Source organism: Streptococcus cristatus ATCC 51100, from assembly GCF_000222765.1.
GTDB lineage: Bacteria > Bacillota > Bacilli > Lactobacillales > Streptococcaceae > Streptococcus > Streptococcus cristatus.
In genome coordinates this window covers 115344-171636 of sequence record NZ_AFUE01000010.1, presented here as the reverse complement: position 1 = coordinate 171636, position 56293 = coordinate 115344, and the positions used below count along the sequence as shown (strand labels likewise).

General features: G+C 42.8%; 59 protein-coding genes and 1 pseudogene (2 of these 60 only partly in view). 8 read left to right on the top strand and 52 right to left on the bottom strand.

Annotated elements, in window-relative coordinates:
• From HMPREF9960_RS09715 to miaA, 31 genes and pseudogenes are all read right to left on the bottom strand, one after another.
• Positions 1 to 632, bottom strand: partial view of a DeoR/GlpR family DNA-binding transcription regulator gene (locus HMPREF9960_RS09715; RefSeq protein WP_005590476.1) — the 5' portion only. It extends 112 nt beyond the left edge of the window; the window shows 632 of its 744 coding nt (coding positions 1-632); the start codon lies at positions 630 to 632; the stop codon falls past the left edge of the window.
• Positions 633 to 777: 145 nt separating this feature from the next.
• Positions 778 to 1749: a CPBP family intramembrane glutamic endopeptidase gene (locus HMPREF9960_RS09710; protein ID WP_005590477.1), complete on the bottom strand. Its 972-nt coding sequence runs from the start codon at positions 1747 to 1749 to the stop codon at positions 778 to 780.
• 19 nt (positions 1750 to 1768) lie between these two features.
• Positions 1769 to 2392 (bottom strand): TIGR01906 family membrane protein, encoded by a 624-nt coding sequence (locus tag HMPREF9960_RS09705; RefSeq protein ID WP_005590478.1) that lies wholly within the window; start codon positions 2390 to 2392, stop codon positions 1769 to 1771.
• Positions 2385 to 3155, bottom strand: coding sequence for a TIGR01457 family HAD-type hydrolase (locus HMPREF9960_RS09700; protein ID WP_005590480.1), 771 nt, complete (start codon positions 3153 to 3155; stop codon positions 2385 to 2387). The genes HMPREF9960_RS09705 and HMPREF9960_RS09700 overlap by 8 nt, the downstream gene beginning before the upstream one ends.
• A 3-nt stretch (positions 3156 to 3158) precedes the next feature.
• Positions 3159 to 3902 carry an acyl-[acyl-carrier-protein] thioesterase gene (locus HMPREF9960_RS09695; RefSeq protein WP_005590482.1) on the bottom strand — a complete coding sequence of 248 codons (744 nt, stop codon included), beginning with the start codon at positions 3900 to 3902 and terminating at the stop codon, positions 3159 to 3161.
• Between the two features lie 3 nt (positions 3903 to 3905).
• A complete protein-coding gene (gene hemW, locus HMPREF9960_RS09690; protein ID WP_005590483.1) occupies positions 3906 to 5036 on the bottom strand; it encodes a radical SAM family heme chaperone HemW in 1131 nt (376 codons plus the stop codon).
• A gap of 116 nt (positions 5037 to 5152) precedes the next feature.
• Positions 5153 to 5446 carry a cupin domain-containing protein gene (locus HMPREF9960_RS09685; protein ID WP_005590484.1) on the bottom strand — a complete coding sequence of 98 codons (294 nt, stop codon included), beginning with the start codon at positions 5444 to 5446 and terminating at the stop codon, positions 5153 to 5155.
• Between the two features lie 212 nt (positions 5447 to 5658).
• Entirely contained in the window at positions 5659 to 6261 is a 603-nt protein-coding gene (locus HMPREF9960_RS09680; RefSeq protein ID WP_005590485.1) for a hypothetical protein, read from the bottom strand.
• A gap of 181 nt (positions 6262 to 6442) precedes the next feature.
• Positions 6443 to 7489, bottom strand: a complete 1047-nt coding sequence (gene rfbB / locus HMPREF9960_RS09675) for a dTDP-glucose 4,6-dehydratase (RefSeq protein WP_005590486.1) — start codon at positions 7487 to 7489, stop codon at positions 6443 to 6445.
• A 241-nt stretch (positions 7490 to 7730) separates the two neighbouring features.
• Entirely contained in the window at positions 7731 to 8324 is a 594-nt protein-coding gene (locus HMPREF9960_RS09670) for a dTDP-4-dehydrorhamnose 3,5-epimerase family protein (protein ID WP_005592488.1), read from the bottom strand.
• A 4-nt stretch (positions 8325 to 8328) separates the two neighbouring features.
• On the bottom strand, positions 8329 to 9198 hold the full coding sequence (rfbA, locus tag HMPREF9960_RS09665; protein ID WP_002913447.1) for a glucose-1-phosphate thymidylyltransferase RfbA: 870 nt from the start codon (positions 9196 to 9198) through the stop codon (positions 8329 to 8331).
• A gap of 252 nt (positions 9199 to 9450) precedes the next feature.
• Positions 9451 to 9613, bottom strand: a pseudogene (locus tag HMPREF9960_RS11150) (zinc transporter); the annotation flags it as partial.
• Between the two features lie 22 nt (positions 9614 to 9635).
• A complete protein-coding gene (locus HMPREF9960_RS09655) occupies positions 9636 to 10106 on the bottom strand; it encodes an 8-oxo-dGTP diphosphatase (RefSeq protein WP_005590490.1) in 471 nt (156 codons plus the stop codon).
• 110 nt (positions 10107 to 10216) lie between these two features.
• Complete coding sequence (locus tag HMPREF9960_RS09650; RefSeq protein ID WP_005590492.1) at positions 10217 to 11257, bottom strand: hypothetical protein; 1041 nt, start codon at positions 11255 to 11257, stop codon at positions 10217 to 10219.
• Between the two features lie 9 nt (positions 11258 to 11266).
• Positions 11267 to 12370, bottom strand: coding sequence for an NAD(P)/FAD-dependent oxidoreductase (locus HMPREF9960_RS09645; RefSeq protein WP_005590493.1), 1104 nt, complete (start codon positions 12368 to 12370; stop codon positions 11267 to 11269).
• A gap of 11 nt (positions 12371 to 12381) precedes the next feature.
• Positions 12382 to 13179, bottom strand: a complete 798-nt coding sequence (locus tag HMPREF9960_RS09640; RefSeq protein ID WP_005590494.1) for a Nif3-like dinuclear metal center hexameric protein — start codon at positions 13177 to 13179, stop codon at positions 12382 to 12384.
• On the bottom strand, positions 13166 to 13855 hold the full coding sequence (locus tag HMPREF9960_RS09635) for a tRNA (adenine(22)-N(1))-methyltransferase (RefSeq protein ID WP_005590495.1): 690 nt from the start codon (positions 13853 to 13855) through the stop codon (positions 13166 to 13168). Before HMPREF9960_RS09635 ends, HMPREF9960_RS09640 begins: the two co-directional genes overlap by 14 nt.
• Before the next feature lie 119 nt (positions 13856 to 13974).
• Complete coding sequence (gene yghU / locus HMPREF9960_RS09630; RefSeq protein ID WP_005590496.1) at positions 13975 to 14763, bottom strand: glutathione-dependent disulfide-bond oxidoreductase; 789 nt, start codon at positions 14761 to 14763, stop codon at positions 13975 to 13977.
• A gap of 68 nt (positions 14764 to 14831) precedes the next feature.
• Complete coding sequence (locus HMPREF9960_RS09625) at positions 14832 to 15512, bottom strand: DnaD domain-containing protein (protein ID WP_005590497.1); 681 nt, start codon at positions 15510 to 15512, stop codon at positions 14832 to 14834.
• A 9-nt stretch (positions 15513 to 15521) separates the two neighbouring features.
• Positions 15522 to 16463 carry a homoserine O-acetyltransferase MetA gene (metA, locus tag HMPREF9960_RS09620; protein WP_005590498.1) on the bottom strand — a complete coding sequence of 314 codons (942 nt, stop codon included), beginning with the start codon at positions 16461 to 16463 and terminating at the stop codon, positions 15522 to 15524.
• A 100-nt stretch (positions 16464 to 16563) separates the two neighbouring features.
• Positions 16564 to 17076, bottom strand: a complete 513-nt coding sequence (locus HMPREF9960_RS09615) for an adenine phosphoribosyltransferase (RefSeq protein WP_005590499.1) — start codon at positions 17074 to 17076, stop codon at positions 16564 to 16566.
• Positions 17077 to 17197: 121 nt separating this feature from the next.
• Positions 17198 to 19417: a single-stranded-DNA-specific exonuclease RecJ gene (recJ, locus tag HMPREF9960_RS09610; RefSeq protein WP_005590500.1), complete on the bottom strand. Its 2220-nt coding sequence runs from the start codon at positions 19415 to 19417 to the stop codon at positions 17198 to 17200.
• A gap of 219 nt (positions 19418 to 19636) precedes the next feature.
• Positions 19637 to 20689 (bottom strand): acyltransferase family protein, encoded by a 1053-nt coding sequence (locus HMPREF9960_RS09605; RefSeq protein ID WP_005592481.1) that lies wholly within the window; start codon positions 20687 to 20689, stop codon positions 19637 to 19639.
• Positions 20690 to 20727: 38 nt separating this feature from the next.
• On the bottom strand, positions 20728 to 21438 hold the full coding sequence (locus HMPREF9960_RS09600; protein WP_005590502.1) for a class I SAM-dependent methyltransferase: 711 nt from the start codon (positions 21436 to 21438) through the stop codon (positions 20728 to 20730).
• Between the two features lie 6 nt (positions 21439 to 21444).
• Positions 21445 to 22200: an SDR family NAD(P)-dependent oxidoreductase gene (locus tag HMPREF9960_RS09595; protein ID WP_005592502.1), complete on the bottom strand. Its 756-nt coding sequence runs from the start codon at positions 22198 to 22200 to the stop codon at positions 21445 to 21447.
• Positions 22201 to 22225: 25 nt separating this feature from the next.
• The gene (locus HMPREF9960_RS11145; RefSeq protein ID WP_005590504.1) at positions 22226 to 22426 is read right to left on the bottom strand and encodes a hypothetical protein; all 201 of its coding nucleotides are present in this window, start codon (positions 22424 to 22426) and stop codon (positions 22226 to 22228) included.
• A gap of 33 nt (positions 22427 to 22459) precedes the next feature.
• Positions 22460 to 22717: a hypothetical protein gene (locus tag HMPREF9960_RS11140; protein ID WP_005590505.1), complete on the bottom strand. Its 258-nt coding sequence runs from the start codon at positions 22715 to 22717 to the stop codon at positions 22460 to 22462.
• Between the two features lie 39 nt (positions 22718 to 22756).
• Positions 22757 to 23686: a ribonuclease Z gene (gene rnz, locus HMPREF9960_RS09585; protein WP_005590506.1), complete on the bottom strand. Its 930-nt coding sequence runs from the start codon at positions 23684 to 23686 to the stop codon at positions 22757 to 22759.
• A gap of 10 nt (positions 23687 to 23696) precedes the next feature.
• Positions 23697 to 24320: a hypothetical protein gene (locus tag HMPREF9960_RS09580; RefSeq protein WP_005590507.1), complete on the bottom strand. Its 624-nt coding sequence runs from the start codon at positions 24318 to 24320 to the stop codon at positions 23697 to 23699.
• On the bottom strand, positions 24313 to 25551 hold the full coding sequence (gene hflX / locus HMPREF9960_RS09575) for a GTPase HflX (RefSeq protein ID WP_005590508.1): 1239 nt from the start codon (positions 25549 to 25551) through the stop codon (positions 24313 to 24315). The genes HMPREF9960_RS09580 and hflX overlap by 8 nt, the downstream gene beginning before the upstream one ends.
• Positions 25552 to 25582: 31 nt before the next feature.
• Positions 25583 to 26467, bottom strand: a complete 885-nt coding sequence (gene miaA / locus HMPREF9960_RS09570) for a tRNA (adenosine(37)-N6)-dimethylallyltransferase MiaA (RefSeq protein ID WP_005590509.1) — start codon at positions 26465 to 26467, stop codon at positions 25583 to 25585.
• A gap of 82 nt (positions 26468 to 26549) precedes the next feature.
• Here miaA and HMPREF9960_RS10195 point away from each other — a divergent pair, with 82 nt between their 5' ends.
• Positions 26550 to 26720, top strand: a complete 171-nt coding sequence (locus HMPREF9960_RS10195) for a DUF3042 family protein (RefSeq protein ID WP_005590510.1) — start codon at positions 26550 to 26552, stop codon at positions 26718 to 26720.
• A 244-nt stretch (positions 26721 to 26964) separates the two neighbouring features.
• Here the strand turns inward: HMPREF9960_RS10195 and HMPREF9960_RS11085 are convergent, their stop codons facing one another.
• The 7 genes from HMPREF9960_RS11085 to HMPREF9960_RS09525 form a co-directional block, all read right to left on the bottom strand.
• Positions 26965 to 27363: a hypothetical protein gene (locus HMPREF9960_RS11085; RefSeq protein WP_005590511.1), complete on the bottom strand. Its 399-nt coding sequence runs from the start codon at positions 27361 to 27363 to the stop codon at positions 26965 to 26967.
• A 349-nt stretch (positions 27364 to 27712) separates the two neighbouring features.
• Positions 27713 to 28873: an ABC transporter permease subunit gene (locus HMPREF9960_RS09555; RefSeq protein WP_005590514.1), complete on the bottom strand. Its 1161-nt coding sequence runs from the start codon at positions 28871 to 28873 to the stop codon at positions 27713 to 27715.
• On the bottom strand, positions 28870 to 29733 hold the full coding sequence (locus tag HMPREF9960_RS09550; RefSeq protein ID WP_005590515.1) for an ABC transporter ATP-binding protein: 864 nt from the start codon (positions 29731 to 29733) through the stop codon (positions 28870 to 28872). The genes HMPREF9960_RS09555 and HMPREF9960_RS09550 overlap by 4 nt, the downstream gene beginning before the upstream one ends.
• Before the next feature lie 1098 nt (positions 29734 to 30831).
• Complete coding sequence (locus tag HMPREF9960_RS09540; protein ID WP_005590517.1) at positions 30832 to 32166, bottom strand: sensor histidine kinase; 1335 nt, start codon at positions 32164 to 32166, stop codon at positions 30832 to 30834.
• 32 nt (positions 32167 to 32198) lie between these two features.
• Positions 32199 to 32930, bottom strand: a complete 732-nt coding sequence (locus tag HMPREF9960_RS09535) for a response regulator transcription factor (RefSeq protein WP_005590519.1) — start codon at positions 32928 to 32930, stop codon at positions 32199 to 32201.
• A 1-nt stretch (position 32931) separates the two neighbouring features.
• Entirely contained in the window at positions 32932 to 33273 is a 342-nt protein-coding gene (locus tag HMPREF9960_RS09530; protein WP_005590520.1) for a LytTR family DNA-binding domain-containing protein, read from the bottom strand.
• 183 nt (positions 33274 to 33456) lie between these two features.
• Positions 33457 to 34029, bottom strand: coding sequence for a TetR/AcrR family transcriptional regulator (locus tag HMPREF9960_RS09525; RefSeq protein WP_005590522.1), 573 nt, complete (start codon positions 34027 to 34029; stop codon positions 33457 to 33459).
• Between the two features lie 126 nt (positions 34030 to 34155).
• On the opposite strand from HMPREF9960_RS09525, the gene HMPREF9960_RS09520 reads away from it, so the two are divergent.
• A complete protein-coding gene (locus HMPREF9960_RS09520) occupies positions 34156 to 34998 on the top strand; it encodes a DegV family protein (RefSeq protein ID WP_005590523.1) in 843 nt (280 codons plus the stop codon).
• 90 nt (positions 34999 to 35088) lie between these two features.
• The gene (locus tag HMPREF9960_RS09515; RefSeq protein WP_005590524.1) at positions 35089 to 35865 is read left to right on the top strand and encodes an XRE family transcriptional regulator; all 777 of its coding nucleotides are present in this window, start codon (positions 35089 to 35091) and stop codon (positions 35863 to 35865) included.
• Positions 35866 to 35882: 17 nt separating this feature from the next.
• Here HMPREF9960_RS09515 and HMPREF9960_RS09510 read toward each other — a convergent pair whose 3' ends face one another.
• The 6 genes from HMPREF9960_RS09510 to HMPREF9960_RS09485 all read right to left on the bottom strand — a co-directional run bounded on the left by HMPREF9960_RS09510 (position 35883) and on the right by HMPREF9960_RS09485 (position 41077).
• Positions 35883 to 36362: a hypothetical protein gene (locus HMPREF9960_RS09510; RefSeq protein ID WP_005590525.1), complete on the bottom strand. Its 480-nt coding sequence runs from the start codon at positions 36360 to 36362 to the stop codon at positions 35883 to 35885.
• Positions 36363 to 36425: 63 nt separating this feature from the next.
• The gene (locus tag HMPREF9960_RS09505; RefSeq protein ID WP_005590526.1) at positions 36426 to 36908 is read right to left on the bottom strand and encodes a hypothetical protein; all 483 of its coding nucleotides are present in this window, start codon (positions 36906 to 36908) and stop codon (positions 36426 to 36428) included.
• Complete coding sequence (locus HMPREF9960_RS09500; RefSeq protein WP_005590527.1) at positions 36901 to 37446, bottom strand: DUF1697 domain-containing protein; 546 nt, start codon at positions 37444 to 37446, stop codon at positions 36901 to 36903. Before HMPREF9960_RS09500 ends, HMPREF9960_RS09505 begins: the two co-directional genes overlap by 8 nt.
• A gap of 35 nt (positions 37447 to 37481) precedes the next feature.
• A complete protein-coding gene (locus tag HMPREF9960_RS09495) occupies positions 37482 to 37979 on the bottom strand; it encodes a GNAT family N-acetyltransferase (protein WP_005590528.1) in 498 nt (165 codons plus the stop codon).
• Positions 37980 to 38001: 22 nt separating this feature from the next.
• Positions 38002 to 39990 carry an excinuclease ABC subunit UvrB gene (uvrB, locus tag HMPREF9960_RS09490; protein WP_005590529.1) on the bottom strand — a complete coding sequence of 663 codons (1989 nt, stop codon included), beginning with the start codon at positions 39988 to 39990 and terminating at the stop codon, positions 38002 to 38004.
• Positions 39991 to 40150: 160 nt separating this feature from the next.
• On the bottom strand, positions 40151 to 41077 hold the full coding sequence (locus tag HMPREF9960_RS09485; protein WP_005590530.1) for a CPBP family intramembrane glutamic endopeptidase: 927 nt from the start codon (positions 41075 to 41077) through the stop codon (positions 40151 to 40153).
• 163 nt (positions 41078 to 41240) lie between these two features.
• Here HMPREF9960_RS09485 and HMPREF9960_RS09480 point away from each other — a divergent pair, with 163 nt between their 5' ends.
• The 3 genes from HMPREF9960_RS09480 to HMPREF9960_RS09470 all read left to right on the top strand — a co-directional run bounded on the left by HMPREF9960_RS09480 (position 41241) and on the right by HMPREF9960_RS09470 (position 46051).
• Positions 41241 to 43415, top strand: coding sequence for an ABC transporter substrate-binding protein/permease (locus tag HMPREF9960_RS09480; protein WP_005590531.1), 2175 nt, complete (start codon positions 41241 to 41243; stop codon positions 43413 to 43415).
• Positions 43415 to 44155, top strand: a complete 741-nt coding sequence (locus HMPREF9960_RS09475; RefSeq protein WP_005590533.1) for an amino acid ABC transporter ATP-binding protein — start codon at positions 43415 to 43417, stop codon at positions 44153 to 44155. Before HMPREF9960_RS09480 ends, HMPREF9960_RS09475 begins: the two co-directional genes overlap by 1 nt.
• A 369-nt stretch (positions 44156 to 44524) precedes the next feature.
• Positions 44525 to 46051 (top strand): ATP-binding cassette domain-containing protein, encoded by a 1527-nt coding sequence (locus tag HMPREF9960_RS09470; RefSeq protein ID WP_005590534.1) that lies wholly within the window; start codon positions 44525 to 44527, stop codon positions 46049 to 46051.
• A gap of 76 nt (positions 46052 to 46127) precedes the next feature.
• On the opposite strand, the gene HMPREF9960_RS09465 is transcribed toward HMPREF9960_RS09470, so the two are convergent.
• The 7 genes from HMPREF9960_RS09465 to HMPREF9960_RS09435 form a co-directional block, all read right to left on the bottom strand.
• Positions 46128 to 47864, bottom strand: coding sequence for an ABC transporter ATP-binding protein (locus tag HMPREF9960_RS09465; RefSeq protein ID WP_005590536.1), 1737 nt, complete (start codon positions 47862 to 47864; stop codon positions 46128 to 46130).
• Positions 47854 to 49596: an ABC transporter ATP-binding protein gene (locus HMPREF9960_RS09460; protein WP_005590537.1), complete on the bottom strand. Its 1743-nt coding sequence runs from the start codon at positions 49594 to 49596 to the stop codon at positions 47854 to 47856. The genes HMPREF9960_RS09465 and HMPREF9960_RS09460 overlap by 11 nt, the downstream gene beginning before the upstream one ends.
• Positions 49597 to 49692: 96 nt before the next feature.
• Positions 49693 to 50880 (bottom strand): MFS transporter, encoded by a 1188-nt coding sequence (locus tag HMPREF9960_RS09455; RefSeq protein ID WP_005590538.1) that lies wholly within the window; start codon positions 50878 to 50880, stop codon positions 49693 to 49695.
• Between the two features lie 163 nt (positions 50881 to 51043).
• Positions 51044 to 52390, bottom strand: a complete 1347-nt coding sequence (gene asnS, locus HMPREF9960_RS09450; protein ID WP_005590539.1) for an asparagine--tRNA ligase — start codon at positions 52388 to 52390, stop codon at positions 51044 to 51046.
• A 24-nt stretch (positions 52391 to 52414) separates the two neighbouring features.
• A complete protein-coding gene (locus tag HMPREF9960_RS09445; RefSeq protein ID WP_005590540.1) occupies positions 52415 to 52780 on the bottom strand; it encodes a VOC family protein in 366 nt (121 codons plus the stop codon).
• 2 nt (positions 52781 to 52782) lie between these two features.
• Complete coding sequence (locus tag HMPREF9960_RS09440; protein WP_005590541.1) at positions 52783 to 53961, bottom strand: pyridoxal phosphate-dependent aminotransferase; 1179 nt, start codon at positions 53959 to 53961, stop codon at positions 52783 to 52785.
• Entirely contained in the window at positions 53958 to 54446 is a 489-nt protein-coding gene (locus HMPREF9960_RS09435; RefSeq protein ID WP_005590542.1) for a cell wall elongation regulator TseB-like domain-containing protein, read from the bottom strand. The genes HMPREF9960_RS09440 and HMPREF9960_RS09435 overlap by 4 nt, the downstream gene beginning before the upstream one ends.
• Before the next feature lie 85 nt (positions 54447 to 54531).
• Between HMPREF9960_RS09435 and HMPREF9960_RS09430 the strand changes: the two genes are divergently transcribed.
• Together HMPREF9960_RS09430 and HMPREF9960_RS09425 are read left to right on the top strand one after the other, a co-directional pair.
• A complete protein-coding gene (locus HMPREF9960_RS09430; protein WP_005590543.1) occupies positions 54532 to 54978 on the top strand; it encodes a MarR family winged helix-turn-helix transcriptional regulator in 447 nt (148 codons plus the stop codon).
• Positions 54979 to 55065: 87 nt separating this feature from the next.
• On the top strand, positions 55066 to 55614 hold the full coding sequence (locus HMPREF9960_RS09425) for an NADPH-dependent FMN reductase (RefSeq protein WP_005592474.1): 549 nt from the start codon (positions 55066 to 55068) through the stop codon (positions 55612 to 55614).
• A 51-nt stretch (positions 55615 to 55665) separates the two neighbouring features.
• Here the strand turns inward: HMPREF9960_RS09425 and HMPREF9960_RS09420 are convergent, their stop codons facing one another.
• Positions 55666 to 56293, bottom strand: the 3' portion of a protein-coding gene (locus HMPREF9960_RS09420; protein WP_005590546.1) for an LrgB family protein. Its footprint extends 68 nt past the window's final position; only the last 628 of its 696 coding nucleotides appear in the window; its start codon lies beyond the right edge, outside the window; it ends in the stop codon at positions 55666 to 55668.

Here is a 56293-nt window from a genome sequence, read left to right as displayed (position 1 = left end):
TGACCTAACTTTGAGGCATCGGCCAAAACATAGGTTCTCTTGGTATTTTCCAGAATAGCGCGTTTCACTGCTCCTTCTTCCATGTCCGGAGTTGTGAAAAATCCATCGTCAATTCCATTCATTCCGATAAAAGCCTTGTCAAAATTTAGTTGTCCGATTTGATTTAGAGCGACACCACCGATACTGGCATCTGTCGAACGTTTCACAACACCACCAATAATCACAGTGGGAATGTTGCGCTCCACCAACTTAGTCGCATGATGGATAGAATTGGTCACCACTGTCACGCTTGGATCATGCAATTCATTGACTAAGAGTTCATTGGTCGTCCCTGCATCAATAAAAATGACATCGTATTCTTGTATCAAGCTGGCTGCTTTTTGAGCAATCCTAGTTTTTTCTTGAATGTTTTTGATAGATTTTTCTTGATTGCTTTCTTCCTCCTGCAAGAAATGAAGACTCTCTGCACCACCATGCACACGCCTCAACTTCCGCTCGCTTTCAAGCTCATCTAAATCTCTTCTAACAGTTGATTCTGAAGTGTCCAAAGCTTTTACTAGATACTCTAAAGATACAAATTTATCTTTGGTAACTTTTTCGAGAATCAGCTGCTTTCTTTTCGACTTCAGCATAGAATACCTCCTCTGCAATCGATTACACTTCTATTATACAAGAATAAAATCCAAAGTCAAGCATTTTCTATCATTTTCTGTCAAAATAAATCATTTGTTTGAATATAGAAAAAAGAAGCCTATTAGACTTCTTTTAATTCCTTTATTATCTTGTAGTGATATAGACAAGAAGAATCGGTAAAAAGGCAGCAAGCACACATAAAATTGAAAATCCCCAGAACCAGACTGATTTAAGAGCTTGCTTATATGTTCCCGGCTGAGATCTATTTTCAGCAATATAAGCTTTAATTTTCGACCTATTTAAGATGAGTACAATCAATACTACCGTTGTTCCTGCAGTCATCAATCCATAATTTATGAGATTCACGATACTTTCTGGGATATAGTTGGTCAGGAAATCAAGCCCCTCTGCGATGACCAAATTATTGAAAATATGGAAGAAGATCACCCAGAAAATAGAATATTCAAAAGCGATGTAACCAAATCCCAAACCAATCATAGCAGCAAAATACAGCTGATAGAGATTTTCATGAAATAGTCCAAAAAGGAGAGCCGTCATGACAATGGCAAAGACTTTTCCGTGTTTTTCCAAAGCCCGCAAGCCTGCTCCGCGAAAAATAATCTCCTCCGTAATCGGTGCCATGATGGTGGTATAGATAAACATGGTGATTGAATGAGAGCTAAAATCCTGTGATAAAATCTCAGAAAGATCCAAACCAAAGAGAGACAAAATAGCATTCATGATTTGACTTGTCACAGTGCTAAACAGCTGAGAGAAAAACAAGAAGCAAATCATGAAGAAGAAGGCTTTGGCAGTCATTTTTTTATTTTTCTTGCGCAAATCTTGAGCGAAGAGCTGCTTGCCCCTAAAAATCGTGAAAACAAGCACACCTAAACAAGATGCGATAATGTAGGAACCGCCATCCTTATCCATAAAACTTTTCACAAATTCCTCAGTCTTACCTATATCAAAGCCCTGCTGAAAAAGAATAAAGAAATAGGAAAAGACAGTATAAAGTATTACAACCACTAGCATCACGATAGAATAAGTGAAGCAGCTTGCTGAAAATCTCCCCAGATCTTTCTTGGGATTTAAAGGCTCAGGTAACGTATTCATAAAATCTCCTTTGTTATTATTAGCTACGAGTCTTTCTACTGAAAAAATACAAACTTAAAAAGATTCCTTCATAAAGAAGAGCAAAAAGAATAAAGGCGTGCATGAAAAATTCTTCTGGCAAAATCCAGATGACTGGATCCTTGGCTGGATCAAACAACCAGGTATTGTCTCCCACAAAAAGCACTTGATGAAAGAGCGTAAAAAAGCTGTTAAAACCAATCAAGCCAGCCAAGCAAATCATGACGAAGGGCAATACGCTCAAGATAAATAAGCTTCTTTGATAAAGAGCTAGAACTCCTTTTTTGACCACTTTTTTGATAAAGAAAATCAAAGCAGGCAGAGTAACTAGAAAAATAGCCTGCGCCAAGTGGAAAAGATACTTGACTGCCTGAAAATGACGCAGACCTGCTGCTGACGAACGAAAATCCGGCATCGACAGCTTCTGACTAAAAGGATTGGTCAGGTAATTCATCAAAATGTTGAAATTATACTGGATGGTCTCTGCTTTCAAATGAACCTTATCGGACAAAGCGAAATAAGAAATCTCCATCGGGTATAAGAGCCAAGCCAGATAAATGGTCAACAAAATGGCTGCTGCCAGCAAGCACAAGACGCTGGCTGAAAATCTCAACTTATCACGCATCGAAGTCCCACTCCGCTAGACTGGACAAGACATGCGTCGGTTGAATCGGCAGATTTGGCACCTCTTCTGGCAGGGTAAAGCCTGTCGTAACCAAGAGGGTCGGAATGCCATTGTCGATTCCCGCTCGAATATCTGTCAGGTAGTTATCGCCGACCATAACCACATCCTCACGCGCCAGCCCTAGATGCTCTATGGCTTTTTCCATAATGATGGCATTGGGCTTGCCAATAAAGGTTGGCTTAACCCGAGTAGCTGCTTCCAAGAGGGCATTGATCGCGCCAGCCCCCGGCTGCAGACCTCGCTCCGTCGGAATATTGAGATCTGGATTGGTCCCGATAAAATGAGCACCCTTTTGAATAGCTAGCGTCGCAATCGTCAACTTCTCATAGTCCACTTCCCAGTCCAGACCCACTACCACATAGTCGGGGGTTTCTGTATCTTCCTCATAGCCAGCTTCTTCAATGGCATGTTTAAGCCCGACATCTCCGATAACATAGACTTTCTTGCCAAGATTTTTCTCCTGCATATAGTCAATAGTAGCTAGAGTTGCTGTGTAAATAGTCTCAAGCGGCGTCTCAATATTGAAATTCTCAGCTAGCATGGTTTGAACCATTTCTGGCGTACGCGTGGTATTATTGGTCACGAAAAGATAGGGAATACTGCGCTTCTGCAACTCGTGTACAAAGGCCTCTCCTGCTGGGATCCGGCTCTTTCCCTTATAAATCGTCCCATCTAAATCAATCAAATATCCTTTATAAGTCATACATTACTTTCTAATCTCTTTTATCTCTTGCCAAGTGATCATAGCCTGGGCATTGACTTCACCGTCACTGGAAATCTGGTGATTACTCTGCAGGCCATCTAGTTCGTAGCTAGAAGCAATCATGCCACCCGGTCGAACTTCCTTGACATACTTCAGGTTAATTTTCTGAGGAATATGCTGGGTAAGAAAGTCTGCGCCCATGACCTCAAAAATCCAATCTAGGTACTTGCTGTTGTTAACATGCCCGTTCATATCCAAGTCGTAAAAGCGCACATGATAGTCCTTGCTGACAGGATTTTCTAAGTTTGGATATTTAGGGCCACGCAGTAATTTCTTAGAAAATTCCGACTGATAAGGTGCAACAATTTCAGGTTCAACTGCATGAACCTTGCGGCTATCCCGATCCATAAGGACAAAGGTTGCCATCATCTGGATAATAGCCTCACCCGCTTCATCAAAAATCGTGAAGCGACGGTAGCAAAAAAGCCGATTATAGGTCAAAGCTTCTGTCTCAATGGTAATTTCCTCTGCAAATCGTGGCAGTCGTGTCACATCAATATCGTAGTCCGTAATAATCCAGACTAGATTATACTGCTCCAGCATGTCCTTGTCGCTGACGCCGAGCTCAATCGACTGCATGCCTGATACCTGCAAGGACAGTAAGATGACATCAGGCAGCTTGATATGGCCATTCATATCTGCCATATCAAAAGGAATTTTCATTTTCATTTGATAAGTTAAGCCCATGATTTACTCCAATATAAATTTCTCAGCAACCGTATCGCCCAAAAAGAGGCCTTGTTTAGTCATGCGTACGATGTCTTTGTCTGGCACTAGCAAGCCCTGCTCAGTCAGCTCAGACACAACAGCACCGTACTGGTCTTCAAAGGAAAGACCGAATTTTTCCTCGAAGCGCTTTTTGGAAACACCTGATTTCTTCCGCAGTCCTAGAAACATCTCTTCTTCCATCTTTTCATTCAGCGTCAGCACTTCTTCCTGAACACGGGCATTACCCGCTTCCACTGCTTGCAGATAATGACGAATGGGGCCGTGATTTTTATAGCGAACACCATTAACGTAGCCAGACGCTCCCGCTCCAATACCATAATATTCCGCATTGTCCCAATACATGAGATTGTGGCGGCTCTCAAAGCCTGGCTTGGAAAAGTTTGAAATCTCATAATGCTCAAAGCCCGCCTTTTCCAACTCCGAAATAATGTATTCAAACATCTCTGCTTCCAAGTCTTCTTTGGGTAGAGGCAACTTTCCTCTCCTCATCCGATTCATGAAGACTGTATGATTTTCTAAAATCAAACTGTACAAACTCATGTGGGGAATGTCCAGAGCAATGGCCTTGGCTACATTGGTTTTCACATCCTCCATAGTCTGCTTGGGAAGGGCATAAATCAGGTCAATCGAGATATTATCAAAACCTGCTTTTTTGAGATTGGCAATGTTCTCATAGATATCCTTTTCCAAGTGACTGCGGCCAATCTGCTTGAGCATGCGATCATTAAAGGTTTGCACGCCCAGCGAAACCCGATTGACAGGCGAGTCTTTAAGTACAGCAATCTTCTCCTGATCCAAGTCCCCAGGATTGGCTTCAATGGTCAGCTCTTCTAGATAAGACAAGTCCAGCTTGTCCGTCAGCTTTTCCAGCAAAAAAGCCAACTGAGGCGCCGATAGAGCCGTCGGAGTCCCACCACCGATATAGAGGGTACGGAGCTTTTTGATATCGTAGGAATCATACTCCTCAATCAAATGCTCCAGATAACTATCTACCGGCTGATTTTTGATAAAAACCTTGGAAAAATCGCAGTAATAACAAATCTGAGTACAAAAAGGAATATGCACATAGGCAGAAGTCGGTTTAGTTTGCATAGTATTTATTATAGCATAAAATTAGCGACAAAGCCCCCTTGGAAAATAGAATAAAAAAACTCAAGAAATAGGAAAATTCCTTGAGTTAATGTTGAAAGAGCTTCCGTTCGAGTAGATCACGGATAAAGCAACTGCTGAATCACTAAAACATGGCTCTCTTCTACGCCATATAAACTATGAAGTTCATTCGGCTCCATAGTCAGAAAACTTCCCGGTACCAATTGTACAGTTTCTCCTAAGGCAGTAAAATCCACTTTTCCTTCTAGACAGACAACTGTAACAAGAGCATCTGCGCTATGTTCAGGGATTTGTTTTCCTTTAGCAAGGTGCAAATGTCGGATGAGACGTCCTTGCTCTTCGACCGGAGTTTCAACCACATCAACATTTGGATCTATTGAGTAAAATTTCATCGTTTTCCCTCCTTTTCTTCATTTTAGCATAATTCCGAAGAATTGTCTGAATTTTTTAATATTCTTAATTACTACCTACAAAGTTACATAATATGGTATTTTCATCATGCTCTATTCAATTAATTTTCTTAAATATAAAAAAGATTGAAGAACGTCATCTAAAATAGATCTTTTCTTCAATCTAGAAATTTGGTTTAAATTAGATTTTAAAATCATTGAATTCTATAAGCCATACTGATCTGGATTTTAGCAACTCCATTCTGCAGGCTGATTTTGTCAATGCTGAACGGACTCTGCGGCAGAGATAGAAGGAAACTATCTCCCTCCGTTGTGATAGTCGAATTAGAGGTCTGCAGTTGCTGCTTCAGCATGCCAGTCACCCAAGATTTAGGGATAGGAAGGATGCCTAGCTTGGCGCTATCAATTGTGATGTACAAGGCACTCCCCTTCACCGTCACATCTACCTCTAGATCTAGCTTACTATCAATAAAAAATAGCTTAACCGGATACTGGATGCGCAGCTTATTGCCTTCAATGCTGTAAGCACTGTTCAGCAGCTCCTGATTCTCGCTATCAGTCAGCGAAGACTTGAGAAGCTGATTAAGCTGGACACTGTTTAGAGAGACTTCTGTGCTGACTCCCTGAGCCGTTACATTAGCATTGTTCAAAGTCGGCTCAATCATACTTTCCCACGAAGTATTCGCTTGAACATTTTTTAGTTGTTCATTCGGATTGATAGAAGAAGGAACCAGAAATAGCACTGCTGCAAGCAACAGCACCAAGACAATTCCTACCAATCTTTTGATCAATTTCATTTTTGTCTTCCTTTACTTTGAGAAATATCCTTAGCTGAAAATACAGAAAGGATTTATCTCATTTTACACTATTTTTACATCATTTTCTGTAACAAAGAGATTAAAAGGCTAACAATCCTATGAAAAAGGCTGGGACAAATAATCCCAGCCTCTTAGTCGCATATTGCCTGTATAACAAGGCTTACTTAATCACTTGTTGCGTCTTAGCATAGTTAGCTTCGACTGCTTCTTTTTCTGATTTCCACCAGTCTTGATTGTCTGTGTACCACTTGATGGTCTCTTTGAGACCTGCTTCAAAGTTGGTAAACTCTGGCTTCCAACCTAGCTCATCACGGAGCTTGCTAGCATCAATAGCATAGCGGAGGTCGTGGCCGGCACGGTCTGTCACATGGTCATAAGCATCTGCTGGCTGTCCCATTTCCTTGAGAATCAGCTCTAGAACTTCCTTGTTGTTCTTCTCGCCATCAGCACCAATCAAGTAAGTTTCACCGATTTGACCCTTGGTCAGAATCGTCCAAACACCTGATGAATGGTCATTGGTATGAATCCAGTCACGGACATTCTTGCCTTCACCGTAGAGTTTTGGCTTGATACCGCTCAGGATATTGGTAATCTGGCGCGGAATGAACTTCTCGATGTGCTGGTAAGGACCATAGTTGTTTGAACAGTTAGAAATAGTCGCTTTGACACCAAAAGAGCGCACCCAAGCTTTGACAATCAAATCTGAAGCTGCCTTGGTTGATGAGTAAGGCGAGCTTGGATTGTACTTGGTTTCAGCGGTAAATTTCTCACCTGGACCTTCTCCATGACCTGGCAAATCTTCACGCAGAGGGAGATCTCCATAGACCTCATCAGTCGACACATGGTGGAAACGAATGTCGTATTTACGAGCTGCTTCCAAGAGTGTGTAAGTTCCGATGAAGTTAGTGTGAATAAATGGACTCGGATCATTGAGCGAGTTATCATTGTGGCTTTCTGCCGCATAGTGAACGATAGCATCCGCTTCGGAAGCCAGCTTATCTACCAAGTCTGCATCAGCAATATCTCCAACAACCAACTCAACGCGGTCGCCTAAAATTTCTTCGATATTGGCACGATTACCCGCGTAAGTCAGCTTGTCCAGCACTGTCACATGGACATCTGGAAAGTTATTGTAAACATAGTGGACAAAGTTAGAACCGATAAATCCAGCTCCACCAGTCACGATAATTTTTTTGTATTCAGTCATTTTTATTCCTTAAACTTTTTTATAATTGCCTTAAGTGGTGGGGACGCAAGCAAACCTCCGGTTTCATTGCTTATTTTCGAGCCTAATGTCTCAAAAATCCCCTGTCATTTAACAAACTAAACAATTTGTTACATGACTTACACCACAGCGGCAATCATTTCTTTAATTCGCTTCGCTCGGATTAGAGCTGAGCTAAATCATATATTTCAGTATCAATTAATGAATCAGAAAAGAAATCTTCTTACAGATCTTCTTTTCTTAATGGTTTGACATCCTTAAGTAATGGATGGTTCTTGTCTGCTTCTGAGACTTCTGCTGCTTCTAGGTTTTCCCACTGGATGCCTAAAGCTGGGTCTGCATAGTTGACAAAGGCATACTTAGGTTTGAGTTCCAGAGCCCAGTAGTCATTTACCAGATAGCTATAAGAAACGGTATCAGAAAGGACTTGGAAGCCGTTGGCTACGCCACGTGGCACAAAAATCCCCTTGCTGGCAGCGATTACTGTCTGGTAGGTATTGCCAAAAGTCTCACCCTCACGCAAGTCAACCCAAGATCCCAGCACCTTGCCGTCATCTGCGACAGAGATGTACTTGTCCCAAGGTTCAGCATGAAGACCACGCAGGACATTTTTACGAGAAAAGCTGACATTATTTTGTAGTTTTCCTTCTGCAAAGAAGCTTTCAGGGAAGCCTAGAGGCAGCATTTTTTCCTTTTGGAAATTTTCCTTAAACCAGCCTCGGTTATCCCCGCGAACAGGAATATCAAATTCTAGCATTCCAGGAATTCCGGGAACTTCACGCGCTGCTAATTCCTTATCAAAAAATTGTTCCGTCATCTTCTTATTCTTCTCCAATCAAGCGCAAGAGATAGTGCCCATATTCATTCTTTTTCAATGGTTGCGCCAATTCATGCACTTGCTCTTTAGTGATATAGCCCATACGATAGGCAATTTCTTCCAGATTTGCCACCTGCACGTTCTGCATACGCTGAACCGTTTCGATATATTGAGCGGCTTCTAAGAGACTTTCGTGGGTACCTGTATCCAACCAAGCAAAACCACGTCCCATAAGCTCAACAGACAAATCGCCACGTTCCAAGTAAGCCTTGTTGACATCAGTGATTTCCAGTTCTCCGCGAGGACTTGGTTTGATGTTCTTGGCAATTTCTACAACATCGTTATCATAGAAATAGAGTCCTGTCACTGCATAGTTAGAGCGCGGCTGTTCTGGTTTTTCTTCGATGGAGATAGCATTCATATTTTCATCAAATTCTACGACACCAAAGCGTTCTGGATCCTTGACATGGTAGCCAAAGACAGTTGCTCCTTTTTCCTTAGCAGCAGCATTTTGGAGCATTTTACTCAGACCTGGTCCATGATAAATATTATCCCCAAGAATCAGCGCCACGCGGTCATCGCCAATAAAATCAGCCCCAATAATAAAGGCCTGTGCCAGTCCGTCCGGACTTGGCTGCTCTGCATAAGAGAGCTTGATACCGAACTCAGAGCCATCTCCCAGCAGATCCTCAAAACGAGGCAGATCCGTCGGAGTGGAGATAATCAAGATGTCCTTGATGCCAGCCAGCATAAGAGTTGACAGTGGATAATAAATCATGGGTTTGTCATAAACCGGCATGAGCTGTTTTGACGCAGCGCGGGTCAATGGATACAAACGTGTACCAGAACCACCTGCAAGAATAATACCTTTCATATGAGTTTCCTCTCTTAATGTATTCCCTTTATTTTACCATTTTTGAAAGCGGATGTCATCCTTTTCACCCCCCTTAATAAAAGAAAAAGAGCGGAAATTCCGCTTTCTTCCGCTCTTTGATTCCAAGTTGGTATCACCCCAAAGCTACATCCAAGACCATCATGAGAACGAAGCCCACCATGAGACCTAAAGTCGCCACATCAGTATTGCCATTGGTCTGCGAATCCGGTATCAGCTCCTCTACCACCACGAAAATCATAGCTCCTGCTGCGAAGCCCATCATAATGTCCAGCAGCTTGCGACTGACCTGTTTAAAGAAAAATACAATAGCCGAGCCCACAATAGTACAACTCCATGTGAACAGCCCAGCCAAGAATGCCTGCATAACCACAGGCTGCGACCGTAACCAGTCCAAAATTTCTCCTTATCCTCAGAAATCAATCATACAAAATCGTCTTGGTTTCCCCGATACAGTGTTTTTCCTCATTCCAGTAATGAATCCGCTCGAAAGAGCCTTTCCTCCAGTAGAGAGGCAAACGTTCACGTATGTCGTCCTGCATATCTATTTGGCCAAGTTCCGAAATCTTCCACCATTTGGGCTCCCCTTCATGATCGTTTCCCCTGACTTGCCCCTCAAAGGCAGTGCAAAGAAAATCGTAATACACATACCGTTCTTTTTTACTCGGATTAGTGAAGCCTGAAATCCCCTTCAATTCCAGGTTTAGAGCAGTCAGCCCCGTTTCTTCTTTTAATTCGCGCCTTGCAGCCTCAAAAAAAGATTCTGGAAACTCCACCTTCCCGCCAGGTTGTATCCACCCTTTAAAGTTATCATGCTGGCGATTAAGCAGTAAAATTTGATCGTCTTTTTTTACACAAATATTGACCCAATTCAAAATAGTTTCTGTCATATCAAACCTTCCTCACATGGAACTAGTAACTTTAAGAAAAGCACTATCATGACACTTGCACAACCACAAGCTGTAATTGGAAACAAGGCTTCCAAAAAGATTATTCTAACTTAATATTGTTCATTTTGGATAGAAAATCGAACGATCTGATGATTTTGAACAATGACCTTGTATTTACCAAATCCAGAATACTTACTATGTTTCCCGACACTAATAGTCATAAGATAGCGTGCGTTCGGTAGCTTGGTTAAGTCTAGCTCCTCTTGTAAAATCTGCTTGATTTTATCATCATTTTTCTGGTCTTGACCAATACTAATGATAGATCCATCGTCTTGCTCCACGTTCAAAGTTACCTTCATTTCAATGGCAAGAGCCTCTTTTTCCAACATGTCAGAAATAGGGATTGGATACAAGCCCTGCAAAGGCTGGCCTTCTGCCCGATTCTTCTCTATAAGAGCCTCGTATGTATCAATATTTGGCGCATCCTTATCTATCATAAAATCAAGGGATTCTAGATATAGTTTCTTCTCATTCGCTCTTGCAAAACTTTCTTTTACAGTCTCTAAAGTTTCACTATAACCCGGACTCAGCTCAAGTCCCCTATAAGCGATACTAGGAAAAACTTGATAAATAGCATATCCCTTTTCAAGCTGTAGGTCAATATCCGTTTTTCCATATTTCTCATCCCGAGAGGTGTAGTACTCAATTCGGTCACCGATCTTAACCGTTTTCCCCTCAATTTCCTCAGAATACTCTGCACTGATTAAATAACCAGCAAAAGAGGTATAGTTTTTATTAGCATCTATAACTCTGACCGTTCCTTCAAAACCACTCTGCTTATAGGAGCGCTGAACAGCCTGTACCATTTCATATTTCGGCACCCGTACAAAAATTCCCCACATATCTATGAAACTCAGAAACATAGAGACAAGAGCCATGAAACAAACGATCACCACACTAGATAGGAAGCAGCCCAAAACACCAAAACCTATTTTCTTTTTTGTATTCTTTGCTAGTTCCTGATTTCCTCCATTATTTTGAGCAATAAGAGGATGTTGAGAACGACTTTTGTGTCTAGTAAATAGAATAAGTGAGATTGAAATTGATATTGATATTACTAGTAAAAGTAAAATGAGAAATATTATAATCATTTGTTTTCCTTAAGTGCCTTCTTCTTTCTCCACGTACCGTTCAATAGGATAGTCAGATGGATCTAGCAGTCCTGCTTCTCCTAAAGCCATCTGGGCCAATTGGCGTCCGATGAGCGGACCAGTTGTCAGACCAGAAGAGCCTAGACCGCTGGCTGCGTAGACATGCGGTAAGTCTGGAACAGCGCCAAAGAAAGGAGAAAAGTCGCTGGTATAAGCCCGCGTTCCCACACGCTCGCCTAGAATCTCTGCAGTAGCCAACCTCGGCAAATAAGTTTCCGCTTCTTGCTGCAACTGATTCAGCACCGTCTTATCTACTGTCAAATCAAAGCCCTGATCATTTTCATGACTGGCACCGACACTGACCTTACCTGCTAGAAAAGGAATGATATCCAGCTCGCCCTCAGGCATCACAACAGGGTAGTCATCCGTCTTTTCAGCCAGCTTAAAATCACGCAACTGTCCCTTTTGCGGCCGAACATCTGTCTTATAGCCCAGTGGCTGCAAGATTTCTCCCAGCCAAGCTCCCACAGCTAAAATAACACAGTCAAAGCTCTGACCATCCACCAGAAGTTGCTCTCCTTCTACTGTCAAGCTTACCTTTTTCTCAACTAGTTTTGCCTTACTAGCTTTCAGAAGCGTCTCCGTTAAGAGTGCTCCCTCCACACGAGCCCCGCCTGAAGCATAGAGAAGTTGATCAAAGCCTTGCAAGTTTGGAAATTTCTCCTGCGCTTCCTGACGGCTGAGGAGACTCAAGTCCCCTATTAATGGCGACTCTTCCCGACGATTAAAAGCTAAATCATAAAGCTCCTGCAGCTTGCTCTCGTCCTTTTTCAGCAGATAAACACCTGTCTGTTGGTAAAAGTCTGTCTGGATTCCAGCCGCTTTCAAATCCTCAATCAAGTGCTGATAAAAATCAGCTCCCAGACGCGCCATCCTATACCAAGCCTTATTGCGACGCTTGGAAAACCAAGGACTGATAATGCCAGCGGCTGCCTTGGTTGCCTGCCCCTTGCCGTCATCAAAGATAGTCACTTCCACATCTGGGAATTTGGACAGATAGTAAGCCGCTGTTGAGCCAACAATCCCAGCTCCAATCACTGCTACTTTTTTCATGTCGCTCCCTCTCAAATATGCCGGAAAGGATTGGTCCAAGCCTGACTAGCCAGAATCTCAAGCTCCCATCCCTCTTCTACCTTCCAAGTATCAAGCTTTTCTTTTAATTTTTCCGTAAAAAGAACCTCGATATGGTGTCCAGGATCCAGCGCCAAAAGCCCCTCTGTCAGCATTTCCTGAGCAGTGTGATAGTAAATATCACCTGTTATGTAGACTTGCGCTCCCTTGGCGATAGCCTCTGGATAAAAGGACTGACCGCTGCCGCCACAAATAGCCACACGCTCAATCACGCGTTCGAGATCTGCTTCTTCATAAGCGACCAGACGCAAACTATCTAGTCCAAAAGTTTCCTTGACCTTAGCCGCAAAGTCCCCAAAAGTCTGAGGAGCAATCCTCCCCACGCGGCCAATACCGTGATCTGGCTCCGTCTGACTGAGAAAACTTGTCTCCTCAATCTCAAGAAGCTGGCAGAACCAGTCGTTAAGCCCGTCCTCCACAACATCAATATTGGTATGGCTGACATAAACAGCAATATCATGCTTGATGAGGTCTAAAATCATCCGATTTTGTGCTTTATCAGCCACTAGATCCTTGAGCGGTCGAAAAATAGGCGCATGCTTAACAATAATCAGTCCAGCACCTGCCTCAATAGCCTCCGCCACCGTCTGCTCACGAATATCCAGCGCTACCAGAACCTTGTCAACTTCTTTGTCCAAAGTACCGATTTGCAGGCCTGAAATGTCGCCCTCCATGGACAGTTCTTGCGGGCAATAGGCTTCATAACGGGCGATAATCTCACTTGCTAACATGGAGTACCTCCTTGATACTTTCGATTTTTTGGGACATAGCAGAGCGTTCTAGCTGATTCTTTTCTGGGATATGAGCTAAAGCTTCTTCGAATTTCTTCAGTTCTCTCTGCCATTTTTTCCGAAAAACTGGAGATTGCTGTTCTAACAGGAAAGGACCAAAGCGTTTTTCTTGCTCCGTCAAAGTTTGCTGGCCTGCTTCTGCCACTAGGATTTCGTAAAACTTACCAGCCTCTTCCAGCATATCCTCTGCCAGCAAGCGAAAGCCGTTAGATACCAGCCAGCTGCGAAGTTCATCCTCTCGGTTATTGGGCTGCAAAATCAAGCGGGAAATAGACCCAAGCTTAGCTCTGCCATTTTCCAAAATCTCTGAAATCAAGCGACCACCCATGCCAGCGATGACGATAGTATCAATCTGATCTTCTACTTCAAAAGCAGCCAGACCATTAGCCAAGCGAACCACAATCTGCTCCGTCAGTCCATGCTCAGCAACATTTTTCTGGGCAGACTGAAAAGGCCCCTCTACCACTTCACCGGCCAGAGCCTTCTCAATCCGTCCCTGCTGAATCAGGTAAATAGGCAGATAGGCATGATCGCTCCCAACATCCAGCAACTTTGCCCCCTCCGGCACAAAAGCAGCTACTCGCTCCAAGCGTTGGGAAATACTCTTTTTTTGCATCGCTTACTCTTTTCTAAACATTCTTCTACTCAGTATATCATTTTTAAGGGTATAAAAAAAGCAGCGGAGGAAAAATCAGCCTGTTAATAAACTGATTCTGTTTCGCCACTCGTCACTTTTTATTTGATTTCTTGATACTCGGCAGCTAAACCACGCTGGACTGCCGGACGAGCCGCAATCTTCTCCGCCCAGGCAACTAGATGTTTGTAAGATGCAACATCCAAGAACTCCGCTGCTCCGGTATAGATCTTATCTTGCACCAACTGACCATACCAAGACCAGATAGCAATATCAGCAATACTGTAGTCATCTCCAGCAATATAAGCTTTATTGGCTAATTCTTTGTCCAGTAAATCCAGCTGTCGCTTGGCTTCCATGGAAAAGCGATTGATAGGATATTCTAGCTTTTCTGGAGCATAGTTAAAGAAATGACCAAATCCGCCCCCCAAGAAGGGCGCCGCTCCTGTCTGCCAGAAGAGCCAGTTGAGCACCTCAGTCCGACCAGCCAAATCTGACGGAATCAGCTTTCCAAACTTCTCTGCCAGATAGAACAGGATATTTGCTGATTCAAAGACAGGAACCGGCTTATGACCTGACTGATCCAACAAGGCTGGAATTTTGGAGTTGGGATTGATTTTCACAAAATCTGAGCCAAACTGATCTCCATCCATGATGCTGATCTTATAAAGGTCATAGGTGGCCTCTGTCACGCCTGCTGCCAGTAGTTCCTCCAGCATAATCGTCACCTTGACCCCATTTGGAGTCCCAAGTGAATAAAGCTGAAAGGGCTCTGTACCGACAGGAAGCTTTTGTTCAAAACGCGCGCCCGCAGTAGGCTGATTGATACCTGAAAATTTTCCTTGGTCGCTGTCCGCAGCGGACCAAACTTTTGGCAATTGATAGGTCATACTTTTCTACTTTTTTTATAAAACCAAGGGCCTGTCAAATCTAACAGACCACTGTAAAACAAATAAAGTCAGTCCTTCCACAAATTCATGGCATTGAGAAAATCATCCGAAACCGTTACATTCTGTGGATTACTTGCTTCACGCTCCGCCCGTTTGGCTTCTACTTGAGCTTGGGTTGTAATACCTTCCCGCCGCCAATTACGCAAGATCGCCTGGATATATTTCCAATTAGGCTTGCCATTGAAAACCGCTTCGCGTAGGGCAGCCTTGACCAAATCTGGATTGGTTTGATCGTCCTTAATGGTCTTGGTCAAATCCTCAATTTCAAATGGAGTCAAAAGACGGCCCAATTCTTGCTGGAAGGTTTCAACTAGTTCCTTGAGAAGATTGCCATCAGATGCTGGCCTTGACCCAGTAGGACTAGAATTGCCTAGGATCTCATCTAGCTTTTCTAAGGCTGGCGAAGCATCAAAAATCGCCTCGATTTCCCCATTCAGTTCAATGGTTCTGTACTGGAGCAAGCCTTTTTCCGTCAGATGGGACATGGAACGATTGACCTCGGATAAGGTCTTGCCAATATGCTCCGCAATCTGACTGGGCGCAAATTCCTCCAATGAGGTGGTATTTTGCAAATAAAAAAATTGCCAGACCAAAAAATCATCACTGGAATCAAAAATGTCTTTAAAATGCAAAAAGAGGGCACTTGGAAGAACCAAGTTGCCGTTTTTGTAAGCTGCTAAATAAGTCATAGTACCTCTTTATAAATAAGCAAAGAAGGATGCATCATTCTCTGGACTTTGCCAATCAAATGGCGTTTCTTGATAGACTGCATAATTGACCCAATTACTGAAAAAGAGAGCTGCCGCCAAACTCCAGCGCAGACAAGGAGTTGTATTCACATCATCATTCTTGAAGTAATTCTCAGGAATATGAGGATCCTTGCCCGCTTCCAAGTCACGGAAATACTCCTTGGCAAGGGTATCACGGTCGTACTCCATATGACCAAAGCTATACACCTCTCGCAAGTCACGACTCGCCAAAACGGACAAGCCCGTGTCTTCTCCCTCGGAGAGAATCTCTAGATTGGTCAGATTAAGAATGTCTTCCTTCAGTACTTCTGTATGCCTTGAATGAGGCGTGATAAATTCATCATCAAAACCTCTAAAAAGTAGATTATTGCTTGGAGCCGACTGCTCGTAAACACCCGAAAGTTTCTCTTCCATCTGGTGCTTATCCACGCCATAGCGAGCATAAAGGCCAGCCTGTGCTCCCCAACAGATATGTAAAGTCGAAAAGACATGAGTCTTGGACCATTCAATCACCTGCTGGAATTCCTCCCAATAGTCTACTGCCTCAAAGGGCAGATGCTCTACTGGCGCTCCTGTGATAATCAAGCCATCAAAGAAACGATGTTTGACCTCATCAAAAGTCTTGTAAAAGGTCTGCATGTGTTCCACTTGGGTAGTCTTTGACGTATGAGAAGTCATATAAAGAAACTCAATGGTCAGCTGCAAGGGCGTATTGGCCAAATGACGTAAAATCTGAGTTTCCGTCACCATTTTCTGGGGCATGAGATTGAGTATCAAGATATTCAAGGGACGAATATCCTGATGATCTGCCCGGTCATCATCCATGACAAAGATATTCTCAGAGCTTAAAATTTCAACTGCTGGAAGCTTCTTATCAATCTTGATAGGCATGAAAATATCTCCTTTTGTTTAATATACTCATTATACTCAAAGGAGATATAGTTTTCAATTATACTTTTTCTCTAACTAGATATAGTAATAAGCTATATCTTTAGTAGTGCATCAATACTTTGTAGTCATAATCGCCGATTGCTTCGCGACCTTTGAGCTCATCCAGCTCGATAAGGAAGGCACAGCCAGCAACAACTCCGCCAAGGCGCTCAATCATTTCAATAGTCGCCTTAACTGTTCCACCAGTTGCAAGAAGGTCATCGACAATCAGAACGCGTTGGCCAGGTTTAATTGCATCCGCATGCATAGTCAGAGTATCTACACCATACTCTTTTTCATAGTCAGCTGAGATAACTTCACGAGGAAGTTTGCCAGGCTTACGGACAGGAGCAAAGCCAACTCCTAATTCAAAGGCAACTGGACATCCTACGATAAAGCCACGCGCTTCTGGACCGACGATCATGTCGATTTCCTTGTCAGTCGCATACTGAACAATTTCACGTACAGCGTAGCTATAGGCATTTCCATCAGCCATCAAAGGGCTAATATCACGGAAGAGAATCCCTTCCGTTGGGTAGTTTTCAATGGTTGCAATGTAATCTTTTAAATTCATAATGTTCTTTCTTTCAAAAAATTTTTTACTCTCTATTATACCATGTTTTATTCAAAAAGGCTCTAACAGTCTTTCAATTTTTTTAGATATGAAAGATTTGTAAAACAAGGAGGCCTTTTCCCTAGCAATCCATGAGATAGTCGTAAATCTCCTGCACGGTGCCCAGAGCCATGAGTTCTTGTTCTTTGACCACGCGCTTGAGGTCTTGGTAAATATGACTACTGTCAATCTCTTTCTTTTCAGCTTCCTTATTAACTGTCATGACACCTTCGGTGATGCTGACAAAGCCCAGCTCTTCAAAAATCTGAATCATTTTGACCAAGAGAATTGGGTCGATTTTCAGGTAATCCGCCAACTCTTTAAGTTTATAGCGAACATCAAACTCAGGGAACTGGTAGATTGTCTTGTAAAGTTTAGCAAATTGCTCACGAGTACCATAACCGGTCAGATAGTAAGGCTTGGCAATCTCATTCTTAAAGTAAATCGCTTCAAAATCCTGAGATTGAAGAATTTTCTTCAAATCCTGCAAGTCATCGGGCAGGTCGTAAACTACAACTGCTTTGCTATTTGTCAAATCCGGCAATTCCTCTGTGAAACGCAAAACTGGAACCTTGTCAGGCAGCGTCGCATTTTTGCTGCGGATATTGAAAAGCTGTACGCCGTCCACACGAGCATCTACCAGCATGAGCTGGAGACTGGTCTGGCCGTTCCATTTATTGACAGAGAGGCTGACAGCTAGCTCTAGATTCTTGGTCTGGGCAAACTCTGTCGCCAGGTTTCCTTGCCCAAAAGCTACTACTTCAAAAGATGCATCTTCCTGAGAAATTTTCAGCTTGAGATGGCTATTGCCAGCCCCCATAGTCCGAGCATTATCCACTTTAAAGTCCTTGAGGTAAAAGAGTGGCTTCTTATTGTCCATACCAAAAGGCGCAAGTTTTTCGAAGCTTTTGAGTGTGTCAAGGGTCAGTTCTGGCAGATGTAGCTCCTCATCTAAATAGAGAGCTGTTTTGCCAGTCAAATCCAAATCATTGTCTAAGATGTAGGATGTCAGGATATCAGATAGTTCTGCTAGTTTGTCTGCCTCAAGGGTCATTCCAGCTGCTCCAGCATGGCCGCCAAAGGCTACAAATAGATCACGGTGGCTGTCCAAGGCCTCAAAAATATTGACCGCTTCAATACTGCGAGCGCTACCCTTAGCAATGCCATCCTCAATATTAAGCACTATGACTGGCTGGTGCAGCTCTTCCAGCAAGCGCCCAGCGACAATCCCTAGCACACCAGGATTCCAGCCTTCCTTGGCCAGCACCTGTACTGGTCTCTTAGGATCCAGCATAGTTTGTGCTTCTTCATAAATCTGCTGGACAATTTCCTTGCGCTCATCATTTTTCTGGTTGATCATAAGAGCAATGTCACGAGCTTCTTCATCGTCAAAGCCTGTCAAAAGCTCAACTGCTGGATTTGGATCATCCAGCCGTCCCAGTGCATTGAGTCGGGGGGCAAGCTGGAAACCAACCGTTTCTTCATCCAGTTCATCAGGCTGAATACCAGCTATTTTGAAGAGTTCCTGTAGACCTATTCTCTGAGTGTTTTTGAGGACGGAAAGGCCGTATTTGACCAAAATCCGATTTTCCCCCGTCAGACTGACTATATCGGCAATGGTACCAATGGCAACTAAGTCCAAAAGTTCGACTTGAACTTCTTCCAGCAAGGCTGTTGCCAACTTAAAAGCCACTCCACAACCAGCTAGATGCTTGAAAGGATAATCCGCTCCGCTATGTTCCGGATGGACAATCGCATAGGCGTCTGGCAGCTCCTCAGGCATAGAGTGATGATCCGTCACGATGACATCTACGCCCAGAGACTGGGCCAGCTCGATAGCTTCAAGTCCCGCCACTCCATTATCTACCGTAATAATGAGCGAGATGCCTTGATTTTCAATAAAATACTTGTAAACACTGCTATTAGGACCATAGCCGTCCGTAAAGCGATTGGGCAGATAGACCTGACACTCAGCCCCCAGCTGCTCCAAGGCTTCCTTGACAATAGATGCCGAGGTCATGCCATCAGCGTCATAATCACCATAGATCAGAATCTGCTCATAATTCTCAATCGCTGCACGAATGCGCTCCACTGCCCGCTCCATATCATGCAGATCATAAGGGTCGTGAAGCTGGTCTAAACTAGGCTCCAAAAATTCCTGCAAGGCCTCTTCATTCTGCACACCTCTTTGATAAAGAAGACTAGCAGCGGTGGGTTCTAATCCAGCTTTTTTAGCCTTTTTTAAAAAATTTTCGTCTGTAAAATTAGTGGCAAACTGCCAGTCATATTTTGAGCTAATCATGATAAGTGAAACACTCTCTCCGTTCAATCTTGTCTGAATATTATAACATGGAAAAGCGACAGAACAGAAGAAAAAAGCACGGAATATTTCTTCTGTTCTATCACTTAATGTTTTACTTCCTCACTGGGTTAAAATTTGAGCAAGGGCAATTTTGCTGGATTTTCGCTTACCAGCTAGAACTTCTCCGATCGGTAGATCCGACTTACTAGCTTTCTTTCGCTATCCTATTTCCTTTGTCAGTCTTTGCTTCAAGAACAAGCGCTTCCGAGCCAATAAAATGACTTCTGCGCTTAGATGAGTTAAGAGCAAGGTTAGCAAAAAGACAATCCTTCCCTGCTGCCATTTGGCAAAATCGGTCTTCTGGAGCAGATAAAAAGAGGATTCTATAAAAATTGGATGCAAAAAGAAGTATAAAACACTCAATTCTTTAAGGTGATACAGATGCCAGTTTTGACCAATTCTTGTACGCAAAATCCAATTCACCAGAAATAGAGCAAAGAGGGGCAAAGCCAAAAAGAAGTTCTTGTCAATCCCCTGATGGATGAAGACAATCCACCCATCTAGCAGCAAAAGAAGGCCAGACAAGAATAGCTTTTTCCCATAATATTTCCTAAAAATGCTAGACTGCCGATAATCATAAAGAAGATAGCCTAAGTAAATAAAAATGGGAGTATAGAAAAGGCCGTTTCGGGTGGTGAAGAAAATTTTAGCATAGGCATCAAAAGACTGGGTAAGCCAGCTATTTGAGAAATAAGCGTAGTATGTCTCGATCGAGCCTACTACATAAAGCAGGAGTAGAAAAATGCCCGTCTTTCTAGCACCCCATTTTCTATAAACATAGTGAACAAGTAAAAGGCCCAAGAGAAAGGCGGGAATGTACCAAATTTGATAACATAAGCCGATATACAAAAGTCCAGCCAACAAGGCCAAAGGAGCGTAATGTTTTTGAACTGGCAAGGCCCAAAAATACGCCAAGGCATAAGGAACATAAATCCCGCTCCACAAAAGATACTGCTTCAAAATACGCTTAATGTACAACTTCATGTCCTGCTTCTTAGCCAAGCTGGACTTTAGCATAAAAGCTGATGAAATCAGGAAAAATGGCACTGCCATACGACCAAACATACTTTTCTGAGTAAAATGTAAGACTTCATTTTCAAAAAGTCGCTGACAATGCACCAAAATTACCAAAATTGAAGCCATGTACTGAAACAAACTGAGCATGGCGTAGTTGACCGGCTGCTCAGGCTCTCTGACATTTCTTTCTGTCATAAATACTCTCCCTAGGAAGATGTGCTTGATAAATAGATTTAGCGCTTGCTCAGCCAAACATGCTGAAAGGCAGCAATGTCTCGATAAGGTGATTGGTTGCAGACAACCAGCTCCATCTCAAGCATCTTTTCAGCCCAGTCAGGGGCAGTTTTGTAGTCATTGGATTGCAGCCCGTAAAAAATCCGTAGTCCTTGATAATCTTCAACTTCTAATGGGAGACCTGAAATCACATCTTGGACCTGATAGACCATTGCAGCTCCCATGCTGTGGGTTTGATATGCCTGACCCGCTAAAAGCTGCTGGGCCTTTTCTGGGTCATTTTCAAAAACCACCGTATGCATAATCCTTCCAACCTCGTGGTGCTTGACCAGAGAAATTTTGCCGTCCTTTTTTAAGAGACGGGAAAATTCTGTCAAATAAAGAGCAGGCTCAGACACATACTCTAAAACATTATGACAGATGATGACATCAAAAGACTGGTCTGGCAATGTTTGCAGAACTTCGAGACTGCCTTGCAATTGCTCATAGGAAAAGTTCTGCTTGCGCTCAGCAATCATTTCTGAGTTCGGCTCGATGGCGGTCACTTGGTTCTTTTCCGCTAGAAAATCAGCCACAATTCCAAAACCACTACCGAAATCAAGAATTTTCTGGCCCTTCAGCGATTTAAGAAAAGCAAAAATAATATCATACTGAAGTTTGCCCCAAGGCGCCTGCAGATGAGCCTTGTAAGCTTGTAGATTAGCTGTCATAAAACCTCACTTATAGTTAAACATATTGGCTGCCATCTTGTCGGCAATTTTTGGAAAAAGGGTATAAAGCTTGTGCGCTAGATTGAGAATCCCTGGTAAATTCATTTCCCGCTTCTTTTTGCCAAAAGATTTGACAATTTTGCCTGCTACGAAGTCAGGCTCAAGCATATATTTGTCCACTGCTTTCACATAGGAACCATCAGGATCTGCTTGATCGAAAAAGGAAGTTTTGATAGGACCGGGATTAACTGTCGTGACATAGACCCCAAAAGGCAGGAGTTCCAAACGCAGAGCATTGGAAAAACCAATCGTTGCAAACTTGGTCGCTGAGTAAAGACTGGACTTGCTACTTGCAATGAGACCGGCCATACTAACGATATTAACGATATGGCCTCGGCCTGCCTGCTTCATGCGAGCACCAAAGATACGGGACAGATTCATCAGGGCAAAGGTATTGACTTCAAACATAGCCTCGATATCGCTTGAGCTGATTTTGTCAAATTCTTCAAAAATTCCATAGCCAGCGTTATTGACTAGGACATCGACGTGACCATATTGGCTGTCAATCCGCTCAGCAAATCTTTCCAAAGCTGAGCTATCTGTGATATCCAGCTCCACTAGGTCAAGATTTTCTTTTTCTCCATATAGTTTTTCCAGCTTAGCCTTGCTCCGTCCGACCAAAATCAGTCGGTCATGGGGCAAGAGTTTAACCATTTCCTGAGCCAGCCCACCGCTAGCTCCTGTGATGATGATGGTACGCATTGTTCTGCCTTTCATGTTGTTAATATCAATGAAATCTTTTTCCAGCTAAATAGTCAGCATAAGCTTGATCAATGACTGGAGCAAAAAGATGATAATCCTCCCAGCTACCTAAAAATTCCAAAGGTAGGTCGTACAAGTCATTGACTACAAATTCAGAATAATCCTTCATGTACTGATGCTCATAGTAATCGTTCACAAAAGCCTGAAAATCCCTTTTGACATCCATTGTGCCCAATTTGCCATCACACCAGTCTAGAACTTAATCCACACCCAAAGTTTGCTCGTCTTTGACACTCTGGAGTGATGTTTCTTCATCAGGAGTCATCATTTCCTTTGCATCATGCTGGATGAGCCAAGTAACGAAAAAGCCAATATGATTCGCAGCCCAACGATGGATCTCTCGGTAATCATCTTTTGTCAATTCTTCATTTTGTAATTGGTAGCTATAAAGATAGTTGGTTAATGCATCCTCAAAATACCAATCAGCTTTATCTAATAAAAGATTTTCAACTGTCATCTTATTTTCCTCTCAACGAAACTGTCTGAGACTTTAGAATTATAACTCAACCTCTTCCAAATCCTTGACTACATGGACATTTTCAAAGATAGCACTGGCATCACGACGCATTTGGCTAATGTCTTTCGATAAGAAACGCGCGCTGACATGATTGAGCAGGAGGCGTTTGACACCAGCTTCTTTGGCTACCTCTGCGGCTTGCATATTGGTCGAATGACCATGCTTGCGGGCCATCTTTTCATCTCCCTTGCCATAGGTCGCTTCATGAACCAGCACATCTGCCGCCACAGCCAAGCGAACGCTTGAGTCTGTCTTTCTAGTGTCACCCAAGATGGTAATAGTTTTACCCGGACGAGGAGCTGAGATATAGTCGGCTGCGATGATTTTGGTCCCATCTTCTAGGACGATATCCTGACCGTTCTTGACCTTGCCAAAGAGGGGGCCAAAGGGAACACCCGCTGCCCGTAGTTTATCTGCATCCAGCGTTCCTTCCAAATCTTTCTGCATCACCCGATAACCCACGCAGAAAATCGTGTGGTCTAGCTTATCCGCATAAACAGTAAACTTGTCCGTTTCCAGAATCTTTCCCAGACTGTTTTCATCAAACTCATGAAAATCAATCCGATAAGGCAGGCGAGAACCAGACACGCGCAAGCTTGTCATCACAAAGCTTTTGATACCGACTGGCCCATAAATTTCCAAATCCGTCTGCTCTTCATTGGCCTGAAAAGCTCGGCTAGAGAGAAAACCTGGCAAACCAAAAATGTGGTCGCCGTGTAGATGCGTGATGAAAATCTTTGAAATCTTACGAGGTTTAATCGTCGTCTCCAAAATCTGGTGCTGGGTACCTTCACCGCAATCAAACATCCAGACTTCATTGATTTCCTCCAAAAGCTTGAGGACAAGACTGGACACATTGCGGGCCTTGGACGGCTGACCGGCTCCAGTTCCTAAAAATTGTAATTGCATATTTTTCTTTCTAAATGATATAAATCATGGCAGAGCGATTCTGCGAGTGATAGTATTTTTTGCCAGCATAGGACTGGGCCAGCTGACTGACTTCATCTTGATTGTAACCCAGAACTCTCTGGCTGCCATCCGCCAACTGCTGCCAATCAGTCAAAGCAGTCAGCGCCTGACTGTCCACGACTTGAGATTCAGCTTTGAGAGGTACCATTTTTATTCTCCCAGCTTCTTCGTAGACCAAGTACTGTGGGAAGACTTGCGCGATTTCAAAGAGCAGGTCAGCTGTTACCGACTCTGGCTTTTCAGGGAAGACCAAGCCGACTTCCTCGCTCTCAAAGCAAAATCCATAGGACTTGCCAGAAAGATTGAGTCGGACAAAAGGCTTGCTTTCTACAAAGCTAGGATTTGGATTCCATAAGTCCAGCGCTTGCGTAATTTCTAGAAAATAGGCTGTTGCAGCTTCTGGACTTTTCTTTTGATAAAGCTCAGCAAAGTAAGCATTGATAACGCTGGGCGGCGGTGTGATAAAGCTACGCTTCTGCTCCTCTGTCAAGCCAGCCAATACTTGCTCTAAGTAGACCCTGTCTAGGCTCGTAAAACCGCCGTATTTCAGGGCCAATTCAATATAATCAGTCATAAAATTCTTCCAGTCTCCATTTATTTTTTTCGGCAATCCAGCCCGAAATCGTTTCGACATCATCTATGTATTCTCGATTCCCCATAATTGCGACTTTCTCTAAATCATGAATCTTGTAGGCTTTAGCCGGCGCTACTTTGATGGTAAAAGGCACAAAGAGCTCTTTCATCCGCTCCAGCAGGACTTGCTGCAAAAGAGCTCTGCTATTGTCCGCCTTAGCCGAAATCAAAGAATAAGGAGTCACGGTCGGGGTGAAATTCTCCGCCTTATCCGCTTTGTTATAGAGAGTCAGACGGGGAATATCCAGCATGTCCAGCTCTTTCATGATGTCGAGGACAGTCTTTTCGTGCTCCTCATGATGAGGGTCGCTGGCGTCAATGACATGAACCAGCAAATCGACATTTTTGCTCTCTTCCAGCGTGGATTTAAAGCTGGATACCAGCTCCGTCGGTAAATCCTGAATGAAGCCAACTGTGTCTGTCAGAGTGACATTGAGCTGGCCACTGAGGTTGATGTTCTTAGTCGTGGCATCCAGCGTCGCAAAGAGTTCGTCCGCCTCATACTGGCTCTTACTGGTCAAGCAGTTCATGATCGTAGACTTGCCAGCATTGGTATAACCGATGAGACCGATTTTGAAAATGCTGGACTCTAGCCGCTTTTCACGAACGGTAGCCCGATTTTTCTCCACAGCCTTTAGCTGGCGTTCAATATCATGAATCTGATTGCGGACACTGCGTCGATTGAGCTCCAGCTGACTTTCACCAGGACCGCGAGAGCCAATGCCACCTGCCTGACGACTGAGCATAATGCCCTGTCCAACCAAGCGAGGGAGTAGGTACTTGAGCTGGGCTAGATGCACTTGCAGCTTGCCCTCATGACTCCTAGCCCTCATGGCAAAAATATCCAAAATCAGCTGCATACGGTCAATGACCTTGACCCCCAAGCTTTCTTCTATATTAACATTTTGCCGAGGTGTCAGACGGTTATTGACAATGACGGTCGAAATCTCTTCGGCATCAACCATCTGTCGGATCTCTTCTAACTTACCAGAACCGACAAAGGTCTTGCTATCATACTTTTCTCGCTTCTGGCTATAGGAGCCGACTACCTCAGCTCCAGCAGTCTTAGCTAGACTTTGCAGCTCCTCCATGGATAGGTCAAAATTTTCCGTGTCTGGCAATTCCACACCGACCAAAAAGACACGCTCTACTTTTTTCTCTGTTTCTATCATCTCATATCCTTACTAAAACTTGGTCAGCCAGCTATTTGTCCAAAAAATTCTTGATGTCTTCCATGACCTGTTTTTTATAATCTGGATATTCCACCTGATAAAAGGTCACAGACATCCGATTGCGAAACCAAGTCAGTTGCCGTTTGGCAAAACGGCGGGTGTTCTGCTTGAGCTTGTCCACCGCCTCTTCTAGACTAATCTGGCCTTCAAAGTAGGGGAAAAGTTCCTTGTAGCCAATTCCTTTGCTGGCTTGACTGGTCGGAGCTTTCTCAAACAGCCAGCGAGCTTCTTCTAAAAGTCCGCTTTCTATCATCAGATCAACCCGCCGATTGATTCGCTCATAAAGTTTTTCTCGTTCATCATCTAGGCAAATCAGCAGGGCTTCATAGTCTGGCTGGCTGTTTTCTAGCGAACCTCCCAGATGGGCAATCTCCAGCGCTCTCATAGCTCTGCGTCGATTTATCTGTGGAATCTCGATACCTAGCTCTGCTATTTTCCCAAACAAAGCTTCATCTGACCAACTATCCAGTTGTGCCCGATAGGCTAGAATCTCCTCGTGAGGGACGGAGCCGCCCAGATGATAGCCCTCGAGCAAGCTCTGGATATAGAGTCCCGTACCACCGCAAATGATGGGAAGCTGACCTTGAGCCTCTATCTCACGAATAGCCTGAGCCGCCTCGGTCACAAAGTCATAGGCCGAGTAGCTCTCGCCAACCTCCCGCACATCCAGCAAATGATGGGGAATGCCCTCCTGCTCCTCAGGACGAATCTTAGCCGTGCCAATATCCAAGCCACGATAGACCTGCTGACTGTCACCGCTAATGATTTGGCCATTGAAGCGCTTGGCTACCTCGATACTCAGAGCCGTTTTCCCAACTGCCGTCGGCCCCACTATCACAATTATTTTGGTTTTCATCTTTTTTCCTTGAAAAAATTTTGATTTTTCGTTACTATTAATTATAACATAAATAATAAAAGTTCAGAAAAGGAGAAATCACATGGCTAAAGGATTTGGAAAAGGCGTTCTTACAGGTGTAGCAGGTACTGTCGCTGCTCTTGCTGGTGCAGTCTATGCCTTTAAGAAAAAAGTTATCGAACCTGAGGAACAAAAAGCAGCTTTCATCGAAGAAAACCGTAAGAAAGCCGCTCGCAAACGTGTAGCACACTAAGCCTGCACATTTTACAAAAGAGAGTGGGACAGAAATCGGTCATTCGTTAGAATTCGATTTCGTCGTCCCACCTCCGCACAGTTGAGTAGGGCTGTAAAAGCTGATGAAATCAGCCTAGTAGAGCCCACTCAACCACTGCGTCTTGCTCGACATTCCACAGACAATTGAGAGGCTAGGACTTTTGTCCCAGCCTCTTTTCTTTTGTAGAAAACAGCAATCAGGATAACTGCTACAGCTAAAACAATTAATCTTTTACATTTCTCTCTTTCTTAGATGGCTGAATGCCATGAGAGCTAAAGATATAATTGCTTAAGAGCGAAAATACTAACAAGCCAAGCACAAAAAACAAATCATAAGTGGGGTCAGAAGATAGGGACACGAAGGGAATTGCAAGACACAAAATTGTGACATAAAAGATTTTCAACTGCTTGATATAAAGCCAGAAGAGTTCAATGCTCCGACTGCCACTGATCTGCGACTTAGACTTACTTTTCGCGTACCAGATGATAAAGGCTTCCGCATAACAGAATAGACTTAACAAAAAGACCATACTCCCAAAGCGAATCTGCAGTAGAATGCCCACTGCTAACAATAAGATGAAACCTAAGCTCGTAGCAACTACTGCTCGCCTAGTATTAGTCATAAAATCAACCCCTTTAAAGGATAAATTCAAAGAATGTCTTTAGCAGTTTTTTTCTTTTTATTCTCAAGTAATCAAAAAATCAATCCTTATTTCTATGATGAGAACTAAAAAATATAAGCAAAACCATTAAAAACGAGACAATTAGGCCTACCGTAGTCTGGTTTAAAAACGGATAATTAAAAAATAAATAATTACAGAGTGTTAATAATAGACCTCCTGCCGTTAGCACAAAAGATATAAGCAGAGAAATTTTAAAAAACAATTTCTTTTCCATATTAGTGACCTCTTTTTTCCTTGTATATTCCATCAGAAAAGCGGAACTGCTTTTCTAAAATAGACAACAGTTAGTTTAAAGTCCTCTTTTTCGAATGATCCGATAAGTCATCAGACAGCAGAGGAGCATGAGAGAGAGCCGGATCATGATTACGCTGACACTATTTGCAGTAAAATCATTGAAGAAAAATCCTTTGCTATTGGAAAGTTTCAATAAGATTCCTTCCGTTCCATCGGTTGAAATTGAAAAAATAGTTAGTATCTTATTCATCAAACCATCTCTGAAGATATTCATCAAAAAGTCTGGAGCCAAGAACATCCCTACAGAACTTGCAAATGTTGCTAGCGGCGACTTTGTCAAACTGGATATGAGAACCATCACCCCAAGAATAAAGAGTAAACCAACAAACTGGAATAGAATAAGGCGAATCAACAATTCTAAGAGATTCATATGGACAGGAAATCGCAAAATATTATAAATAGTCGAAATCCACTCCAAGTTCATCTGGACGCTGGTATCCCAACCACTCCAACCGAAGTAGGTCCCAAACACCAGCAAAACAAGGCTATTAACAAGGACAAATGTTAAAGTAGCAATTCCAAAAACAGATACGATTTTTGCAATCGTTAACTGATTGCGACCATATTTAGTTGTCAAAAGTAATGAATCCATCTTTCTTGCTCGATCACCTGAGAAAACAGAGCAGCAAATATAGATTACAAATACCACCATTAAACTAAAAGCAGCATTTAAGGTATTAAATAACTTATGCCAAGGAGCAAAATTTCCCAGCTTTAAAGTTTTTAAAGGGAAATAGGACTGCAACTCTTCTTGTGACTTGAGGCTAATCAGATCGTAATGTAAGACATCATCAGATTTATAGGTATCTGTTAAAATTTCTTGAGAATTCGATACGAGGCGATCAATGGCATACCAGGAAAACATATCATACAAGTCATTCTGTTTGAAATAGGGCATATTGGCTGCATAGTCATTAACGATTTTATCCATTAACTCATCAGATAAATAACCAGTATGCTCTTCAGCAATCTTTTGTTTAATCACAACTGCTTGTTTTCCATGTATTCGATCAGCTGAAGATCCGCTAATCTGACCATCATTAAAAAAATTTGCATAAAACAATCCAGCTAAAACCAGCATAATAGCCAGGACTGCACCTAAAACTGATTTCTTTTTCAATAATTTTTTCAATTCAAAAGGAACTAATGCTATCATCCATTTACCTCCTCTCTAAAGTAATAGATATACAAATCTTCCAGACTTGGAATCACCCGCTGCGCCCCTTCGACAGGACTATCACTGCTAATAACCCGCAAGACGATACCGTCTGGTTCTATCCGCTCATTCACAATTACATAATCCCTTGCAAAACGCTGCCACTCACGTTCGGAAACACGAAATTCCCAAACTTGCCCCTCGATAAGTGAAAGAAGTTCCTTAGCACTACCTCTTTCCACAAAATTTCCATCTTTTAAGATTAGGATTTCCTTGGCTATCGCTTCTACGTCCGATACGATATGGGTAGATAAGAGGATGATTTTATCAGCCGATAGCTCACTGATAATATTTCTGAATTTCACCCTTTCCTTGGGATCCAGTCCCACAGTCGGCTCATCTAAAATCAATATTTTGGGATTGTTGAGAAGTGCCTGCGCAATGCCAAGTCTTTGCTTCATACCACCCGAATAGGAAGCAATCTTCTTTTTCCGAACATCGTATAAACCAGTAAGTTGCAAAAACTTATCACTCTCTACTCTGGCTTGTTTCTTCGTCATTCCCTTAAGAGCGGCCATATATAAAAGGAAATCGAGCCCCGTAAAGTTATGATAATAAGAAAAATCTTGAGGCAAGAATCCGAGATACTGGATATACTCTTCTGTATGTGATGCCCCATCAAACTTTATCCTTCCTTGGCTCGGCTTTATGAGATCACAAATGATATTCATCAAGGTCGTCTTACCTGTACCATTTGCCCCAAGCAAACCATAAACTCCCTCAGTAAATTCGCAGGAAATATCTTTGAGCACAGACTTAGAGCCATAGCTCTTGCTAATGCCTATCATTTCTAATTTCATAGATGCCCTCCATTCCAAAAAGCGCCATTAGAGATAGCAAATCACCTTTTTCCCAAAATCACAAACGATTATTATGCTGTTATTATAACATAAATTTTTGATTAAAAGTTTTTTTAATAGACTTCAACCATTTGCAGAGTCAATCTTAACCTGCTTAGATTATAGCGCACTTTCTTCAAATAACAAGCCGAAAATCATAAACAGTCTATATTTCATCCTAAATGGTCATTTGAAGAAAAAAACACAGCACTTGCTGGGAGCAAATGCTGGTTTTACTGAAAAAATAAAGTCAAAACTATAAAATTACAAAGAGCATAAGAAAGAATTGACTAGCAGAATATTCCGTATCGTCTTCTTGAAAAAATGCTATAAGAAATATTCTTAGAAAACATCACGAAAAAGTAAAACAGAGAGAGTACAGCGATATTCCGTTCAATTTACCAAATCTAATTTGTTTTATGTTTTCTACTAGCTACCTTGGCATATTTTATTCCCCAAATAAGTAGAATAAGTAAGATAAATAATAAAATAGTGGATATCAGAGCAATTAATTTTTGAAAGTCATCGCTAATCGTTATCAGTCTGTAAGAACTAAATATAAACAGAGCCAAGGTCAAAATCGTAAAGAAAATTTGGTTTGATAAGATGTCGGAACTTCTTTCTTTTTTTATTTGGTTCATAAAATAAAGATTCAACACAAGATTGCTCACAAGTATCAAATAAAAACAAATCTGGACTAGAAGCGATGCTTTAAAAACCTGGTTACTTAAAATTATAATGAATAGAGCCAGACTAGGAAGCTGGGCAGTTAAAAATCGCATTAGATATGTATTGCTATATAATTTCTTCATTTCTTGTCACTCCTAACAATTAAATAACAAAAAACCAGACAACAGTTTGAATTTAAGTTATATTTGTCTCTAAACAAGGCATTTCTCTTAGTGCCTTCGTATTCTTAAACCCTATATTAATTATAGCACTTTTAAACAGGTGTGGCATTCAAAACCTTAAATTGTCTTTTTTTACTCATAAACAGTTGTTGTTACTTTCATTGAGTTAAATCAAGTGGCAAATCTAATCATTCGCAATCTAATAAATTCATTTTATCTCTAACTCTTGTCTAAAAGAGTGATCATGACTAATGGTACGCAGAGAAACATTGGGATAGTGACTGATAATATTTTGAACATTGGAGAGACCAAGCCCTCTATTTTCTCCTTTAGTGCTAAAGCCCTTTTTAAAAATAGTATCGGAATGGATAGAAAACTCTTTTATTGTATTCTCAACAATAAAAATCTGTCTATTTTCCTGCTCCAAAAAGGCAAAAGAAACTACTGGATGACTAGTCTCCACTGCTGCTTCTATAGCATTATCAGCCAGTATGGAAACAATCGTGATAAAATCAAGCAACTCCATTCCTTGAGGTTTGATTTCTTGAGGAACTTCCAAGCCAATTTCTATTCCCTTGCTCTGAGCTTCTAGAAATTTTGCTGACAAGACGCTCTTGAGGGCATCATTGTGGATATTGGACAGGCGACCTAAATCATACTTAGATTGGTTGAGTGCTTGACCTGAGTCTTTTATAACTTGGTTATAAATCTGCTCAATGGCTGGTAAATCATGCGTATCAATTCCTAACTTCAGACTCCTTAAAATATTGATGTAATCATGCCGGAAACTTCGCAACTCATTATAAAGCTCTTCAATATGCTGACTGTAATCGGACATATTTCTCAACTGCAACTCTCTTTGTTCACTTAACTGCTGTTGAATTCGCTCTCGCAAATTACGGTCTAGGATATTTACCGAACTGAGAAAGAGAATAATATAAATTATCACAATTAATTTTCTATATGACAAATTAACCACATTATGAGTTATTTCTAAATAAGAGAAAAATTGTACAAATACAATATAAAAAATCATAGATATATTAAGGAAAATGACTAGGTGTTTATCAGCCTCATTTAATCTAAATTTTCTTAACCGCTTAAATTTATAATGTAGTAAACTTGGGATCCATAACGATAGTAAACTAGCTACAAAAGCCGTAATATTTAAAATAAGCTGTTCTTCATTTATTAGTTGGTTATATTCCAAACCGAAAATAGGAATAACAAAAAAAGTTAATATACGATATAGAAGATTCCAAAGGACAATTGGGAAAAGACCATAAAAGATAGATAACATTATAGGAATAGAACTCTGTCTAGTTAATAATAAAGAAAAAGTTAAAAAATAAACTGGAAGATCTAAGTAAGTTAAAAAAGTTTCACTAAATAAGACAAAAAGTAGAAGATTAAAAAATATATAAATAAAAGGTATTAAGACGTACTTAATCCACGTCAACTTAATTCCACTGATACGTGAAAATAAGAAAGACAGAGCTATCATTTCGAAAACAAGTAAAACAACTTGTATTATTCTTGGCATAATTCCTCTCCTACTTCTATCATATTACTTCTCTACTGCCTTAAAGCTGTCCGTAATCCTTTCATCTTGAGGCGTGATACGTAGCAACTAGCGCCATTCGGGAAATAGGCTATGTTTTCTATCTTATCCAGCTGAGAGATATTCGCTGGATTGACCACATAAGAGCGATGGCAGCGATAGAGACGCTTGTCCTGCTTTGTAATCTCAGAAAGCTGTCCGTAAAATTCGATGCGCTCTTTCTTGGTATAGAGAACTAGTCTATGAGGCACTTCTGATGTCTCAAAATAATAGATTTCATTAAATGGCACCTGAAAATCCGACTTGGAATTTTCAAAGAGAAAAGTTTCCTCTGCTTGAAAACTGTCCTTTCTCTCATAAAGATAGGCCAGATCCCGCTCAATCTGCTTGATAAAATCCTCCTCAGACAAGCCTTTATCAATAAAGTCAAAAGCTGATACCTGATAACGAAAAGTTAAGGGCATAAATTCTGAGTGAGTCGTCACAAATACAATCAGAGCATAGGGATCCAACTTGCGAATCTTTCCTGCCACCTCGAGTCCCTTCTGCGTCTCTTGCTTAATCTCAATATCCAAAAAGAAAATCTGATGGCTCCCCCGTTCCCTTACTGCATCAATCAGCATGTCCGGCTTGCCGTAGATTTCTAAAAATTGACATTCCCAGCCGTTCTTTTTCAAAATTCCCTGAATGGTTGACTCCATATAGGCTTGTTGCTTAAGATCATCTTCTAATACAAAAATTTTCATCTTATTTTCTTCCTTCCTGAGACCAGCGCTTGATAAGACTGGTTAAATGACGCCTTGAGCAGACAATATCTCCTAAGTCAGACTGCTCAAAAAACAAACTTTTACGCTCCCTGTCAAATCCCTGAATCTTGGCTAAATTGACCAGTGTTTGACGATTACAGTGAACCAGCTCATCAGGATAGAGCTTAACCAGCTCAGTCAGAGAAGTCCTAAGGCTGTAGTTGCCTTGTCCAGTGACGATAAGAACGATGTGCGGCTTTTGAGGATGGGACTGGACATAGTAAATTGTTGAAAGATCCAGCTTTCGAAGAGTGCTGCCGTCTTTGATTACGATAGTAGCCATTTGTCTACCTCCTTTGCTCTAGCATAGCACAGGTCGCATCGCAAATGACTCCCAAATCCTAAATGGTAGCTGAGAAGTCTTAGATGGTCTCAGAAGCACTAAGTAAAAACTTACTTGTTAGGTAAGTTTTTACGATCTATTATTTCAGTCTGATATATTGGTGCCAAACATTTGTATAAACTCTTATTTTTTCTTTTTCTGTGGGAAAAGAGGCATGCCCAATGCAGCAATCTTTTCAGCTGGAACCTTCATGCCTTCTTTGATCCATTTGGAAAGTACGGAGACAACCGCAGAACTCCAGAATGAATTCATATAGGAATTAGCTGTCTTCTTCCCACCTTTGCTACGCTTTTCAAGGAAATCAAAGACCGCCTGCGTCAGCAACTTTTCAAAATTATAGTCAATAGCCAGACTAATGACACGCGCTTCCTTCTTGGCTTCCTTAAAAAGAAAAAGCCAAATCTGGTACATTTCTGTCTTAAAATTAAACTGCTCCAGCTTGTCGATAATTCCCTGAACCGTATTTTTGAAAATCCCCTCTAGAATTTCTTCTTTGGAGCTATAGTTACGATAAAAGGCTGCGCGCGAAACCCCAGCTCGCTCGACTAATTCAGAGATGGTAATCTTTTTCAAATCTTTCTTCTCTAACAATTGCATTAGAGAAATTTCCAAGGATTCCTTTGTAATTCGATTGGATTCTTGATTATAAGTTTTTAAATTTGCAAGGGATTTTTCTGATATTTTCTTTTCCGCCATAACAATTTCTTTCTTCCTGTATCAGCTGAGAATTAAGGCTTTATATCAAAGCATCTTCATGTTATAATTGTAAGAAAAGACATGTTTTTTGTCAATGTAGAGAACTGATAGAGCAGGAGAAACTAAATGACTTGGAAAATTGTTGCCGATTCTGGCTGTGACTACCGTGAGATTACAGATCTGGCCAACCAGACAAGGTTTGAGAGTGTGCCGCTGACCATTCAGATTGATAATGAAATTTTTGTGGATAATGCGCACCTTGATATTGATGGCATGATGGAAAAAATGTATGCTACTTCAAGTGCTTCAAAATCGGCCTGCCCAAGCCCTGATGACTACCTTAGAAGCTTTGAAGGGGCCGAAAATATTTTTGTCGTGACGATTACAAGCTCTCTTTCTGGTAGCCACAATAGCGCCCAGCTAGCCAAAAAGCTCTTCTTAGAAGAAAAACCAACAGCAAATATCCACGTCATTGATAGCCTTTCGGCTGGTGGCGAGGTCGATCTGATCGTCAAAAAATTGAACGACCTCATCAAAGAAGGACTTTCTTTTGAGCAAGTCGTGCAAGCCATTACCCACTACCAAAAAAACACAAAGCTTCTCTTTGTGCTGGCTAAGGTAGATAATCTGGTCAAAAATGGGCGTCTCAGTAAGCTAATCGGTGCAGTTGTCGGCCTCCTCAATATTCGCATGGTCGGCGAAGCCAGCGATACCGGTACTCTGGAGCTTCTCCAAAAAGCTAGAGGGGCTAAAAAGGCTCTGACTGCTACTGTCGATGAAGTTCTGAAAGCTGGATATAAGGGCGGTCGCATTATCATTGCTCATCGCAATAACGAGAAATTTTGCCAGCAATTTTCGGAAGTTATCAAGGAAAAATTCCCAGCTGCCGACATTTCATTCCTACCAACTTCTGGACTTTGCAGCTTTTACGCAGAAGAAGGCGGCCTCTTGATGGGCTACGAAATTTAATCCTCTCCTTTTGAGCTGAATATTCGTATTCAGCTCTTTACTTTTTCGATTTAATTCGTTAAAATAGAAGAAAGAAAAGGAGTGAATATCATGGCCAGAGGACGCGGTGTCGCTAGCCCCCAGGATAAGGAGGCAATGCGGCTCATTTCTAAAAAAATCAAAACTTTATTGAAGCAAAAGCAAATCAAACAAATTGAACTTTCCCGAGGAACAGGAATCCCAGCTAGCACTCTTACTGGCTATATAAAAGGAAATTCCCTGCCTGTCCTCGAAAATATGCAAAAAATTGCAGACTTCTTTGATATGGATGTTCAAGAACTGGATCCTCGCTATTTATCAGTTCATAGCCCTACACCATTTTCGCTAGAGTTCACAGATATTTTCCAATCCCTAGACCAGACCCGCAAGCAAGCTGTGACAGACTTTGCTAAAAAAGAGCTGGATGATCAAACAACTGAGGAGAGATTAAAAGATAATTATTTTCCTTACAAGGTCTATGAAAGCTTCCAGACTTTCTTGAACAAGCCCGAACAAGCTGACATCGTCTGGTTAGACAAAGAGCTTGACTATGATATTGCCCTCTGGATTCGAACAGATTCGCTGGAACCCAAGTATCCGCAAGGGTCTGTGGCTCTCATCAAGAATACACATTTTGAGTTTGCTGGCGCTATCTATGCCATTGATTACGACGGACAAACCATTTTGAAAAGAGTTTTCAACGATCCAACTGGCATCCGCCTCATCTCACTCAATAAAAAATACAGCGACAAATTTATCCCGCATCAAGAAGAACCCAAGGTCATCGGCCGTGTCATGGCTGCTTTTATGCCCTTAGATTTATCAGAACAAGCACAAAAGCCACTTTAGTACATAAAGCGGCTTTTCTATTTTTTCTTACTTCCTTTGCTTGCAATCGTGATGACTGCTGCTATCAGAAAGAAAATAATATAAGTGGCAATTGGGAACCAGACATAGCGATGGTCCAAAGTAGGCAGTGGTAGCAAAGGTCTATGACGGCGGCTCCTCACTCCAAAGTAATGTAGCAAAAGAACCACAGGATTTATATAAAGGAGAGGATTGACTAAGTCTTTCAAAGAAGTGACCCTCTTTACACTATTTTCACGTAGGATAGAACCATAGGCATAGTACAGTAAAACAAGAATATTTATAAACAAAGGAAAAACATAATTACTCTTTAAATATGTAGGGAGGAAGGGGATTTGAAAAACTAGGATGGCCGTAATCATTGCAAAAAGAATAAGGACGGAGAAATCCAATAACCAAGCTAGAAAACCATGGCGCTTGAGCCATGTATTCACTTTATCTAGCCACATCCACTCATTCCTATTTTTATTCACATCCATATACCTCCCTCTACTAGCTTGTTTGAACGGGCTTTTGAGCTAGATCCATTGACAAGACCTGCATCAATCAATATAGCGAACACGATCGACCTTGGTTTTCATGATATAGGTATTGACTAAATCATGGTATTCATCATATTCCCCAAATAAAAAGCCTTTTCGTAAAATAACTTCTCTCCCATCTATCCCGTAATCCATATTAATTGGGACAGAATTTTCTGATTTGACTATAGAGAAATGAAAGAAAATTGTAAACCATATAAAAAGTGCAAGAGGTACACTCAGGATCCCCCAGATGAGATGGAACCAGCGAAACCCTCTCTTTTTCAAAAAGAGAAACCATAAGTGACAAAATACGACCACTGATAGAAGAAAAAGCCAATTGTTCCACAGCAGCGGAGTAAAGGCCAAACCAAAGGGACTCAAGCTAAAATGTAGCAAGACAAAGATAAATAACAAGAGATAGAGCACTAGCCAAATAACTCTAGAAAACTTCCAGCGCTTCGCTTTTTCTTCCCTTGCAGCTTCCAAATTTAGCTCACTCATTTCCAACCAACTCCACAATCTTCTGGAAAGTCTTGCCATTTCGAATGGTCAGTTGCTTGTAAAAACTAGATTTGAGCAGTTTTTTATGGTAGTTGGACTTGAGATAGTCCGCTTGGTCAGCATTGCTATAAAAGAAAGCCGTCTGCCCAAAATGCAGCTGCTCCTTGTCATTCGCCCAACTGCCTGCTAACTCTTGAACACTTTCCCTGTCTACTTCTGGCAGATAAAAGAGAACATCTCGCCGAAAGGCTGTTTCATCCTGCCACCAAGTAGGCAGATTGGCTGTTTCTTTTTCAAGCATGGCAGAGCTGACAAGGACGAAAGGCAAAGAAAAATCATAAGACCGACTAAAATAAGCAGTCAAGCTCTCCCGAATCCTCTCCTCCTGCTCCTCGCTATCAAAGAAAAGATTGCCACTGTTGATGTAGGAAACTGGATTTTCAAAACCCAACCCAGCCAAATCCTTCTTCAAATCAGCCATAACGACCTTGTTTTTCCCGCCGACATTAATGCCGCGGAGTAAAAGTGCATAACGCATGTGTGCTCCTTACAAATATATCTATTGTTTTCAAGCTAACTGTTCGAGTTTCTGATATAAATCATCCTTTTTTCTCTCACGGCTTTTCCTAAGTCAATGACCTTTTCCTCGCCGTCAAAAACAAAACCCATTTTTCCATAGAAAGCGATGGCACGTTTGTTATCTTCTAACACCCATAATAAAATCTCTGGATAACTATCCAAGGCAGCAAATGCAGCCTGCATGAGCTGATGTCCTACACCCTTGCCATAATAATCTTTTAAGACATACAAAGCGATAATTTCACCCGCTATCGTAGCTGGATCTCGAAAATCACCGTAGCTAACAAAACCGACCACTTTAGCATCATCCAAGGCGATCAAGGTATTTTCAGGATACTTTTGACTATAAAATCGGCACTTATCCAAGGTCATTTGCTCTTGAAATTCCGCAGGCAAAATCTCATCATAAGCTTCTCGCCATGTCTGCCAATGAACTCTGGATTTCTCTTCTATCTCCTCACCTGTTTCCATTGTTTTGATAGTGATGACCATTTGTTTTTCTCCTTGATATCCCTCAATCCATCGCCTTTATTTCCAGAATCATATCGCGAATCTGTGCGGCTAGTTCGAAGTCCAGAAGTCCGGCAGCTTCTTGCATTTGGCCTTCCAGTTTCTTGATCATGTCCTTGCGCTCTTGCTTATTGAGGCTTTCGATTTCGACGGTTTCTTCCTTGTCTGGCAGGGCAGCTTTAGTCACACTGATTAGGTCACGGATTTCTTTCTTGATGGTCTGCGGTACAATGCCGTGTTCTTCATTATAAGCCATCTGGATTGCCCGACGGCGGGCCGTTTCATCGATAGCACGCTGCATGGACTGGGTCATGGTGTCCGCATACATGATGACATGCCCCTCACTGTTGCGGGCTGCCCGGCCAATAGTCTGGATCAGGCCACGCTCGTTGCGGAGAAAACCTTCCTTATCTGCATCAAGAATTGCAACCAGACTAACCTCCGGCACGTCGATTCCCTCGCGCAGCAGGTTAATCCCAACCAGAACGTCAAAGACACCCAAGCGCAAGTCGCGGATAATCTCAGTCCGCTCCAAGGTCTTGATATCCGAGTGCATGTACTTGACCTTGACACCCATTTCCTTGAAGTAGTCCGTCAAGTCTTCCGCCATCTTCTTGGTCAGGGTTGTGATAAAGGTCCGTTCATTCTTTTCAACACGAGCATTGATCTCACCCAAAAGATCATCAATCTGCCCCATAGTTGGGCGGACTTCCACTTCTGGATCCAGAAGCCCTGTCGGCCGGATGATCTGCTCAATAACCGTATCCGTCTGTTCTTTCTCATAGTCACCAGGTGTCGCTGAAACGTAAACAATCTGGTGCACATGGCTTTCAAATTCTTCTCGGCGCAGCGGACGGTTGTCCAAAGCAGACGGCAAGCGGAAACCATAATTAACCAGCATCTCCTTACGCGAGCGGTCGCCATTGTACATACCCCGAATCTGTCCCATGGTCATGTGACTCTCGTCAATCATAATCAAGAAATCATCAGGGAAAAAGTCCAGAAGGGTATAAGGCGGCTCTCCTTCGCTTCGACCATCCATGTGGCGTGAATAGTTCTCAACGCCATTTGTATAGCCCATTTCACGCAGCATTTCGATATCATACTCCGTACGCTGTTTCAAGCGCTGGGCTTCCAGAAGCTTGCCTTCCTTCTCAAAGATAGCTAGCTGCTCCTCCAGCTCCGCCTGAATCTTGGCAATGGCTACTTCCATGTGGTCTTCATTGGTGACGAAGTGAGTAGCTGGGAAGATGGCCAAATGGTCCACCTCACCCAAGACTCGTCCTGTCAAGGCTTCGACCTCACGAATCCGGTCAATCTCATCTCCGAAAAACTCTACCCGAAAGGCATGTTCATCCCGAGAAGCTGGGAAAATTTCCACAACATCACCTCTGACTCGGAATTTCCCCCGCTGAAAGTCAATGTCATTGCGCTCAAACTGGATATCTACCAGATCATTTAGTAGCTTGTCACGAGAAATCTCCAGTCCAGGACGCAGGCTTACCACGCTGTCAGAGTATTCCTTAGGCGATCCCAGGCCATAGATACAAGAGACCGAAGCCACGACAATCACGTCATTGCGCTCCAAGAGGGCAGATGTCGCCGAGTGACGGAGCTTGTCAATCTCGTCATTGACCGAGCTATCCTTTTCGATATAAGTATCGCTGGAAGGCACATAGGCTTCAGGCTGGTAGTAATCATAGTAGGAAACGAAGTATTCCACTGCGTTATTGGGGAAGAATTCCTTGAACTCACCATAAAGCTGGCCGGCCAGCGTTTTATTATGGGCGATAACCAGAGTCGGCTTGTTGACCTGAGCAATAACCTGACTCATGGTATAGGTCTTACCAGTACCAGTCGCCCCCATGAGAATCTGGGCTTTCTCGCCTCCCTCGATATTATCCACTAGCTGCTCGATAGCCTGGGGCTGGTCACCTGAAGGCTGATACTTGGAAACCAATTCAAATTTATTATCTGTAATTCTGTTAATCATCTTTTATTCCTCAAATTGTGCTTCTATCATTTTACCATATTTGCCCTATTTTCTCTGGATTTGGGTATAACTAAGAGGCTCATACTTCTACCATCTTCTGTCCCTTGTCATACACCTATTTAAAAGACATAAAAAAGCCCAGCTAAACTGGGCAAAATGCTTATTTCTTAAAGATCAGCGCCTGAGGCAGGCGATTTTCTTTTTTAAGTGACCAGTAAAGATAGGCAATGCAGCCAATCAGGACGATACTGGCAAAAATAGATCCTTCAGCACCGAAAGCTCCGCCGGATAACAAATCCACAGAAGATTGTGAGCTATAGCTCAAGATTGAGGTAGATGCTCCTTGGCCACTGACCTGAATGCCATAGATATTTCCTTGCACAAAATTCCAAGCGCCGTGCATGCCAGCCAGTACCCACATATTGTCATACTTGAGCATAAGGAAACAAGCAAAGATACCGTCTAGTATGATATTGACAATAGAAAGAACGGTCACACCAGGGTTAAAGAGGTGCAGTGCCCCGAATAGAGCACTAGAAATCAAGATACCAATGAAGATATTTGACTTAGCACTAACTGCTGGAAAGAGCCAACCACGCGTCACTAGTTCTTCTGTTCCGCCTTGTAGAATCCAGAAAGGAATGATAGCTAGGACAAAAATCAAAGACTGCAAGTTAAGCTGACCTAATTTCAGGCTGCCTGTCCCCGTTACCAAGAACAAGACAACAACCAGTGAAAACTGAACGGCTCCAATAAGGAAGCCTCTGCCCAGTTCTTTCAGCCATCCTTCCTTAAAGAAACCCAGGCTGGAGAAAGCTCTCTTTTCTCGAAACTTGACCCACAGAAAAACAAGTAAGGCCATAAAGAAAAAACTACCCAGCTGAAAAAAGATATAATAATGCCCGAACACTTCCATAAGTGTAGCCCTGTCATCTATCGGATTTACCATAGCAAGCACAGTTCCAATGATGATCCCTGCAAAGATTTCTCCTACGTGGATAAAGCCAATGGAGATCAGAACTGCTAACCAAATAGGAGGAATGTAGCGCGACAGCTTCACATTATCTAACATGCGTGATTTAAACATAGAAATCTCCTTTCATCATTTATTATAACATATTTTATGATGATAAAATGAAAGTCAATTCACTTCTTTATGTCAGAAGATATAACATAAGAAAAAGAAAATATTTGCCTTTCTTAAATTTTTCTGATATAATCAAAAAATATTCAACTAAAGGAGAGAAAATATGAAGAAAAAAATCATAGCTTTTCTGCTAGCGTTATTCCCTATCCTTGCACTAGGGACAACCACTCATGCAGATACCATCAAAATCGTATCTGACACGGCTTATGCCCCATTTGAATTTAAAGATTCCGATCAAACCTATAAAGGGATTGATGTAGATATTATCAATAAAGTTGCTGAAATCAAAGGCTGGGCATATGAAATGTCCTTCCCTGGCTTTGACGCTGCTGTCAATGCCGTTCAAGCAGGACAGGCCGATGCCATTATAGCAGGTATGACCAAGACGGCTGAACGCGAAAAAGTCTTTACCATGTCTGATACATATTATGACACAAAAGTTGTCATCGCAACGACCAAGGCTAATACAGTAAAATCTTACGATCAACTTAAAGGAAAGACTGTCGGAGTTAAAAACGGTACAGCCGCACAACGTTTCCTTGAAAAAATCAAGGACAAATACGGCTTTACTATCAAAACATTTGATACAGGCGACCTTATGTATAACAGCCTAACAGCTGGAGCCGTTGATGCAGCTATGGATGACCAACCCGTTATCGAGTACGCAATCAGCCAAGGACAAGATTTGAAAATCTCAATGAAAGGTGAGGCCGTTGGTAGCTTCGCATTTGGTGTCAAAAAAGGCAGCAAATACGAATATCTAGTGACTGAGTTTAACGAAGCCTTGGCTCAGATGAAAAAAGATGGCACCTTGAAGGACATCATCACCAAGTGGACTGCTACTTCTAGCACTTCAACCAACTCAGCAGTACCAGAGACGACAACCAAGTCTGGACAAAAAGCCACCCCAGTCAAAGCTAAATATACGATTGCCAGCGACTCATCCTTTGCTCCTTTCGTTTTCCAAAATGATAGCAACCAATATACTGGTATTGACATGGACTTGATCAAAGCCATTGCCGAAGACCAAGGTTTTACACTGGAAATCTCTAACCCTGGTTTTGACGCTGCCATCAATGCTGTTCAATCTGGTCAAGCTGACGGGATGATTGCGGGGATGTCTGTGACAGAGGCCCGCAAAGAAACCTTTAATTTCTCTGAACCATACTACACTGCTAACTCTATCCTTGCGGTGACAGAATCGAGCACTATTAGCTCCTATGAAGACTTGAAAGGAAAGACCGTCGGAGTCAAGAACGGTACGGCCTCTCAAACCTTCCTCGTCGAAAATCAAAGCAAATACGGCTACAAAATCAAAACCTTTTCAGACGGTTCTTCTATGTATGATAGTCTGAACTCTGGCTCTGTCGCTGCTATTATGGACGATGAGCCCGTTGTCAAATATGCCATCAACCAAGGAAAGAAAATGAAAACGCCAATTGAGGGAACCCCTAGTGGTGAAGTTGCTTTTGCAGTAAAAGCAGGCACCAACCCTGAACTCATCGAGATGTTCAATAATGGTTTGGCTAATCTAAAAGCGAATGGTAAATATCAAGAAATTCTTGATAAATATCTCTCAGCTGAGAAGGATAATTCCACAACCGTTGATGAAACAACTATCTGGGGACTTCTCCAAAACAACTACAAACAGCTGTTAAGCGGACTTGGAATTACCATTGCTTTAGCACTGATCTCCTTTGCGATTGCCATGGTGATCGGGATTATCTTTGGGATGTTTAGCGTCAGCCCTATCAAAGCGCTTCGCATCATTTCAGAAATTTTTGTTGACGTTATTCGTGGTATTCCACTTATGATTCTGGCTGCCTTCATTTTCTGGGGAATTCCAAATCTCCTTGAATCTATGACTGGTCAGCAAAGTCCAATCAACGACTTCGTTGCAGGAACAATTGCTCTGTCACTCAATGCTGGTGCATATATCGCTGAGATTGTTCGCGGAGGGATTCAAGCCGTTCCAGTCGGACAGATGGAAGCTAGCCGAAGTCTAGGTATCTCGTATGGAAAAACCATGCGCAAGATTATCCTGCCTCAAGCAACCAAGATTATGCTGCCAAACTTTGTCAACCAGTTCGTCATCGCTCTCAAGGATACAACTATCGTATCAGCTATCGGACTTGTTGAGCTCTTCCAAACAGGTAAAATCATCATTGCCCGTAACTATCAGAGCTTCAAGATGTATGCTATCCTAGCAGTGCTTTACTTGGTCATCATCACACTCTTAACAAGATTGGCTAAACGCTTAGAAAAGAGGATTCACTAATGGCTAAATTAAAAATTGATGTTAATGATTTACATAAATACTATGGTGAGAATGAAGTCCTAAAAGGGATTAGTGCTAAGTTTTATGAGGGAGATGTTGTTTGTATCATCGGTCCTTCTGGATCAGGTAAATCAACTTTCCTACGCAGCCTGAACCTACTTGAAGAAGTAACTAGCGGAACCATTACTGTCAACGGTTATGACTTGACAGATAAGGCTACAAATGTAGACCATGTTCGTGAAGATATCGGAATGGTCTTCCAGCACTTCAACCTCTTCCCACACATGACTGTCCTGCAAAATATCACCTTCGCTCCTGTTGAGCACAAGCGAATGAGCCAAGCTGATGCAGACAAGCTTGGTATGGAGCTCTTGGAGAAGGTTGGGCTGGCAGACAAGGCTGATGCCAAACCAGACAGCCTGTCAGGAGGGCAAAAACAGCGGGTGGCCATCGCTCGAGGATTAGCTATGAACCCAGATATCATGCTCTTTGACGAACCAACTTCTGCTCTCGACCCTGAAATGGTTGGTGACGTTCTCAACGTTATGAAGGATCTAGCTCAGCAGGGCATGACCATGCTGATTGTGACTCACGAAATGGGCTTTGCCCGTCAGGTTGCTAATCGCGTCATCTTTACCGCTGACGGTGAATTCCTAGAAGACGGCAAACCAGACCAAATCTTCGATAACCCTCAGCATCCACGTCTCAAGGACTTCTTGGACAAGGTACTCAATGTATAAACATGACGAATCCTGAAAGTAATCTTTCAGGATTTTTATTGACTTATTTTGCCCTTTTTGCTAGACTAAGGGTAGAATGATTTCGGAGGTACACGGAGACATGAAAAATTAAGTCTATTTTTTAAAGGAAACTTTATTTAGTAGATTTTGTCATGTTTCTGCATATCCGCGGGACTTTCGTTTTTTTGTGCTTTCAAGCTCCTATAGCTTATATTTAGATTGATCCTGTCACTCCTATGACAGTGCAAATTGTAAGTCTACAAACGAATGCCCCTATTTAGACACTCCTGTGTCTTCTTTGTGCAATCTCAACAGCTCTGCTAAATAAAGCAGGGCTGTATTTTGTTTTAAAAAATAAAGGAGACATCTATGCTGCAAATAAGAAATCTAACCATTACCCATCTAAAAGACCTGAAGGAGTTAGTCAAAGATTTATCACTGACTGTTAATCAAGGAGACAAGGTCGCTATTATCGGCGAGGAGGGCAATGGCAAGTCCACCCTGCTCAAGCTTTTGCTCGACGAGAGACTTGTCAGTTCCTATGTCAGCTACAGCGGGCAGATTGATAAGTCCTATACTGCTGCTGTCTACCTGCCCCAGCAACTGCCTTTAGAGGATGCCCAACTGACGCTAAATGACTATTTCTTTGCTGATTTTGAGACCGAGCTGGACTATGCCAAGCTCTATCGCTATGCTGGAGAACTCAACTTTGACAGCCAGCGTTTTGCCAGTCAGCAGCAGCTCTCTAGCCTATCTGGAGGAGAAAAGCTTAAAGTTCAGCTCATAAAGAAACTAACCAGCGATTGGGACATGCTCTTTCTTGACGAGCCCTCTAATGACCTTGATCTCGAAACTCTGACATGGCTGGAAAACTTTATCAGCCACAGCAAGAGAACAGTTCTTTTCGTTTCTCATGACGAGCACTTTCTCGCTCAGGCTGCAACCAAGATTGTCCATCTGGAGCGAATCAAAAAGAAGCAGGAAGCTAGAACCAGCGTCAAGAGTCTGGACTATGAAAATTACCGCCAGCAGCGTCAGGAGGCTTTTGAAAAACAGGGGCAACTAGCACGAAAAGAGCGAGAAGAACACGCTAAGACTATGGAAAAACACCGACAAGTTAAGCAAAATGTTGAGAATGCCTTGAGAAATACCAAAAATGATGTCCAAGGCCGACTATTAGCCAAGAAGATGAAAAACGTCCTCTCACAGGGCAAACGATTTGAAAAAGCAGGTGCTGAAATGACCGAAATCCCGACACAGGAAGATGCTATCAGTCTGCATTTCTCAAACATAGAAGCTCTGCCATTGACCAAAAGAATCCTAAAATTAGAAGGAATGAAACTAGAAGCAGACGGACGACAGCTAGCGGAGAACCTGACTCTGGAGGTCTGCGGCCAGGAAAAAATCGGACTGATTGGTGCTAATGGTGCTGGCAAGTCTACTCTACTTAAGGAAATATGGAAGATCCTGCGTGAGCGGACAGACATGCGGGTCGGTTATATGCCCCAGCATTATGGCGACTTGCTGACTGATGAGAGCAGTCCTTTCGACTTTCTAGCTCCCTCTGGTGACAAGGCTCTTGAAGAGAAAATCCTGACGCATCTAGCCAGTCTCCAGTTCACGCGCGACGAGGCTCGCCACCCGATTGGGCAACTTTCAGGTGGTCAAAAAGCCAAGCTCCTCCTGCTTAAACTAGTCCTAGACCGCCCTAATGTCCTCCTGCTGGACGAGCCGACCCGCAACTTCTCTCCCACCTCTCAGCCTCAGGTTCGCCAGCTTTTGGCAACCTATCCTGGCGCCATTATCGCTGTTTCCCACGACCGTATCTTTCTCAAAGAAGTCTGCCAGAAGATTTATAAACTGACGGAGACAGAATTGGAGGAAGTTGCACTATAAGTAAAAAGAGTTGGAAATTCCAACTCTTTTTGCTTTGTTTATCATTAATCTGTGAACTTTAATAAAGCTCTTCCTTCTACTCCTGCGCCGTCTGCATTTGGTAATAAACACCTCTGGCATCCATGAGCTCCTGGTGATTACCATGTTCGACGATATCACCGTCTACCATGACGAGGATGATGTCAGCATGTTGAATAGTAGACAGGCGATGGGCGATGATAAAGCTAGTCCGACCCACCATGAGCTTGCTGAAAGCCTCCTGAATCAAGACTTCTGTTCGGGTATCAATGGAGGAAGTCGCCTCGTCCAAGATTAGGATTTTAGGAACAGCAAGGAAGACGCGCGCGATGGTTAATAGCTGCCGCTGACCTTGAGACAGGGAGTCCCCAGCATCCGCCAGATAGGTGTCATACCCCTGAGGCAACTGCTGGATAAAGAAATGAGCATTGGCCGCCTTGGCAGCTGCAATAACCTCTTCTCGGCTGGCGTCTGGCCGGCCAAAAGCTATGTTGTCATGAATGGTCGCCGTCTTGAGCCAAGTCTCCTGCAAGACCATACCAAATTGCTGACGATAAGAGGCTCTGGTGTAATGACTGATGGGAGTACCGTCTAGCGAAATAAGACCACTGTCTACATTGTAAAAGCGCATGAGGAGATTGATCAGGGTTGACTTGCCAGCACCAGTTGGCCCGACAATGGCGACCTTGCTAGCTGCCGGAATCCTTATATTCAAATCCTGAATCAGCTCTTTTCCAGGCTCATAGCCAAAAGCCACATGCTCAAAGCTAATCTGTCCTTTGACATCTTCAGACTGAAGAATTTCCTGGCCGGGATCCGCTATTTCCTCTTGGTCCAAAATGCTGTAAATCCGCTCCGCACAAGCTAAAGCGCTCTGCAATTCCGACATGACTGACGATATATCATTGAAAGGCTTAGTGTACTGGTTGACATAGTTGAGAAAAGTTACCAGCTGCCCAACCGTAAAACCTGTTCCCTGAATGATTCGGACAGCCCCAAAGCCTACAATCAAAGCATAAATCAGGGCATTGATAAAACGAGTCGAAGGATTAACCGTCGAAGAATAGAAAATAGCCGCCTGCGAATAGTCTGCATAGGTTTGGTTGCTGCTAGTAAAAGCTGTATCAAACTGCTCCTGAGCATTAAATGCCTGAATCAAACTTTCCTGGGTCAGACTTTCCTCAATCAGCTGGGTCTGCGCTCCCCTCGCCTGCGTCTGCCGTTGGAAAAAACTAAAACTCTTTCTAGCAATAAAGCGAGCCAAGAAGAGAGAAAGAGGCGTCAAAAGCAGAACCAAAAGCAGGAGGAAAAAGTCCAATCTGGCCATGCTAATGATAGTGACTAAGATAGTTAGCAAACCCACAAAGAATTGATTGAAAACCATCAGTAGGCCATTGCTGAGCTGCTCCAAGTCCGTCGTCACCCGACTGACCAAATCGCCAGTTCCCTGCCGGTCCAGATAAGCCAAAGGCAGATAGTGCACTTTCTTGATAACCCCCTGTCGGAGCTGCTGACTGTAGCGATAGACCAGCTGATTATAGAGCAAGGGATTGAGCCATTGAATCAGCGTATTGGCTAAGATGACCAACAACATCTGGCCCAAAATCGGCATCAAATGTTGCTCCGCTTGAGGAAGAAGAACACTATCAACCGCATTCCCGATTAAAACTGGTAGAAGAACAGTCAGAGCTACTTGAGCAACCGTTCCCAGACTAGCTAGGAGAAAGAGCCAGCGCGCCTGCAGCAAGTCTCGAGTCAAACGCCTCAAGCTGCTAGGTGATGTCTTATGCTTCATGCTTGTCCTCCTCTCCTTGACTATGCTGTGAGTTATGGATTTCTCGGTAAATGGCAGAGCTGACTAAGAGTTCCTCATGGCGACCAAGAGCCACCTGTTCTCCCTTATCCAGCACTAAGATTTGATCCGCTGAGCGCAAGGTATTGGTCCGCTGAGAGATCAAGACCAGACTGGTCTCTGTCAATTCTTTCTTAATAGCCTGCAAGAGTCTAGCCTCTGTCAGATAGTCCAGAGCCGAGGTTGCATCATCTAAAATCAAGAAAGGCGCCCTCCGCAAGACAGCTCTGGCAATGGTTAAACGCTGACGTTGGCCGCCAGAAAAATTCCGACCAAAGGCCTCTACAGTCGCATCCAAGCCACCTTCCTTCTGAGAGACAAAGTCCGCCGCCTGAGCAATCTCTAAAGCCTGCCACAAGTCTTCATCTGTTGGCTTAGTTGACAATCCTAAAGTCAGATTGGAGCGAACAGTTCCTTGGAAAAGCTCCGGTTTTTGAGGCACCAGACTGATCCAGGACCTCCATTCGCTCAGATTTTTGGGACTGCGTCCTTGGGAAAAGATGGTCAACTGACCAGCAGCCACTGGATAGAGATGAGCCAGCAGCTGAACCAGAGTAGACTTCCCTGAACCTGTCCCGCCAATAACCCCCAAAGTCTGACCTCTTTTCAAACCAAAAGTCAGACCAGTCAAGGCTGGGCTAGCTGCATTTGGGTAAGAAAAGCTGACCTGCTGGACTTTAATAGCTTGATTCGGCAAAGCTGTTTCCTGCACTAATTCCTGCAGGACATCTTCTTCTGCTTGCTCGAAAACTTGGCTGATACGACCCGCGCTGATATAACTTTGATTGAGTGAGTTGACCAGCATAGCAAGCTTGAGCAATTCCACCAAAATTTGCAATAAATAATTGACCAAAGCCACTAGCATCCCCTGGGTCAGCAAACCCTTGCCGATAAAGGTACTCCCCTGCCAAATCACAGCAATCAGAGTAGCATTGACCGTAAGAAAGGTCAGAGGGCTAATCAGACTAGCCAGAGCTCCCGTCCTGATTTGCCAGGTTTTATAGAGCTCGTTGCGATTGCGAAAGGTCTGAACCTCGCGTTGGGTCTGACCGAAAGCTCGTATAACCCGCATGCCCTGTAGCTGCTCACGCGTCAGATTGACCAGCTGATCAGTCAGCTGACGAATTTTGGCATAGAGAGGATTCATCAGACGAGACATGAAGACGATAATAGTCGTTAAAATCGCCACCATGAGCAAGAACCATGAGGTAATGACCGGACTGATAGTAAAGGCCATGATGATAGAGCCAAAAACGATAATGGGCGCCCGCAGAAAGAGACGAAGAAATTGATTGATTCCCGTCTGAATCTGATAGGTGTCGCCCGTCAGCCGAGTCACCAAGCTAGAAGTCGTCAGCTCATCCCGACTAGCCTTGGGCAAACGCAGGATTTTTTGATAGAGGTCGCTTGTCATCTGACGAGTAAAGCCCACTGCCGCCTTTGACGAATAATACTGGGCCACCACCGCTACCACCACGCCCAGAGCAGCCAAACCCATCAAAAGAAAAACCATCCAGTAGAGATGGGAACTGTCCTTTCGAGGAATGGTCTCGTCCACAATCCCCGCAATCAAAATCGGAACCAAGAGTTCAAAACTGGCTTCCAAAAGCTTGAACAAGGGCCCCAGCAAAGACTCCCTGATATAGCCCTTGAAATATTTCAATAAATCTTTCATACTGCCTACTTCTCCATTAAACTGTATTTATTTTACCATAATTTTCAAAGGGAAAAAAATATTCTCCTTCTGACCAGCAGAAAGAGAACATTGATATTAGATTGCTTGTAAGTTCTGGCTTATTTTCTTTAGACCCATATGCAAAAACGGTGTCGCTGCTAATAAGAAGCCGCCCAAAACTATAAATGTCCAATCAAAGCCAAAATGATCAATCAACCAGCCCGTCATAGGGAAAATGACAATCATACTCAGGCTGAACATCATAGAATAGACACTGAGCATGGTCGCCCGTACTTCACTTGGTAGCTGCTTTTGTAAATCATTGTCAAAAATCGGCTGAAAGAGAGCGTACAAGGCGTTGCTGATTAGATAAATCAAAATGTAGATGACTGGTGTTCCAAAATAGGAAAGCAGGTAGCTTGCTCCAGTTAGAAGAACTACTGAAGGAAAGAGTTTCAAGGCTGAATACTTCTTTCCGACCTTGCTGGCCAGATAGACCGCCAAGATATTCAAAGTACTGCCAATCAGCATAACTACCGAAATCTGCCAATCTTTTAAGTCAGGCAATTGATTTTGATAGTAAAAATAAAACATACACATCAGCGTTCCGATGATTTGGGAAAGAATCATCCAGATAAAAAGGCTGGGATTTCTCTGCAACTCCTCTTTGACAGCCCAAATAATCTTTTTCATAGTCAGACGTTCTGCTTTTTCTGCTTTGACACTTGGCTCCTTCAGCATCCAAGTCAAGAAAAGAACGATGACAGAGGTGCCAATCATGATATAGTAGGTCAGATGCAATTGTCCATGGACAAAAAATCCAGCCCAGACCGTTCCCAAAGACCGAGTCGCTTCAGCCACCCCCGACATAAAGCTGGAGATGGATAGGTAACGTTCCTTTAGTCCCGCCTCTACGGACGAATCGTAGACCATGGCTGCGCTTGTCCCCGAATCAAAATTATAGGACCAAGCACTGATCATCATAGCCAGTGCATAAACCCAAAAGTTCCCCTGCCCGGCCAACATGAGAACAGAAGACACAATCCCAGCTATCCGGCTCAGATAAAGATTAGTTTTATAGGAAAAGCGATCCGCCAACATCCCAGAAGGAATTTCACAGATGACACTGGTAGCGTGAAAGATACTTTCCAAAAGCCCAATCTGCCAGAGGGACATGCCGTTTTGACTTAGAAATAAAATCCAAAAACTAGTAATGCCTAGAAAGGCAAAAAATTCTACTCCGGCCATAAGACCGATATTTTTCCGATAACTTCTTTTAAACATATTTTCTCCTTTAACAAGTGTTTTTTAATTTCTATCCTTTATCACTTGTTAATCTGCTGTTTACATGACTCCTACCTCTTCTTTCTATAAAATTCTATATTTGGATTATTTCATAGTTCATTGTTCATTGTTGAAAAAACGCCACATGGGCGTTTTCATTGATTTACGGTTTAATACGGTGCAACATACGTGGGAATGGAATGGCTTCACGGATATGCTTAGTCCCTGCTACAAAGGTTACCATACGCTCGATACCGATACCAAATCCACCGTGTGGAACAGAGCCGTACTTACGAAGATCCAGGTAGAATTCATATTCTGTCGTATCCATACCAAGCTCATTCATCTTAGCAACAAGGGCATCGTAGTCTTCTTCACGCATAGAGCCACCAATGATTTCACCGTAGCCTTCTGGAGCAAGCAAGTCTGCACAGAGGACGCGGTCTGGATTTCCAGGAACTGGCTTCATGTAGAAAGCCTTGATGGCTGCTGGGTAGTTCACGACAAAGGTTGGTACACCAAAGTGGTTTGAAATCCATGTTTCATGCGGTGAACCAAAGTCATCGCCATGCTCAAGATGTTCGTAGTCTGCATCTTCATCATTTTCATGGACTTGCAAAAGATCAATCGCTTCATCATAAGTAACACGCTTGAAAGGCTCAGCAACGTAGCGCTTCAAGAGTTCTACATCACGTTCCAATGTTTCCAAAGCTTGAGGAGCACGATCAAGAACACCTTGGATCAAGGCTTTAACATAAGCTTCCTGCAAGTCGAGTGATTCATCGTGAGTAACAAAATTATACTCCGCATCCATCATCCAGAACTCTGTCAAGTGACGGCGAGTTTTTGATTTTTCTGCACGGAATACAGGACCGAAGTCAAAGACGCGACCAAGAGCCATAGCACCTGCTTCCAGATAAAGCTGACCTGACTGACTCAAGTAAGCTGGAGTTCCAAAGTAGTCGGTTTCAAAGAGCTCAGTCGAATCCTCTGCCGCATTTCCTGACAAGATCGGGCTGTCAAACTTGATAAAGCCATTCTTATCAAAGAATTCATAGGTAGCATAGATGATGGCATTACGGATTTGCATCATGGCAACTTGTTTACGAGAACGGAGCCACAAGTGACGGTTGTCCATGAGGAAGTCAGTCCCATGTTCTTTTGGCGTGATTGGATAGTCATTAGACTCGCCGATAATTTCGATGTCTGTAATGTCCAGCTCGTAGCCAAATTTTGAACGCTCGTCTTCTTTGACGATCCCTGTTACATAAACAGACGTTTCTTGGCTCAAGCGTTTGATAGTATCAAACTTCTCAAGTCCCACTTCTTCGCCAAATTTCTCAATAAAGTTAGGTTTGAAGGCTACACCTTGGAAAAAGGCAGAACCATCACGCAACTGCAAGAAAGCAATTTTCCCTTTTCCTGACTTGTTAGCCACCCAAGCACCAATCGTTACTTCTTCACCAACATGATTTTTTACATCAATAATTGTTACATTTTTCTTCGACACGTTTTTTTTTCTCTTTTCTATTTTTTATTCTTTGTGGCAGACTACTTCGACATTATTACCATCTGGGTCTAGGACAAAGGCTGCATAATAAGGCTGGTGATATTGGGGACGAATACCTGGAGCACCATTATCTTGACCGCCCGCTGCAAGGCCAGCTTGATAAAAAGCATCCACCTGCTCCCGCGTCTCAGCATTAAAAGCAAAATGAGTTGGATCCGATTCTCCTTGACCTAGCCAGAAATCACCAGCTGTCGCTGTTCGTGGCTCTGCAAAACTCACTGCTTGAGGTATATCAAAGGCTATTTTATAACCCAAAGGAGCTAACGTTTTCTGATAAAATAGCTTGCTAGCTTCCAAATTCTTTACTTTAATCCCAAAATGATCAATCATTCTTACTTCTCCATGAAATCCTTGAGGCGTTGAATCGCTTCTTTTAGTGTATCCATGTCAGTCGCATAGCTGAGGCGGACATTTTCTGGCGCACCAAATCCGTCTCCTGTCACCAAAGCAACTCCTACTTCTTCTAAAATCGCTGTGGTAAAGGCTGTCACATCGGTATAGCCCTTCATTTCCATAGCTTTTTTAACATTTGGGAAGAGGTAGAAGGCTCCCTGAGGCTTGACAACTTCAAAGCCAGGCACTTGAGCTAGCAAAGGATAAATAGTATTCAGGCGTTCTTCAAAGGCCAATCTCATATTTTCGACCGTATCCTGACTACCCGTCAAGGCTTCAATGGCTGCATATTGCGCCACGGCTGTTGGATTAGAAGTCGTTTGCCCTGCAACCTTGCTCATCGCTGAGATAATTTCAGGCTCACCTACAGCATAGCCAATCCGCCAGCCCGTCATAGAGTAACTCTTGGAAACACCATTGATGACGACTGTTTGCTTGCGAATTTCCTCAGACAGACTGGAAATCGGCGTGAATTTATTACCATTATAGACCAAGCGGCCATAAATATCGTCGGCCAAGATCAAGATATCATGTTCAACAGCCCAATTCCCGATAGCCAACAGTTCTTCTGCTGTATAAATCATACCAGTTGGATTGGACGGAGAGTTCAGAACCAAGACCTTGGTCTTCTCAGTACGGGCAGCCTCCAACTGGGCCACCGTCACCTTAAAGTTATTTTCCTCTGTCGCTTGAGCAAAAACAGGCTTTCCTTCGGCCATCAAGATCTGATCAGCATAGCTAACCCAACAAGGCGTTGGAATGATGACTTCATCTCCTGGATCAATCACGCTCATAAAGAAGGTGTAAAGAGAAAACTTAGCACCTGTTGCCACTGTCACTTGATTAGGCTGAATCTCATAGCCATAGTACTTGGCAAAATAGTCTACAACCGCTGCTTTCAGCTCTGGCAAGCCACTTGTTACCGTATAAAAACTAGCTCTGCCATCTTCAATCGCTGCCATCGCTGCCTGCTGGATATTCTTAGGTGTCGGAAAATCTGGCTCTCCCAAAGTCAAAGAAAGGATATCCCTGCCTTCAGCCTTCAAAGCTTTGGCTCTGGCAGCCGCTGCCAAGGTCACACTTTCTTCCATATTTAAAACACGATTGGATAATTTCATAGCCCCTCCTTGCTGAGCAATGTCTTGCTTTCAAATCCGATATTGTAATAAGTGCTTCCAGACTTAATTTCCCAAACAGGCTGACCGTCTAAATAACCAAAAGTGGTCTTATCAATAGAAGTCGCTCCATTTTCCTTGGCTACTTGTTCTGCTTCTGCCTGACTCATCCCATCTTGCAAGCGATAGACATGGATCTTGTTGGAATTTTTGGAAATCAGAACAGCTTCTTCCTCTTTTTTACTAGTTTTCCCAATCAAGCTATAGTAGGACTCTTTGCCATTGTAAATCGAAAAGCTCGTCAGACTTTCCAAATCTGCATATTTCTTAGCGATTTTTTGAGAACCCTCCTTGGCTGACTGCCAAGGCTCGATAGCAAGGTGCAAGATCGTAAAAAATGAAAAAACAAGCGCCGTGAGAACCAGGAAAAGCCCAATGGCATAGTGCCTTATAGGAAATTTAGCCCTTTCTTTAATTTTATGTTTCACTGAATCATTATACTACAAATAGCCTGATTTTTCTAGGACTTTTATCACATTTGCATTTATTACTACTTATTGATAAAATGTTGCTATGAAAATAACTGAAAACCTAGACAAGGATACTCTACTTGACCTCAAGACAATTATCGTTCTCCATAAGGCGGAGCGCACCATTCGTAATCTCGAAGCTCAAATTTTTAAAAAGCATAATTTGACGCCTACCCAATTTTCCGTTTTGGAAACCTTATATAGTAAAGGAGAACTGCGGATTCAAGATTTGATTGATAGCATGCTGGCCACTTCGGGAAATATGACGGTCGTTATCAAAAACATGGAAAGAGATGGCTGGATAAGTCGCAGCTGCGATCCCAATGACCGCCGCTCCTTTCTCATCCAACTAACCGACCAAGGCCAGAAAAAAATCGAAGCTGTCCTACCAGAGCACATCGCCAATATCCGCCATATGACTGCTCTCCTCTCCCAAAACGACAAAGAAGATTTAGTGCGGATTTTAAAAACTTTCAAAAGGCTGAGCTAAATTATTGCTAATTAGTGACAATTGTTGTAACATAGATAGTAACAAGAGGGACACCTCTTAAATAAAGATAAAATGGAGGACATATTTATGTCTAAAGTACTATTTATTGTTGGCTCACTTCGTCAAGGTTCATTCAATCATCAATTGGCAGCTCAAGCAGAAAAGGCTCTGGCTGGTAAAGCTGAGGTTTCCTATCTGGACTACAAGGATGTACCATTCTTCAACCAAGATCTCGAAAGTCCAGCTCCAGCTGCTGTTGCCAAGGTTCGTGAAGAAATCCTTGCAGCTGATGCTATCTGGATCTTCTCACCTGTCTACAACTGGGCCATCCCAGGTGTGGTGAAAAACTTGCTTGACTGGACTTCACGCGCACTTGATTTGTCAGACCCAAGCGGCCCTTCTGCCCTCAATGCCAAAGTGGTAACTGTTTCATCTGTTGCTAACGGCACTTCACCTGAAGAAGTCTTCAAGCACTACCGTAGCCTCCTTCCATTTATTCGCATGAATGTGGTTGACCAATTTACTGGTGTCGGTATCAACCCAGAAGCTTGGGGAACTGGTCAATTAGTCCTTGCAGAAGACAAGCTTGCTGAGCTATCTGCCCAAGCAGATGCCCTCCTAGCAGCTATCAACTAAGCTAAAATAAAAACATGAAGCAAGATTTCCCAGAAATACTGCTTCATGTTTTTATTTTAAGATAATAGCTGCAACGATTGGACTGACAATCACATACATGATTCCTGTCACACCGATTGCAAGGCCGGCCATAGCTCCTGCAACCTGTCCATATTTAAAGGCTGTTCCCGTACCAACCGCGTGGCCAGTCCCTCCTAGAGCCAGACCAACCGCTACTGGATCCTTAATGTTTAGCAGTTTAAGAATAGTCGGCCCCATAACACTTGTCAAAATACCTGTCGCCACAACAACCACCAAGGTAACAGTTGTCAGCCCCTGCATTTTATCAGTAATGCCCACTGCCATCGCTGTCGTGACAGATTTTGGAAATAGAGAAATTGCTAAAAAGAAGTCCATCCCAAAGAATTTCGCAAGCAGAGCCGTAAAAGTCGTATTGACCACTACAGCGACAAAAGTGCCTAGTAGGATACTGCGAGCATGGTGTTTCATCAGGTGGAAGGTTTTATAAAGCGGAATTCCTAAAGCAACCGTAGACGGTACGATTAAATTGTTCAAATAAGCCCCACCGACATAGTAGTCCTTATAAGAAATTCCCGTTAATTTCAAGAAAACAATGACCAAAATCGCTGCTAAAAGGAGAGGCGTTGTCAGAGGATGAGGAAATCTACGGAAAATCAGC

Bases quoted from the DNA above. Each gene is read 5' to 3' on its own strand.
- HMPREF9960_RS09710 (WP_005590477.1), bottom strand. From the start codon at position 1,749: ATGAATACGTTACCTGAGCCTTTAAATCCCAAGAAAGATCTGGGGAGA.
- HMPREF9960_RS09705 (WP_005590478.1), bottom strand. From the start codon at position 2,392: ATGCGTGATAAGTTGAGATTTTCAGCCAGCGTCTTGTGCTTGCTGGCA.
- HMPREF9960_RS09700 (WP_005590480.1), bottom strand. From the start codon at position 3,155: ATGACTTATAAAGGATATTTGATTGATTTAGATGGGACGATTTATAAG.
- HMPREF9960_RS09695 (WP_005590482.1), bottom strand. From the start codon at position 3,902: ATGGGCTTAACTTATCAAATGAAAATGAAAATTCCTTTTGATATGGCA.
- hemW (WP_005590483.1), bottom strand. From the start codon at position 5,036: ATGCAAACTAAACCGACTTCTGCCTATGTGCATATTCCTTTTTGTACT.
- HMPREF9960_RS09685 (WP_005590484.1), bottom strand. From the start codon at position 5,446: ATGAAATTTTACTCAATAGATCCAAATGTTGATGTGGTTGAAACTCCG.
- HMPREF9960_RS09680 (WP_005590485.1), bottom strand. From the start codon at position 6,261: ATGAAATTGATCAAAAGATTGGTAGGAATTGTCTTGGTGCTGTTGCTT.
- rfbB (WP_005590486.1), bottom strand. From the start codon at position 7,489: ATGACTGAATACAAAAAAATTATCGTGACTGGTGGAGCTGGATTTATC.
- HMPREF9960_RS09670 (WP_005592488.1), bottom strand. From the start codon at position 8,324: ATGACGGAACAATTTTTTGATAAGGAATTAGCAGCGCGTGAAGTTCCC.
- rfbA (WP_002913447.1), bottom strand. From the start codon at position 9,198: ATGAAAGGTATTATTCTTGCAGGTGGTTCTGGTACACGTTTGTATCCA.
- HMPREF9960_RS09655 (WP_005590490.1), bottom strand. From the start codon at position 10,106: ATGACAGAAACTATTTTGAATTGGGTCAATATTTGTGTAAAAAAAGAC.
- HMPREF9960_RS09650 (WP_005590492.1), bottom strand. From the start codon at position 11,257: ATGATTATAATATTTCTCATTTTACTTTTACTAGTAATATCAATATCA.
- HMPREF9960_RS09645 (WP_005590493.1), bottom strand. From the start codon at position 12,370: ATGAAAAAAGTAGCAGTGATTGGAGCTGGGATTGTTGGCTCAACAGCG.
- HMPREF9960_RS09640 (WP_005590494.1), bottom strand. From the start codon at position 13,179: ATGTTAGCAAGTGAGATTATCGCCCGTTATGAAGCCTATTGCCCGCAA.
- HMPREF9960_RS09635 (WP_005590495.1), bottom strand. From the start codon at position 13,855: ATGCAAAAAAAGAGTATTTCCCAACGCTTGGAGCGAGTAGCTGCTTTT.
- yghU (WP_005590496.1), bottom strand. From the start codon at position 14,763: ATGACCTATCAATTGCCAAAAGTTTGGTCCGCTGCGGACAGCGACCAA.
- HMPREF9960_RS09625 (WP_005590497.1), bottom strand. From the start codon at position 15,512: ATGACTTATTTAGCAGCTTACAAAAACGGCAACTTGGTTCTTCCAAGT.
- metA (WP_005590498.1), bottom strand. From the start codon at position 16,463: ATGCCTATCAAGATTGATAAGAAGCTTCCAGCAGTTGAAATTTTAAGC.
- HMPREF9960_RS09615 (WP_005590499.1), bottom strand. From the start codon at position 17,076: ATGAATTTAAAAGATTACATTGCAACCATTGAAAACTACCCAACGGAA.
- recJ (WP_005590500.1), bottom strand. From the start codon at position 19,417: ATGATTAGCTCAAAATATGACTGGCAGTTTGCCACTAATTTTACAGAC.
- HMPREF9960_RS09605 (WP_005592481.1), bottom strand. From the start codon at position 20,689: ATGACAGAAAGAAATGTCAGAGAGCCTGAGCAGCCGGTCAACTACGCC.
- HMPREF9960_RS09600 (WP_005590502.1), bottom strand. From the start codon at position 21,438: ATGACAGCTAATCTACAAGCTTACAAGGCTCATCTGCAGGCGCCTTGG.
- HMPREF9960_RS09595 (WP_005592502.1), bottom strand. From the start codon at position 22,200: ATGCGTACCATCATCATCACAGGAGCTAGCGGTGGGCTGGCTCAGGAA.
- HMPREF9960_RS11145 (WP_005590504.1), bottom strand. From the start codon at position 22,426: ATGGATGTCAAAAGGGATTTTCAGGCTTTTGTGAACGATTACTATGAG.
- HMPREF9960_RS11140 (WP_005590505.1), bottom strand. From the start codon at position 22,717: ATGACAGTTGAAAATCTTTTATTAGATAAAGCTGATTGGTATTTTGAG.
- rnz (WP_005590506.1), bottom strand. From the start codon at position 23,686: ATGCAATTACAATTTTTAGGAACTGGAGCCGGTCAGCCGTCCAAGGCC.
- HMPREF9960_RS09580 (WP_005590507.1), bottom strand. From the start codon at position 24,320: ATGACTGATTATATTGAATTGGCCCTGAAATACGGCGGTTTTACGAGC.
- hflX (WP_005590508.1), bottom strand. From the start codon at position 25,551: ATGATAGAAACAGAGAAAAAAGTAGAGCGTGTCTTTTTGGTCGGTGTG.
- miaA (WP_005590509.1), bottom strand. From the start codon at position 26,467: ATGAAAACCAAAATAATTGTGATAGTGGGGCCGACGGCAGTTGGGAAA.
- HMPREF9960_RS10195 (WP_005590510.1), top strand. From the start codon at position 26,550: ATGGCTAAAGGATTTGGAAAAGGCGTTCTTACAGGTGTAGCAGGTACT.
- HMPREF9960_RS11085 (WP_005590511.1), bottom strand. From the start codon at position 27,363: ATGACTAATACTAGGCGAGCAGTAGTTGCTACGAGCTTAGGTTTCATC.
- HMPREF9960_RS09555 (WP_005590514.1), bottom strand. From the start codon at position 28,873: ATGATAGCATTAGTTCCTTTTGAATTGAAAAAATTATTGAAAAAGAAA.
- HMPREF9960_RS09550 (WP_005590515.1), bottom strand. From the start codon at position 29,733: ATGAAATTAGAAATGATAGGCATTAGCAAGAGCTATGGCTCTAAGTCT.
- HMPREF9960_RS09540 (WP_005590517.1), bottom strand. From the start codon at position 32,166: ATGCCAAGAATAATACAAGTTGTTTTACTTGTTTTCGAAATGATAGCT.
- HMPREF9960_RS09535 (WP_005590519.1), bottom strand. From the start codon at position 32,930: ATGAAAATTTTTGTATTAGAAGATGATCTTAAGCAACAAGCCTATATG.
- HMPREF9960_RS09530 (WP_005590520.1), bottom strand. From the start codon at position 33,273: ATGGCTACTATCGTAATCAAAGACGGCAGCACTCTTCGAAAGCTGGAT.
- HMPREF9960_RS09525 (WP_005590522.1), bottom strand. From the start codon at position 34,029: ATGGCGGAAAAGAAAATATCAGAAAAATCCCTTGCAAATTTAAAAACT.
- HMPREF9960_RS09520 (WP_005590523.1), top strand. From the start codon at position 34,156: ATGACTTGGAAAATTGTTGCCGATTCTGGCTGTGACTACCGTGAGATT.
- HMPREF9960_RS09515 (WP_005590524.1), top strand. From the start codon at position 35,089: ATGGCCAGAGGACGCGGTGTCGCTAGCCCCCAGGATAAGGAGGCAATG.
- HMPREF9960_RS09510 (WP_005590525.1), bottom strand. From the start codon at position 36,362: ATGGATGTGAATAAAAATAGGAATGAGTGGATGTGGCTAGATAAAGTG.
- HMPREF9960_RS09505 (WP_005590526.1), bottom strand. From the start codon at position 36,908: ATGAGTGAGCTAAATTTGGAAGCTGCAAGGGAAGAAAAAGCGAAGCGC.
- HMPREF9960_RS09500 (WP_005590527.1), bottom strand. From the start codon at position 37,446: ATGCGTTATGCACTTTTACTCCGCGGCATTAATGTCGGCGGGAAAAAC.
- HMPREF9960_RS09495 (WP_005590528.1), bottom strand. From the start codon at position 37,979: ATGGTCATCACTATCAAAACAATGGAAACAGGTGAGGAGATAGAAGAG.
- uvrB (WP_005590529.1), bottom strand. From the start codon at position 39,990: ATGATTAACAGAATTACAGATAATAAATTTGAATTGGTTTCCAAGTAT.
- HMPREF9960_RS09485 (WP_005590530.1), bottom strand. From the start codon at position 41,077: ATGTTTAAATCACGCATGTTAGATAATGTGAAGCTGTCGCGCTACATT.
- HMPREF9960_RS09480 (WP_005590531.1), top strand. From the start codon at position 41,241: ATGAAGAAAAAAATCATAGCTTTTCTGCTAGCGTTATTCCCTATCCTT.
- HMPREF9960_RS09475 (WP_005590533.1), top strand. From the start codon at position 43,415: ATGGCTAAATTAAAAATTGATGTTAATGATTTACATAAATACTATGGT.
- HMPREF9960_RS09470 (WP_005590534.1), top strand. From the start codon at position 44,525: ATGCTGCAAATAAGAAATCTAACCATTACCCATCTAAAAGACCTGAAG.
- HMPREF9960_RS09465 (WP_005590536.1), bottom strand. From the start codon at position 47,864: ATGAAGCATAAGACATCACCTAGCAGCTTGAGGCGTTTGACTCGAGAC.
- HMPREF9960_RS09460 (WP_005590537.1), bottom strand. From the start codon at position 49,596: ATGAAAGATTTATTGAAATATTTCAAGGGCTATATCAGGGAGTCTTTG.
- HMPREF9960_RS09455 (WP_005590538.1), bottom strand. From the start codon at position 50,880: ATGTTTAAAAGAAGTTATCGGAAAAATATCGGTCTTATGGCCGGAGTA.
- HMPREF9960_RS09445 (WP_005590540.1), bottom strand. From the start codon at position 52,780: ATGATTGATCATTTTGGGATTAAAGTAAAGAATTTGGAAGCTAGCAAG.
- HMPREF9960_RS09440 (WP_005590541.1), bottom strand. From the start codon at position 53,961: ATGAAATTATCCAATCGTGTTTTAAATATGGAAGAAAGTGTGACCTTG.
- HMPREF9960_RS09430 (WP_005590543.1), top strand. From the start codon at position 54,532: ATGAAAATAACTGAAAACCTAGACAAGGATACTCTACTTGACCTCAAG.
- HMPREF9960_RS09425 (WP_005592474.1), top strand. From the start codon at position 55,066: ATGTCTAAAGTACTATTTATTGTTGGCTCACTTCGTCAAGGTTCATTC.